Origin of the sequence: Bradyrhizobium sp. WBOS08 (assembly GCF_024585125.1) — a bacterium.
Lineage (GTDB): Bacteria > Pseudomonadota > Alphaproteobacteria > Rhizobiales > Xanthobacteraceae > Bradyrhizobium > Bradyrhizobium japonicum_B.
Genome location: NZ_CP028988.1, coordinates 5,193,112 through 5,249,083 on the forward strand (window position 1 = coordinate 5,193,112; position 55,972 = coordinate 5,249,083).

The window sequence follows — 55,972 nt, forward strand, 5'->3', positions numbered from 1 at the left end:
AAATTGACAGCCCCGGGAAAGCCACCGAGCTCTCGACACCAGGCTGTGTCAGCGCGATGTCGCTCATCTTGCGGATCACCTCTTCGCTGCGGTCGAGCGCGGCGCCGTCGGGCAGGCGGGCGAAGCCGACCAGGTATTGCTTGTCCTGGCCCGGCACGAAGCCGCCCGGCACCTGCTGGAACAGGAGCGCAGTGAGGCCGACCAGCACGGCGTAAAGACCCATCACCGCGGCCTTGCCCGAGATCACCCGCGTGACGCTGCTGCCGTAGTTCTCCGAGGAGCGTGTGAAGGCCTTGTTGAAGCCTCGGAAGAACCAGCCGAGGCTCTTTTCCATGATCAGCGTCAGCCGGTCCTTCGGCTCGTTGTGGCCCTTGAGCAGCAGCGCTGACAGCGCCGGCGACAGCGTCAGCGAGTTGACGGCCGAGATCACGGTCGAGATCGCGATCGTCAATGCGAACTGCTTGTAGAACTGCCCGGTGAGGCCGGAGATGAAGGCGAGCGGCACGAACACCGCGATCAGCACCATTGCGATGGCGATGATCGGGCCCGACACCTCGCGCATCGCCTGATAGGTGGCATCGCGCGGCGACAGCCCGGACTCGATGTTGCGCTCGACGTTCTCGACCACGACGATGGCGTCGTCGACGACGATGCCGATCGCGAGCACGAGGCCGAACAGGCTGAGCGCGTTGATGGAGAAGCCGAACACGTGCATCACCGCAAAGGTGCCGACGATCGACACCGGCACCGCCAGCAGCGGGATGATCGAGGCGCGCCAGGTCTGCAGGAACAGGATCACGACCAGCACCACCAGCGCGATCGCTTCCAGCAGCGTGTGGATCACCGCCTCGATCGATGAGCGCACGAACTGGGTGGGGTCGTAGACGATCTGGTAAGACACGCCTTCCGGCATGTTCTTCTTGATCTCGGCCATGGTGGCGCGAACGTTGTCGGAGATCTGCAGCGCGTTGGAGCCGGGCGCCTGGAAGATCGGGATCGCCACCGCCTGCTTGTTGTCCAGCAGCGAGCGCAGGCCGTATTCGGAGGCCCCGAGCTCGATGCGCGCGAGGTCGCGCAGGCGCACGACCTCGCCGCGCGAGCCGGTCTTGACCACGATGTCGCCGAACTGCTCCTCGTTCGCGAGGCGGCCCTCGGCGTTGACGGACAATTGCAGGTCGATGCCCTTCACGTTCGGGGAGGAGCCGACCACGCCGGCGGCGGCCTCGACGTTCTGCGCCTGGATCGCCCTGACGATGTCGCTTGCGGTCAGGCCGTGCTCGGCGGCCTTCTGCGGATCGACCCAGACCCGCATCGAATAGTCGCCGGCGCCATAGAGCTGCACGTCGCCGACGCCGTCGATCCGCGCAAGCCGGTCCTTGACGTTGAGCACCGCGTAATTGCGTAGATACGTCATGTCGTAGCGGCCGTTCGGCGACAGAAGATGCACGACCATGGTGAGGTCGGGTGACGACTTCTTGGTGATGATGCCGAGCTGGCGCACTACGGCCGGCAGGCGCGGCTCGGCCTGCTGCACGCGGTTCTGCACCAGTTGCGTCGCCTTGTCCGGGTCGGTGCCGAGCCGGAACGTCACCGTCAGCGTCATCGCGCCGTCGGTGGTCGCCTGGCTCGACATATACAGCATGTTCTCGACGCCGTTGATCTGCTCCTCGATCGGCGTCGCCACCGTTTCCGCAATCACCTTGGGATTGGCGCCGGGATAGGTCGCGCGCACCACGACGGAAGGCGGTACCACGTCGGGATATTCCGAGATCGGCATCGCGAACAGCGAGATCAGGCCGGCAAGGAAGATCAGGACCGACAGCACGCCGGCGAAAATCGGACGATCGATGAAGAACTTTGAGAGATTCATGGTCTTGCCCCTGGGCAATATCTTGGTCGTCCCCGGACAACTCCGCAGTCATTCCGGGGCGGGCGCCCGGAATCCAGAGGTGATGTGATCGGAGTTCATAGGCTCGAGATCCCGGGTTCGCGCGATGCGCGCCCCGGGATGACGGCGTGCACTAACGCTGCACCACGTCCTGGTTGCTGTGGTTGGAGGCCTGCTGTGCTCGCGCGCCCATGGCGGCAACCTCCGTTTTGAGAAGGCCGCCGGGACGCACGCGCTGCAGGCCGTTGACGACGATACGGTCGCCCGGCTTCAAGCCCGAAGTGACGACGCGAAGTCCGTCCACGGCGCCGCCGAGCGTGACCGGCCGGTACACCGCGCGGCTGTCGTCGCCGACGGCCATCACGAACTTCTTGTCCTGGTCGGTGCCGATCGCGCGCTCGTCGATCATCACCAGCGCCTGCTGCTTAGGCTGGCCCATGCGCACGCGCGCGAACTGGCCGGGGATGAGACGGCCGTCCTCGTTCCGGAACACCGCCCGGACCCGGATCGTGCCGCTCTGGCCGTTGACCTGGTTGTCGATGAGCTGGATGTGGCCTTTCGCCGAGAGGCCGCCGGAGGTCGTCATCTCCACGGGGATCAGGTCGAGCTTGCCGCGCTGGCCGGAGGCGTCCGCGATCGAGTTCAGCGCCCGCAGCACGACCTCTTCATCCGCATCGAACGAGGCGTAGATCGGATTGACCGAGACCAGCGAGGTCAGCACCGGGGAGGCGGTGCCGGCGGCAACGAGGTTGCCGACGGTGACCTCGATCTTGCCGACGCGGCCGTCCACCGGCGCGCGCACCTCGGTGTAATCGAGATTGAGCCTTGCGGTCTGGAGCGTCGCCTCGGCCGCCTTCACGTTGGCGATCGCTTCGCGGTTGGCGTTCTCGCGTTGGTCGAAATCGCGCCGCGTCACCACGGCGTTGCCGACGAGCTGTGCGCCGCGTTCGACCTCGCCGGTGGTGAACACCACGCGCGCCTTCGCCGCCTCGAGCTGGGCGTTGGCCTTGTCGACCTCGGCCGCATAGGGCGCCGGGTCGATCTTGAACAGGACGTCGCCGGCCTTCACCAGCGCGCCTTCGGTGAAGTTGGCGGAGAGGATTGCGCCCGCAACGCGCGGGCGCAGCTCGACGCGGTGGATGGCCTCGAGCCGGCCGGAGAAATCGTCCCACAGCACGGTCTGCTTCGGTTCGATCAGCGCGACGGTGACGGGCACGGCCTGCTCGGCCGCGGCGGCTGTTGCTGTCGCCTGGGCGGGGTGGAAATAGCGGCCGGTCGCGATCGAGCCGGCGGCGGCGAGGACGCCCACGACGGCGACGCCACCGAGAAGACGGCGAAAACGGCCGGCGGAAGACGTTTCTTGGGAGGGGGGCATCTGCGCGCTCCAAATATGTAGTGTTCACTACAGATGTGGAGCTAGATACCGCAGCGCAAGATACTTATGTACCGGTCACTAAGAAAAATGTACGCCGATACCGCGACGATTGGAAGACACAAGAAAAAGAAAGCCAGAACAAATAGATAGGAAACGGCGTTGGGCTGATATGGTCCGCCCATTCCGAGGAGACAGGCACATGCGCATGGGACGCCCCCGCGAATTCGACGCTGAAGCGGCGTTGGACCAGGCGATGGAAGTGTTTTGGCGCCATGGCTATGAGGGCGCTACCATCGCCCAGCTCACCGAGGCCATGGGCATCAATCCGCCAAGTCTCTACGCCTGCTTCGGCAACAAGGAGGGCCTACTGAAGGCTGCGCTCGACCGCTACACGAAGCTGCGCAATATCTGGATGGACGAGGTGGTCGCGGCCCCCACCGCCCGCGACGTCACCGAGCGGATGCTGATAGGCATTGCCGACAAGCAGACCGATCCCGCCAATCCGCCCGGCTGCCTGCTGGTGCAAGGCGGCGTCGCCTGCGGCTCCGGCTCCGAGAGCGTCCCCTTCGAGCTCGCCGCCCGCCGCGCTCAGAACGAGGACCAGCTGCGCGAGCGTTTCATCCGCGCCAAGGCTGAAGGCGATCTGAAGGAGACCGCCGATCCCGCCGCCCTCGCGCGCTACGTCTCGGCGGTGTCCGTCGGCATGGGCGTGATGGCGTCCTCCGGTGCCGACCGTGAAGCGCTGCGGCAGGTGGCTGATGTCGCCGTGCAGGCAGTCGAAGCGCAGTCGACCGCGAAGACGTAATCGACCATCATCACAGCGCAGACTGCTTCTCGGACAGCGACGGCGCCGTCGCGGCGAGGACGGGCGCTGGACACACGGACGACGATGTTTGCCCTCACATTCCTCGGCACCTCGGCAAGCGTTCCCTCCGCCGAACGCAATCATCCGGCTCTCCTCGTCGAGGCCGCGGGCAAGCGTGTCCTGGTCGATTGCGGCGAGGGAACGCAGCGCCAGCTCTTGAGGAGCGGCTTGGGCTTTCGGCGGCTCGACCGCGTGCTGCTGACGCATGCTCATCTCGATCACGTGCTCGGCATCCCCGGTCTGTTTTCGACGCTGGGGTTGCGGCAGAGCGCCGAGGTGATGAGTATTCATGGCGGGCCGGGCACGCTCGACATCGTCATCCGAATGCTCGCCGGCCTGTGGGGTGCGGGCAGGGCGCCGATCGCGGTCGAGTTCGCGGCGCTGCGCGAAGGAGAGGTCGTCGACGCCGGCGATTTCACCATCGGCTACTTTGCGGTTCGTCACCGCGACACCGACAGTTTTGGATTTATCTTCCAGAGCCCCTCGCGCCGCCACCTTCGGCCGGACCGGCTCGTGGCGCTGGGCGTTCCTGACGGTCCCTTGCGCGGCGAGTTAGCCGCAGGTCGGGCGGTCGTGATCGAGGGAGATCGCAGGGTCGATCCGGAAGATGTTCTGGGGCCGCCGAGCGGCGGCAAGAAACTCGTGGTGATCGGCGACACCGAAACTACCGAAGGATTGTCGCAATACGTCGCCGGCGCCGACCTGCTGGTGATCGAGGCGACCTTCCTCGAGCGCGACGCCGCAACTGCGCGGGATTACGGCCATCTGACCGCGGCGGAAGCGGCCGCTCTTGCGGCCGCCGGCAACGTCCGCCAACTCGTGCTGACCCATCTGTCCGGACGATACGAGGACGACGAGATCCTGGCCGAGGCGGCGCGGATCTTTCCGAACACCCGGATCGCCGCCGATTTCGATCACATCGTGATCTAAGCCCCGATGCAATGAGGATGCATCGTCATCGCGCTTAGTCGTTGTTGAAGCCGTGATCTTTCTGGAAAACCGCGGCGCCTTGTCCGGATCATGCTTTCGGCGAACATCAAGCTGGAGAAGGCGTGATCCGTCCACTGCAGCGCTTGCCAGCCCGGGGACGAGCGGGTAGAACCCTGCCACGCCTGAGCCGTGATTTGCGCCAAACGCGCTGCCGGCGAGAGTCGAGCAAATCAGCAAGTCATTGAATTTGTTTGACTATTCCGTTGGGGAATGGTGTAACGGTAGCACAACAGACTCTGACTCTGTTTGTCTTGGTTCGAATCCAGGTTCCCCAGCCAATTCGGCGTTTTAGCAGCAAATTCAATTAGTTAGAGTGACGTGCGACGCACAAAAACGGGGCCGCTCGTAACCGTTTTTCGGTCCCGCCAAGCGTAGCCGCGACATAGAAAAGCCGCAATTGGGCGTCATCATTTTGTGACGCTTTGAGATCATTTCTCGAAACAAAATTGCACAACAGAGAATCGTTCCACGCTCCGCCTAACCCGCGGGCCAACCTCTGTTTGTGCTCTTTTGTCGATCGCGTCCCGCCTCAAATCCATTCTCGGTATCGAGACCAAAGCCGCGCCCAGCCTCGCTGACGGCAGCGGCTTCTATTTCGATTTATTCGGCGCGACCCCGACCTTGGCCGGCGTGGCCGTCACGCCCTACAGCGCTATGACGTGCGCCCCCGTTGCGTGCGCGGTGCGATCGATCTCCGAGCCGGCCGGCTCGCTTCCCCTCCACATTTATCGCAGGCTTGTGGACGGCGGCAAAGAAAAGGCCACCGACCATCCCCTCTACTCCCTCCTCCACGACGCGCCGAACAGCTTCGCACCGGCCGCGCTGTTTCGCACCCAGCTCATGGCCGACGCGCTGTTGCAGCCGCACGGCGCCTTTGCGCTGGTCAATCGCGTTGATGGTGGCAAGGCCGCCGAACTGATCCGGCTTGATCCCAGGACCACCCCGGTTGCAGTCGACGACGGCGACGTTGAACCGACCTACAAGGTGGATGGTCGCGAGATCGCGGGCGCCGACCTGATCCATATCCCGTCCCCAGCTTACGATCAGCGTAAGGGCCTAGTCGGCGAAGGCCGCGAGGTCATCGCGCTCGCAATCGTTCTGGAACGTCATGCCGCGCGCCTGTTCGGCAACGGTGCAAGACCTTCTGGTGTTCTCAGCTTGAAGGGCACCATCACTCCCGATGCGCTTGGAAAGGCCAAGGCCGCGTGGCAGGCCGCGCACAGCGGGAGCAACTCCGGCGGCACCGCAGTCCTACCGAGCGATGCATCTTGGCAGGCGCTCACGTTCAACAGCGTCGATAGCCAATTCTTGGAGATGCGGACGTATGCCGTCGCTGAGATCGCGCGACTGTTTCGCGTCCCGCTCCACATGCTGATGCAGGTTGATCGCGCTCAGCCCCGCTCAACTGAATCGATCGGGCAGGAATTCCTTTCGCAAGCGCTGTTGCCCCGGCTCAAGGCTTTCGAGCAAGAGCTTGAATTGAAGCTGCTCACGCCGGAGGAGCGCGATCAGTATTGCATCGAATTCAACGTGGACGGCTTTGCGCGCGCCGATCTTCTCACGCGAGCGCAAGCAATGAGCACCGCCGTATCGTCGCGCGTTCTCAATCCGAACGAAGCCCGCCAGATGGGCTTTGGTCTCCCGGCTTATGAGGGGGGCGACGTGTTCGAAAACTTCAACACGTCAAGCGCCCATGCAGGCGGCAAGCTCAACAGCAACACCAACGAACAAGAGGCCGCTTGATGCTTCGCGCAATCCATCTGCATGGCAAGCTGGGCAAAGACTTCGGCGCGTTCCATCGCTTCGACGTGGCGACGGCCGCTGAAGCCTTGCGTGCGCTCAACTGTGCTTTCCCTGGTCGTTTCGTGAAGGCGATAGAACAGGGGGCCTATAAGATCGTTCGCGGCGATAAGCGGAACGGGATGCAGCTGGACCTCGATTTGGTCAACGGCTTCAATCTCGGTATCGCCGATCTGCACATCATCCCGGTCGCGAAGGGCGCGGCATCCAACACCGCGAAGGGCACCACCAAGATCGTGCTCGGTGCGGCCCTCGTCGGCGGCGCAATCTTCCTGTCCGGCGGCATGCTGGCAACGCCGCTCGCGGCCTCCGGAATTCTCAGCGGCACGACTTACGGCACCGTCGCTGCGATCGGCTTGGGTCTCGCGCTGTCCGGCGCTTCAACGCTGCTTAGCAAGCCAGCTGGCGAGCAAACCCAGCCCTCCAATGGTCTCAGCATCAGCGGCGGCAACATCGGTAATTCAGGCAGGCAAGGCGACGCAATTCCGCTGATCTACGGCGAGTGCATGGTCGGGTCGACGCCGGTATCCGTCTGGTCGGACGTGGAGGATATCGACGTCTGCGCCGACAGCGCCGGCTCGATCGAAACCGCGTTTGGAGCGGGCTGATGGCTGATCTCTCTTACACGGCATTCTTTGGCGACGGCGAGCATACGTTCAAGCTCACGCCGGCACTGATCCGCGAGCTTGAGACAAAGTGCGGCCCGATCGGCGGCATCGCCAACCGGCTGTTCGCTCGCAACTTCGCCCAATCGGATCTCACCGAAACCATTCGGCTCGCGCTGATCGGCGGCGGCACCACACCCAAGCGCGCGCATGAATTGATCGTCGCTTATGTCGACGGCCGGCCGCTCGCCGAAACATACGAACTCGCCGCGAAAATCCTGGAAAGGGCGCTGTTCGGCCACCCCAATGGAGATCAAGCAAGTGCAAGTTAATCTCACCGCCAACGGCGCTACCAACCCTGTGCCTTGGTCCGGCGGCGTCGGAACCGCCGCCGCGTGGGGCACCTTCGGAAGCGGAACGCTTTCGCTGCAAATGTCGGTCGACAACGGCGCCACGTGGATGAACGTCGACCGCAGCGGTGACAGCTACGTCACCTTTACCGCTCCCGGCAATGGCGGCTTCCAGCTTGGCCTCTGTTTGCTGCGCTTCAATCTCACCGGCGCGACCTCGCCCAACGTGTGGGTATCGCTATGAGCATGGACCGCCTTGAGATCAAGGCCACGCTCAGCGTCAGCGATGAGGGTGAAATCACCGGTATCGCGTGGCCTTTCAATGCCGGCCCGGACAGCTACGGCGATCTTATCCAGAAGGGCGCCTTCAACATCGCTGTCACCGACATGCCGATCCTTTTCAACCATGACCCCAGCGACCTCATCGGGACCTGGACGGAAGTGAAAGAGACCGACGAAGGCCTGATGGTCAAAGGCAAGCTGCACATGGACCGACCTCGCGCCCGTTCTGTGCTCGCGATGATCCGGGGCCAACTTGCCAGCGGTCTCAGCATTGGCTTCCGCACCAAGGCCGCGATCAAGCAAGGCGCCCGGCGCCTCATTACCGCGCTCGACGTCTTCGAAACGTCGATCGTGCGCAATCCCGCCCATCCTCGCGCCCGGGTGACCGGCGCGAAATCTAACGACGCGGCGCGTGCCGTGGCCGATCTCATCAAGCGATTCACGGCATCGCTGTAATCCTAGGAGCTTAGACGACCCAATGAAGACTTCGAATGCACTGGAATTCAAGGACGCCGGCGAGGCCGATGATCCGATCGCGTCCGTCGCGAAAGAGCTGGCGGAGCTGAAGGCGGCCCTCGAAACGAAGGCGGCCAACGATAACAGCAAGCTCACCGAGCGGCTGGACCGTATCGAGGCCAAGGTCAATCGGCCCGGCAGCCGCGCGGCCAACGACAATGAGCCGAAGATCGAAACCAAGGCTTTCGAGTCGTTCCTTCGCGGCGGCGCCGACAAGATGGACGACCTCGAAAAGAAGACGCTGGTCGTCAGCAATAACACCGCGATCGCACCGCCGGAATTCGGCAATGAGATTTTGAAGCTTCTGCGCCAGTTCTCGCCCATCCGGCAGTATGCGAACGTCCGCACCATCGGCGCGTCGCAGGTCAAGTATCCTCGGCGCACCGGCAGCCCGGCAGCCGTGATCGTCGGGGAAACCGACGACCGCACCGGCAGCGAACCATCCTATGAGCAGATCGGCATCACGCCGTATGAGTATGCGACCTATACGGACATCTCGAACTGGCTGCTGGAAGACAACGCCTACGGCCTGGAAGGCGAACTGCATTCGGAATTCGGCGAAGCCTTCGGCATTGGCGAGGGCACCCACTTCGTCAAGGGCAACGGCACCACTCAGCCGATGGGCCTGCTAACCGCGGCGGGTATCACCACCGTCATCACTGGTAACGCCTCCAACTTCCCGTCGTCGACGCCGGCCGACGTGCTGATCGGCATGTTCCACAAGCTTCCGGGCGTGCATGCCCAGAACGGCGTATGGCTCATGAACCGCAACACGCTGGGCACCATCCGCACCTGGAAAGACGGCATGGGCCGTTATCTCGTGCTCGATCCGATCTCGGAAGGCGCCCCGACGACGTTGCTGGGTCGCCCGATCGTTGAGGCGGTCGATATGCCCGACATCGCGGCCAATGCCTTCCCGGTCATGTTCGGTGACCTCAAGGGTTACCGCATCGTCGATCGCGTCGGCATTTCGATCCTTCGCGACCCCTACACGCTGGCGAACAAGGGCCAAGTCCGCTTCCACGCGCGCAAGCGTGTCGGCGCGGACGTGACCCATCCCGATCGCTTCGTGAAGCTCAAGGTCTCCGCGACCTAAGGAAAAGAACATGCGGCTCGCAGCGAATACTTTCAGCCTCCAGCTTGGCGACAGGTCGTTTGATCTGAAGCCGTCGCTGCGGGCCGCATTCATCCTTTACGAACGTTATGACGGCTTCCACAATCTTTCGCGGCAACTTGCCGACGGAAGCCTGACAGCCGCCCTCGACATCATCAGCGCGACCATCGTCAATGCCAAGGCTTGGGGCGAATACGCGCTACCAACTAACGGCGCCGTGATACGCGACCTCTTGGCCGCAACCGGCGATCTGATCGACTTCGTCATGCTGCTCGCCGGCGCCGACGACAAAGCCAGCGACAAGCCGCAGACCGGCGAGCCGATTCCATTCGATGACTACTTTACCCAGCTTTTCCAGATCGGCACCGGCTGGCTTGGTTGGACGCCCGATGGCACCTGGGAAGCAACGGCTTCCGAGATCATCAACGCCCAGAGGGGCCGTATGGACTTGCTCAGGGCCCTATTCGGCAGCAAGGAACAGACCGCCGAACCTTCCGACCTGGGAAGCATCAAGGCCGATCTCAACGCCATCGGTGATCTTACCGTCCATTCATTGGGGGCCCGCTGATGGCCTGGAAACCGCGCCGCGTATGTCGCTGCGGCAAGATCATTGCGGCAACTGACCTTTGTGAATGCCAGATCAGGGCTAAGGCAGAAGCTGACCAGCGCAGGCCCAATGCCAACGATCGCGGCTATGACAGCAAGTGGCGCCGCGAGAGCAAGGCCTTCCTCGCCCTTCCTCAGAACCGCTTCTGTGCGTGCGGCTGCGGTCGCATTGCCGATTGCGTCGACCACAAGATTCCCCATCGCGGCGACATGAAGCTTTTTTGGTCGCGCGCCAATTGGCAACCGCTCGCCAGCTCGCCTTGCCATGCCAGCCGCAAACAACGCCTCGAAAGGTCAAAGTAGTCCCATGCGCCTAATCGAATTCAAAGGTGAAGCTAGGCCCTTGTTTGACTGGGCTCGCCGCACCGGCATTAGCTCAGACACTCTCGCCAAGCGGCTCAGCATGGGCTGGACTGTTGAGGAGGCTTTGACCACCCCTGTAGGCAAGCAAGGCCGGAAACCCAAGCCCTCACGATCGCCCTCGCTGATCAATGCGCTGCCGACCCTTCGCGACTGGCAGCGCGACATGCACGCCGCACACCGGCAGATGACGCGCTCTGTTCGTCAGTTCGTCCGCCAGATGGAAGAGCAGATGGCTGAGCTACGCCATAGCCTCGACCAGCACTTGGCTGCGCAATGCGATGAAGCGCATCGCAACGCTGCCCGTAGCACCCGGGGGGGCACCTAAAACATCCCTAAACGATCGCCGCGACCGGTGTCCCCGGGTCGCGCAAGAGAGCGTCTAATTGGAGTTTTTCTGACCATGCCCGGCATCACCCTGGACCAAGCCAAAGCCCACTTGAACGTCACTCTCGACGCCGACGACACGCTGCTCACCGACAAGCTGGCGGCGGCAAAGGCCTGGGTTGGCGCCTATACGGCCTCGAATGTGGACGCGGACGCCACGCCGGCCCCTGTCAATGAGGCCGTGCTGCAAATGACGGCGCACCTCTATCAGAACCGGGAAGCGTCCCTGGTTGGCGTCACGGCCCAGGAATTGCCGTTTGGCTTCCTCGATTTGTTGGCCCCTTACCGCGCGTTTTGCTTCTGAAATGACCGTTTCCGATCCCTCTCTCGCCCTGCAAAAGGCCATTCGAGCACGCCTGATCGCGAGCCCGGAACTGATGGCACTGGTCCAAGCCGACCACGTAATGGACGCGAACGGGCGGCCGGAGATCATGCCCGCCGTCTACATCGGCGAGGGCCAGACCATCTTCCGGCGCTGGGATGCGACGACGCATGCCACGCTGCACGTCTGGTTTGCCGAGCCCGGCTTGGTCCAATGCAAAGAGGCCGTTTCGGCAATCGTCGCGGCGCTACGGATCGACGCCCAGGCTGACGGGGTGCTCCCGATCGACGGCTTCGCCGTGCACGACATGCAGACCACCCAAACCCGGTATATGCGCGATCCTCACGGCTCATTCAGCCATGGCGTTGTCACCGTCGCGGCCATCGTGAAGGCGAACTGATGCGCGCCGGTAGCCTCGACCGCCTCATTGAAATCCAGCGCCGCACCACCGGCCTGGACCTCTATGGCACGCCCGTAGAGACCTGGACCACGCTCGCCACCATGCGTGCGCAGCTCTTGAAGAATGCCACCGACGATCGCGAGGGCGCGCGTGGGCACGCTACCGACGCCGTGCTGACCTTCCGCATGTATTTCGCGTCGCTCGGTCTCAATGACCGGCTGCTCTATGAAAGCCGGCAGTATGAGATCACCGGCATCACCGAGATCGGCCGGCGAGTCGGGATGGACGTCACCTGCCAGCGGGTAGGCCCATGACAATTTCACAAGAGACGGCTTTCGACTTCGGCCAGCGTTTTGCCAACGCGCGCGTTCTCCTGCTTCACAATGAAGAACAGGCGGGCAGCAAGAGTGTGGAGTTCGCCCGAGAGCGCTGCCCATTCCGCAATAGGCAGGTTCGTTATGAAGGCGCCGGCATCTCTCTCCGCGTCCATGATCAAACCTATGGCTCGCGATCCCGCCCGAAGTGCGATGTCCACGAAGTCATTCCGGAGGCTCTGAACGGCGACATCACCCCACACATCTCCCCGCTGCCTCTGCAAGGTCTTCACCGAGGATTCCAGCCGTGTGACAGCCTCTCTAAGTCCGGCGATCGCCGGCACTACAAGCACCGTTTCGCGATCGAAGGGCTCCAACGCTCTTCTCACTACCTCGCAATCGGCCGCGACTTGCTGAACGGCGATCGATTCATCGTTCAGCTTGGCAGCTCGAAGGCCCAGCCGATCAATCAAGCTATGATCGTTCTGCCGCATGAGCTGGTTCAGTTGGTCCCTGATCGGCTTGAGAGTTTTGAAGGCCGCAAACAGCGCACCGCCAGCTGCGAGCAACGTGGCGGCCGCTCCAACAATCGCACCTGCGAAGCCAAGCCAATCTGTGCGGCTGCCTTCTCTCGCCACTGTGATCATAAATCCAACCCAAACCGGCAACGTAAAAAAGGAAACGCTCATCCCGGCGCAAAACGCCACTATCGCGACCGCTGCAAGATCATCCTTCCTGTCCCCCATACGGGAACTCTGCCGCGCACGTTCGCATTTGTCGAGAGGTCCTGCTGATGCGCGGCCGAAAACCTATCCTCAACCCCGACAGAAACCCGATCACCGACGCCCCAAAGGCGCCGTCCTGGTTGGGGAAGGCCGCGCGCGCTGAGTGGCGCCGCATCGCACCGCTACTGATGGACCGCCGCATCTTGGCGGAAACCGACCTTACGACCCTGGCGCATTATTGCGCTGCCACTGGCATGGTCCAAGAGCAGCAAAAGACGATCAACCGTGAGGGCTATGTCGTCACGACCGAGCGCGGCCCCCGCGCGCATCCCGCCGTCCGCATTCAAGCCGACGCCATGACCCGCGCCCGGCTTCTGGCGGCTGAGCTTGGCTTGACGCCCGTGTCCCGCAACCGCCCCGCAATCCGAACCGACCAGGAAGACGATGACAGTGCATCCGACTTGGGTGTTTGACGAAACACCCATCCCGGACCCGCACGGGCGCGGCGAACGCGCTGTAAAGTTCTTCCGGGCTTTGAAACATCCCAAATCGACCGCACCCCGACGCGCCTTCGAGCTCGCGCCGTTCTGGGAACGCATCTTGCGGCGCATCTATGGCCCTTCCGATGCCAACGGCGACCGAGAAGTGCGGACGGTCTTTATTCAGATCCCGCGCGGCGCGCGGAAGACCACCTTCGGCGCCGCGTTGAGCCTCTTGCACTCTTGCGGTCATGAAAAGGTGCCCGGCGGCGCCTGCATTCTCGCTGCGAGCGCTGAAGATCAAGCTGAGCTTGCTTTCGACGAAGCGCGTGCTTTCGTGAGGGCAACCGCGCCGCTCGCAAAGGCCACCTACGTTGTCGAATCCGAGCTCGAGCTCGAGCACATAGCGTCCGGCTCGACCTTGAAGGCCATCCCGGCGGAGGGCGACGTGCAGCAAGGAAAGACGCCGTATTTTGTCCTGATCGACGAATTGCACGTCTGGAAAAACCGCCGGCTCTGGCGCGCGCTCAAGAGCGGTCTGCTCAAGGTGCCGAACACGCTGCTAGTGATCATCACCACCGCCGGGCGCGGGCAGGATAACCTTGGCTTTGAGGAATACAGCTACGCCAAAAAGGTCGCATCGGGCGAGATCGTCAATCCGGCCTATCTGCCGATCATCTTTGAGCCGCCAGCCAAATTCGACTGGCGCGACGAAAAGGTGTGGCACGCCGTCAACCCAGGCCTAAAGTATGGCTTTCCGGACATCAAAGGCATGCGGCAAGCGGCATCGGAGGCGGCAGACAAGCCGGCCGATCGCGAGGATTTCTGTTGTTACAACCTCAATCAATGGATTGACGCCGCGTCCAGCCCGTTTGTGTCGATGGAGGTTTACGATGAAGGTAGCACGCCCGTTGACCTGGACGCGCTCGCGTCGCGCCCATGCTGGCTTGCGGTCGATCTCTCGTCGAATACCGACCTGTCAGTAGTCACGGCCGCATGGCCGGACGACGAAGGCGGCTATGACGTGCATCCCTGGTTTTTCTGTCCGTCCGCCAACCTTCGCGAGCGCGAGAACAAGACCAGTGCGCCCTATGTCCAATGGGAACACGACGGCCTGATCACGTCGACCGAAGGCAATGTGATCGACTTCGAGAAGGTCCAAGCGACTATCGAGGAGCTGTGCGACCGCTTCAACGTTCAAGAGATCGCGTTCGATCCCTACATGGCTCGCATGATGCAGGCCCGGTTGCTGGAGAAGGGCCTTCCGGTGGTCGACTTCCGGCAAGTCCCCAGCCTCATGATGCCGGCCCTGTCGGAGCTAGAAAGGGCGATCATCGCACGCCGGTTCCGGCATGGCGGGCATCCCGTGCTGAGGTTCTGTTTCGCCAATGCTGAGGTGGAGCGGAACAAGCAACAGCATGCGGTGCGCTTCCACAAATCCAAGCGATGGCTGAGCATTGACGGTGCCGTTGCAACCGCCATGGCGGTTTCGCGCGCCTCAACGGGCGAGAACAACCGCTCGCTCTACGATCTTCCTAATGCTGTTGAGCTTCTATCGTGGTGACGCATGGCCGATAACGACGACTTGGACACATACCTTCAATCGCTGCCGGACAAGATCACCGAGCATCTATCGGGCGTGCTCCGCGAACAGGCATTCCGGCTTTCGGACGCCCAACGCGAGGCGTTGCGCACCCTTGAGCAGTCGCCAGAGACGGGCGCTCTGGAGGCTTCCTGCACCGTCGCTGCCGGCGCCAATGACCTGGAATACTTCGTTGAGGCCGGCGGCGACATGACGACCAAGGAAGTCCGCGAAGGTAGCGGCGAGCCCTATGACTACGCGCTCGGTTTCGAGTTCGGGACTAGCCATCAGCCGGCGCGACCCTTCTTTTACAACACCTATGAAGCCATGCGCGACGACATGCAGCAGGCGATCGACGATGCAGTTAGCGAGGTTCTGAATGACTGACGACAAATGCGCGCGTGAAATCACATGGGCCGGCGGCACCCATACCTTCACCCTTGCCGATCGTTGGGTGCAGCGTGTGATCTCTTGGCGCGGCATCAACGGCTATTCGCCGGCCGCGTGCCTCTCTCGATTTGAGGCCGGCAGCTACACGGCCGACGACGTTGAGCGGGTGATCGAACTCGGTTTGCTGGGTGGCGGCACTTCGGAACGCGACGTTGAGGCATTGCTTGACGCCCATGTTCGCGGCAAGCCGCTCGGTCCCAACGTGATCATTGCCAGCGGCGTTCTGGCCGCGCTCCTGGTGGGGGCAGACAATGCCGGCGCCTAGTCTCCGCATTCCGGTCTCGGTCAACCTGGACCAGCTGAAGGAACAGCTGCGGCAGACGACGTCGCTCACCGGCAACGCCACGCGCCAGATCGCGAAGCAGTTCCTGGACATGAACAAAGACCTCGCCAAGGACGCAATCTTTGCGACCATGGGGCGCGGTGCAATCGATCTCGCCGGCAAGGTCGCGCTCGCGGTTGGCGCCTATAAGCTCGTGACGGCCGCGATCAGCGGCGCGCGCGAGCAGATGCAACAGATGGTCGACATCGCCGACAAGGCCCAAAACCTTGGCGTCTCGCCGGCATTTTTGCAGGCCTTCACCGCGGAAGCGCGCAAGCTCAAGGTTGAAGCCGGCGAACTCGAGTCCGCCTTGGATCACGCATTACAGGCGACCAAGGACCGCTCGCCCGTCGACATTGGCGAATGGAGCGTCGGCGAAGAAAAGATCACCGCCGTTGAAAAGGCCTTGAGCGTCTATAACGAGACGCTCGCGAAGGGCGCCGGCCAACAGCTTCAAGGCTTGGTCCTGTTCCGGGATGCTCAAACACAAGAGGACCGTATTAAGGCCGTGCTCGCGGCCATGATCCAGCTCGACCACATCGGGCAGCACGCGGCCAGCCTGGACCTGGGCGAACGCATGTTCGGCGCCCAGATCGTCGACCGCATGCGGCAGGGTAAGACCAGCGCGGAAAGCATGTTGCAAACGATCAAAGATGCGAGCGCGAACGCAGACAGCATTTTCAGCAATGCCCTGGTAACGCGCGCCAAGGAAGTCGACGACCAGCTGAAGCTTGCCCATCAACGGCTCTCGACAGCGCTGAAGCCGTCCTGGGATGACCTCGCCAGCGTCATGATGGACATCAAGGGCGCCTGGGCCGACGTGATCGGCTACATCGCCAAGGCGGTGGAGCTGTCCAACAAGCTCCCGCGCATCCCCGGCATGCCTGCCAGCTCGACCGACCTGGAGGCCAAGCGGGGCGCGCTCGCCCAGGTCAACGCCCGCCTCAACGGCACCGGAGGCGGGCTGCTCGGCAGCGTCAATCTCCCGCCGCTCTCCATTCCCGGCATCGGGCAGGTCTACGCCGGCACCACCGCCGACCTGGAGGCCCACCGCGACCGCCTGCAAAAGGAAATCGCGGCACTCACGGCCGGACAGGACCAGTCTGGCCCGGCCGTTCCCGGCCAATCTCGCGGCACCGGGCCGGCGCCGACCAAGATCAGCGCTGGCAGCGGCGTGGACAAGCTCGGCAGTGCCGCCGACGGCATTGAGAAGCGCATCGCCGCATTGCAGGCAGAGGCAGCTGCTCTGGACTTGTCTACCGCCGCACGCGAGCGCGCCAAGGTGGCCGCACAGCTCGAAACCATCGCCATGCAGGCCAATGCCGCCGCTGGGAAGGGCGAAGGCGTTGTTACGGCTCAGCAGCGCCAGCGGATCGACGAAGTCACCGAGGCCTACGGAAAGGCCACCGAGGCGATTGAAAGGGCCTCCGTTGCCCAGTCGATCCGGCGAGGCGGGCAGACGGCTTTGCTTGATCCCGAGGACGTGCAGATTGCCGAACAGCTTAGGGGCCTCTATCCCGACGTTACGACGGCGCTCAATAGCGTTGAAGCGTCGGCCATGCGGACCAATGAGGCCATGCGGTCCATCGGCAGCACCATGAGCAGCAGCCTCACGACCGGGCTCGCGGACATCCTGGACGGCACCAAATCCGTTTCAGCGGGCTTTGCCGACATGGCTAAGTCGATCGTGCGCGCCCTGGAGGAAGCGGCTATCAAGGCGCTTATCGTCGCGCCGATCATGCGAACCATGTCCGGTGGATTTGGCTTTGCGGACGGCGGCTTGGTTGGCGGCACCGCAACGGTTGCCAAGGCGTCCGGCGGCTACATCGCGGGACCAGGAACGGGCACGTCGGACAGCATCCCGGCGCGGCTCAGCAATGGTGAATTCGTGGTGCGCGCCTCCGCCGTGGCGAAGCATCGCGCGGTCTTGGAGGCGATCAACAGCGATCGCATCCCCCGGTTTGCCGATGGAGGGCTTGTCGGCGGCGTTGGGAACGGGGCCGCGCCCATGATCGCGCCGTCGAATGTGATCGCGCCGTCGATCAGCGTCACGGTCCAGGGCAGCCCCGGCATGTCGGACCAGGACCACCAGCGCACCGGGGAGAACATCGCTCGGTCCCTGGAGCATCAGGTTCGCAGCATGATCGCCAACGAACTCCGCACCCAGCGGCGCCCCGGCGGCGTGCTGCGGTAACAAGAAAAGCCCCCGGCGGAGTGACACCGGAGGCTTTCCCTGATGAGACACGCGGCGATCGGTGTCGGTAGTGCTATAGCAATCGCGTCGCGAATTTCGCGAACTTTTTTCTGTTCGAGCAACAAAAAAATGCCGCGTGATCCGAAAGCAGATCGCTATATGCCTAAGTTGATGAGACCCTGTTGCGCCCCGCGCGGCAGTATAGCGGCCTTGAAAGAACGGTGTGGCGGAACATGACGCCACCTATGAGCCAGCCGCAGGCGCACGGATATCGGATCAAGCGCTCCCCTGTATAGGACGCCTTGGTAGGGTTGCACCGGACAATCGTCAGATTGTCGAACGCGCCAAAAAGATGAAGGCCCTGCCTTGCGGCATCCTTCTCCAACCCTCTGTTGATGGACATCTGGCAGACGGTTGGGCGCCCGGCTACGGCCGGGTAACCGCGTGATCGCTTGCGATCGAGATGCGGAGCTTATGGCGAGGTCACGGACGCCGCCTCGCTGCATTGGTCATCACCAACGCTACGCTCTAGATTAACCTTCGATGGAATGAACCTCGAACCTCTCTCCTTCGGGGCAAGCACTTGGGCTGTTGCTCCTGCTTGTCTCTGGAGGGAGAAAGTTTCCCTTGGAATGGGATCGCTCTAAAGACTATTGTTGCGCGAAAACATAATGCTGCAATTTCATCAACCGGTGGGAAACTGTTCTATGGCCGAAGCGCGCGTCACCTTCACCGACGAGGCTGAGTTTGCGGAGAGCATCACACTGCGTCTGCGAACAAACTACGCAATCGTGCACTTAATGGCTGCCGCGCGGTTCTCTCGAAGAGTTGGCGTTATCCAATCTGAACACCTGAACGACGGTTTCGGCGATTGGTGGGACGAGATGCTTCACAACGCAGTCGCGTGCTTGTTGCTGACTGCTGCTTGTCTCGAATCTTATGCAAACGAGCTTTTTGCCGATCGCGAAACCGTCTTTGCAGGCATAGCACCGCATGTGATCGACAAGGTCTGGGACCTTTCGGAGAGGGGCTCCCCGCTCGACAAGCTTGATACGGCGGTGGAGCTTCTGCAAAAGCCGGGCTTCGATAAGAAGGCGGACTTATACAAGGCAGTGTTGGCGGTTGTGCGCCTTAGAAACGCACTAACTCACTTCAAGCCTGAGTGGTCGGACGAGGTCGACAAGCATAAAAAGCTCTCCGACGCCTTGAAGGGCCTGTTTCAGTATGACGACCGCCATTTCCAAAACGAAGGCATCTTTCCACGAGCCTGGGCCGGTCATGGCTGCACCGCTTGGGCTGTGAACACAGTCATAGCGTTCCTGAAGCAGTTCGAAAGTCAGGCGGGGCTTTCCACGAGGACGAACTGGGATGCATTCGCGGTTCGTCTCGAATCTTGAGGGTCAGCGATCGTTTACATCAAAATAAAAGCAGCCATCTTGACAGACCGGTAGGCCGCCCGTTTGCCGGGTCAGTAGTAACTTACACGTAGCCTAGGTCGGCTTGCCGGGGACTCGCAAATCGCGCATGTCGGCCCGGTGTATCACACCAACCATGGGGCTGACCGATGACCACCGACCTAGGAACGTTCATTCCGACCGCCGCATACAACGATCTCGTCACCGCGCTCACTGAGATCGACAACCGCAATCCCTTCAGCGTGGACAGTGGAGCCGCCCGCGAATGGCGCGAAAACGAGATCAAGGTCGTGCTCGGCATAACCGGTGATATCTGGCCGCTCGAGATTCGCGGCGACCTAATCATTGACGCGCTCGGAGGTGGCGAGTAGCCCGCGCCTTTAAACTAAAGTAGATCCGTATTTTTCCCGGGGAAAGGCGCAAATCGCGAGCCTTTCCTGTTGCTTCGCTTCTCCCGCCACGGTTGAGTATGCGGCGGGAGAGGGTGGAAATGGCGAACGATCAAAACGCACTACCAGACCTTATCGAGGTCATTACACGCGTTCAGAACGGTAACGAACCTGAAAATAGAGAGGTCCGGGTAGAGCTTCGAATCGACAGCGTCACTCTGGCCGCTGATGAATGCTTAGAATTCGTTGTTGAGCTCAACCGGGCAAACCTGTCTCTCGACCTAGACGGTTTCGAGGTCGTCCCCAAGAGCCGGCATGGCGAACCGACCAAGCCAAACGACGTTTCGGTTGAGCACAAGCTCACCAAGGAAAGCACTAAGCAGGCTGACGCGGGTGGCACCGCTGAATTAAACCTCAGCAGCCAACCTAGCGCGGCGCTAAGCGCGAAGGTCTCAGGCAGCGTCGCTTCTAAGACCACCGAATCCATGAGCGCCCAACAGACCTATAGTCTGCTTAGGGTGAAGGCGCGTGGAAATTTACGCTGGGAAGTTTCTGAGCCGGGAGAGGGGGGCAAGGCTCTAGGCGATACCTATTTGAACGATGACGTGCTGTGCAAAATCAAGGCTCTGCCGGGAGCGAACATGCTCGCAGTGAAGCTTGCTGCGTTTGCCCGAAAGCGGGATATTTGTGGGCGTCGCTTCAAGATTGATTTCTTCGCAGATAAATTCCGCGGTCTACAATTGGCGAGACAAGTGCTTCTATGACTTTGAGCAGGTGCTATCGACGGGCGATGTCCTGGCCTGGAACAATGAGGAGTATCGCTTGTTCGAGGGGAGACACACCAAGAGAGCCTCAGGAGTGCTAATCAAAACGTTCCTGAAACGGCGCCTCAATCTAATCGGGAAGTTTGGCGAGCGATACGGCTTCTATTTCAAATACCAGGAGAGGCCTAATGGCCCGGTCGTCGTGCTTGGCGGCAAAGAGGTTCAGCTCGTAGAGTCCTCCCGCACCTTATTGGCTCAGCGTCGCTGATCAAGGAAGAGGAACTCAATCGCTTCGATCATCGTCATGCGATCCCGCAGAGGCCCCTCCGGCAGCACGCCATAACGTCCGGTCGTGCTCGCCTTGGTGTGTCCCAACAGAACGCCATGCTGCTCATCCAGGTAGCCGGCCGCGCGGAAGGCGTCGGTGACGTTGTGCCTGAAGCTGTGGAAATTGACCCGACGATCGACCTTCACGCCAACCGCCTTGAAGTAGCCGTTGAAGAATTTCGAGGCCTCGCCGAAATAGCCGCGCTTGTCGCGCTCAGTTTCCGGGAATAATCGCTGTTCGCCGCGCGCGACCATGCTGGCATGGTAGTCAATGAATCCCAATTCGATCAGCTTGGAATGCACCGGCACCACGCGCATTGAGCCGCCCGTCTTGGTGCTCTTGCCGACGCCGTCGTCATCCTCATCCCCGACCTCGGTGATATGAAGAATCCAAACGCCATGAAGCTGGCGCACGTCCGCCGTCAGCAACTGGCAAAGCTCACCCAGGCGTGCGCCGGAATAGATGGCGATCAGCGGAATCCAATAGCGCCAATCCCTGACTGCGGCATTGCCCGGCTTGTGCTCAGCACCGTCGCCAAGGCATGTGCCGAACAGCGGTGAACTGAAGATCGTTTTGAGCTGATCGCCGGTAAACGGGAAGCGGTTCTTCCGTCGCTTGTCGATCGACAAATACATGCCGCCCATTACGTCGTCGTCGATGTATTCGTTTTGCAGCAGCCACCGCGCAAAGCTCCCCAGCGCAGCGAGATATTTGTTCACCGTCTTTTGGCTGATCGTCGGCTTTTTGACCGTCTCGTTCGCCTCAATCACCTTGCGGAACGACATGCCCTCGAATGCCTTGCTGTCCGCCGCCTTCACCGGCCAGCGCGCCAGCTCTTGCTTCCAATTGCGAACAGCTTTGCGCGTGATCACCGAGACATGCGAGGCCTCGCCGACGAATTCGGCGAACAGCTTCACAAGCTTGCGGTTCTGATCCCAGGTGTCCGGCCGCGCGTCGCCAATGCGCTCAGCTTTGAACTTGTCGTAAAGCTCCATCAGGGCTTCGCCGGGCGCGGCAACCCGCTTGCCATGGGTGAGATCGGCGGGCACGACGATCGGATCAGACGGAACTCCGGTCCAGTTGCCGGCATCGCGTTCGGCGGCACGCTCCAAGACCTCGATCTGTGCGCGCTGCAATCGCTGGCACAGATCGCGATAGGCCGGCGAGCCCTTGGCGATCAGAAGCCGCTCGCTCTGGATCACCTCATCAGCCTTCCATTCGATCAGCGCCGTCTCGCCCGTGGCGAGGTGCTTCCGCAACTCGACAAGCTGGATAGCCCGCCGCTCGCGGTCGAGCTTCGCCGCGTCCCTCATGACAATCAGATCAATGGTCGCGTTGAGCTGCACCAACGGGTCGCCGGACCAGGGGACGCGGCCCGCCTCGATATCGGTTGCGAGCTTGCCCTTTGCTTCCTGGATCACCGCGTCGGTCGGCATCGCTGCGCGCGCCCGGCCGTCCTGGTCGAGCCCGGTTTGGTAGTGGGACCACACGGCAGCCTGAAGATCGGCCGGGGAGGGCTCTCGGCGCTGCTCCAGGTCAGCGAAGCGAGCGCGGAATGAGGCGATCACGGGCGCCGCTCTGTCACGCGCTTGCCGGGGGTCACTCGTCTTGAGCGACTGCCAAATCTCTTTGCGCTTGAGGACCGGCTGGAGCTTCAGGGGCACGCCAACGCGGACATAGTAGGACGTGCGACCAGGACGTTTTTGGATGTTTGTGGCGATCGACATTCGGGTCCTCGTAACCGTTACTCGTAACCACTACTCGTAACCGCTCAGCCTGAAAAGCCTTTTTAAATCATGCCGTTGTTGAAATCGTTGAATTCTTGCTGGGGGCCCTGAGGGTCCAGGTTCCCCAGCCAGTTCCTTTCTAGAGTCCAGCTCCCTTGTAGGTCCGCGGCAGGGACGTTCGCGCCATTGACCGCGCCGCCGCTCGCGACGGTTTGTCTCATCCTGAAATCGCATCTCGACGTCGGATCGCGGTGGGCTCCATCGTCCTTCGGCCAGGCAACCCAAGGAGATCCGTGATGCCCTATGTCGATGGTTTCGTTCTCGCCGTGCCGAAGGCCAACATCGAGGCCTACAAGGCGATGGCGACGACCGCCTGTGCGATCTGGATGGAGCACGGCGCGCTGGACTATGTCGAATGCATCGGCGACGACGTTCCCTATGGCGAACTCACCTCGTTCCCGCGTGCCGTGATCGCGAAGGAGGACGAAATCGTGGTGTTCGCCTGGATCGTCTACCGCGACCGGGAGAGCCGGGATGCCATCAACAAGAAGGTGATGGCCGATCCGCGGCTGAAAATGGAAGGCATGCCGTTCGATGGCAAGCGCATGATCTATGGCGGCTTCAACACCCTGCTGCGGGCGAGCGACGTGATCGGCTGACAGCAGGAGCGGACGACCTATCTCGCAGTCGCGTGACCCATCTCGGCCTGCAGCAGCAGGGCCAAGCATCCGGCGAGCCGCGTCTCCATCTCTTTCGACGACAGCGACAGCGGTCCTGGATCGTTGAGGATCGCGTTCACCAGCGTGCCCAGCACGATCTGGAAGCCGAAGGCGATGGCGCGGGTCTTCGCCGGCTTGCGGCCCTTGCCCATGGCCGGCAGCAGGAGTGGGGTGGCGCGCTTGGTGGTCGCCTGCGCGAGCGCCTTGAATGGCGTCCACTTGTCCGGGCGGGTGTCATCGTGTTGAAGCGCTGCGCGCAGCACGCCCTCGTGGCTGCGCATCCAGACGATGATGCCGCTGATGATGACATGGCAGAGTTGGTCGAGGCCCATGTCGGGTGACGGCAGCCGGACGTCGCCGAGCCGCTGCTCGGCGTCGCGTGTGGCGAGTGCCATCAACGCGTTGAAATAGCTCTCCTTGCTCTCGAAGCGGCTGTAGAAGGCGCCGACGGTGGCTCCGACTTCGGTGCACAACGCTTCGATCGAAAGTTCGGCGAGGCTCCGCGTCCTCAGCATTGCGGCGCCGGCGCGCAGCAGCGCCAGCGTCGTCTCCCGGCTGCGCTTCTGCCGCGACGGGGCGACGCCCGGCAGGTCGAAATCGCGAAACTCCGGCTGGTCCGGCCGTGGGCGCATCCGTGCTTGCATCCGCCATAAATCATAATCATAATTCGGATTATAATTTAGAGTGACGCGAGCCGCGGGTCAACCGCGGGCGCCAAGACAACGGGCGCCAAGACAACGGCGTCAAGCCAACTGGCGTCAGGACAACAAACACGGTCCGGCAGGGAGGATCACATGAGTGCAGACAGCGGCACGCCGTTCCGCGGCAGCGTCGGCAGGACGGCTGCGGAATCGACCCCGTGGTGGCCGGATCCGCCAAGGCCGCCCGCGGACGCGCCGAACGTCCTGGTCGTGCTGTTCGACGACGTCGGCTTCTCCGATTTCGGCTGCTATGGTTCGGCGATCAGGACGCCGACCATCGACAGGCTGGCCGCAGAGGGGCTGCGCTACAGCGGTTTCCATACCACGGCGATGTGCTCGACGACGCGCGCCGCGCTGCTGACCGGGCGCAACCATCACTCGGTCGGAGTCGGATGTCTCGCCAATTTCGATTCCGGCTATCCCGGCTATCGCGGCAAGATCGCGCGTGAGGCGGGGACGTTGGCCGAGATGCTGCGCGTGCACGGGTATCGCAACTACATGATCGGCAAATGGCACGTCACGCCGCTGACCGAAAGCGGCGCCACCGGACCGTTCGACGGCTGGCCGCTCGGGCGCGGCTTCGATCGCTTCTACGGCTTCCTTGATGCCGAGACCGACCAGTACGCGCCGGAGCTGGTCTCCGACAACGCGCATATCGATCCGCCGGGCAGCTATGCCGACGGTTATCACCTGACCGAAGACCTGATCGACCGGTCGATCCGTTTCATCGGCGATCACCTCGCCGATCGTCCGGAGATCCCCTGGCTGGCTGGGTCGCGCTGGGAGCCTGCCACGCGCCGCATCAAGCGCCGGCCGACATCATCCGGAGCTATGACGCCGCCTTCGCCCACGGCTGGGACGTCGAGCGGGAGCAGCGTCTCGCGCGTCAGAAGGCGATGGGGCTGGTGCCGGAGGATACGCGGATGCCGGCGCGCAATGACGGTGTGAAGGCCTGGGACGAGCATTCGGCCGACGAGCGCCGCATCTTCACCCGCCTGCAGGCGGCCTTCGCCGGCATGCTCGATCATTCCGACCGGCATCTTGCGCGGCTTATCGCATTCCTCGACACGGCCGGCATCCGCGACAACACCGTGATCATCGTGATGTCCGACAATGGCGCGAGCCAGGAGGGCGGGCCGCTTGGCTTCGTCAACGCGATGGGGCCGTTCAATTTCAAGCCGGAGCCGATCGCGGAGAAGCTCGTCCGCATCGACGACATCGGCGGGCCCGACACCCACAGCAATTTCCCGCATGGCTGGGCGATGGCGTCCAATACGCCGCTGCGGCGCTACAAGCAGAACACTCATGGCGGCGGCATCCGCGATCCCTTCGTCATCAACTGGCCGAAGAGGATTGCGGCCAAAGGCGAGCTGCGGCACCAGTTCGTCCACGCCTGCGACCTCACGCCGACGCTGCTGGAGCTGATCGGTATCGAGGCTCCCACCAATATCGCGGGTTGCCGGCAGATGCCGCTCGAGGGCGAGAGCTTTGCGCGGTCGATCACGGACGCGTCCGCGCCGTCAAAAAGCTCACCGCAATATTTCGAGATGTTCGGCCATCGCGGTCTGTGGCAGGCGGGGTGGAAGGCAGTCGCCTTTCATCCGTCGGGCACACCGTTCGAGAACGACAAATGGGAGCTGTTTCACCTGGATGCGGATTTCTCCGAGACCAACGACCTTGCGGCAGCTGAGCCGGAGCGCCTCGGCCGGATGATCGCGGCGTGGTGGGAAGAAGCCGAGAAGCACAACGTGCTGCCCCTCGACGACCGCTTCGGGCCGCGCTTTGCGGAGAATGCCGCGCGCTTCCACGGGGCGCGCCATCGTTTCGTCTTCCACGCCGGCATGGGGCACGTCCCGACCGACGTCGCGCCCGACGTGCGCAGCCGCAGCTACACGATCGAGGCGCATGTCGAGATCGATGAGCCCGGCGCAGACGGCGTGCTGATCTCGCACGGCGACGCGACCTCGGGCTATAGCCTCTATGTCAGCGATGGCCATCTCGTGCACGATCTCAACATCGGCGGCAGCCACCAGATCGTCCGATCGGACCGCAAGGTGCCCTCGGGCGCGCGGCGGCTCGGCGTGCGCGTCGAACGGCTCGTGCGTAAGGAGCCGCCGGCCAAGGGCGCGCGCACCGGCATCAGCGCCTACACGCTGCTGATCGACGGCGAGCCGGCGGGCTCGCTGAAGACCCAGCTCGGATTTCACACGCTGATCTCGTGGTCCGGACTCGACATCGGCCGCGACCGCGGCAGCCCCGTGTCACATTACGAGGCGCCGTTCGAGTACGGGGGACGGCTGCTGCGCGTCACGGTTACCATGCATGACGACCAGAAGCTCGACGGCGAAGCCGTCGGCAACGCCCAGATGGCGCGGCAGTAGCGAGAGGCGAGCTACTTGATCTTGTCGTAGGCGGCCGCGAAATCGCCCAGCGGCATCGGGATCGCGATCGTCTCCTTGGCCATGTTCTGGAACGAGACCTTCAACTGCTTGCCGGCCCTCAAAGCTGCGAGCAGGTCCGCTGCGATCGGGGTCGAGGCGTAGCAGCCGCGGTTCTCGCAGGTCTGGATCTGGAGATCGAACGTCTTGCCTTCGTCGACCTGGAGCTTGCCACCGACGGGAAGGTTGAGGCCGAGCGGCAATTGCAGCAGCGCGATCGGCGTGCGGGTGTCGGGCGCGATGCGGATGTTGATCAGGACGACGGTCTGGCCGGTCTTGGTCAGCACCGCGTTCTGCTCCATCGCGCATTCGAGCGGGGCCTCGCGGCTGGCGCTGGTGCAACGGACGATCCAGCCGGGCTGCCCGGGAGCACCGTCAGCCTGTGCTTGCGTCGGCGCGGGCGTGGGCTGCGCGGCCGGGGCAGGCGCTGCGTTCTTCTTCGCGCTCTGCTGGGCCTGCGCGGCGGCCGTCGACAACAGGATGGCGGCGGCGAGAGCGGCAAGTCTGGATTGCATGGGCATGGCGAAACCACGTTGACGTTAACCGAGGGCCTCGCTGTAGCGTCGTGGCGGCCGCGGCGCAAGCTTACTCGGCGGCTTCCTTGACCGTGCCGGGCGCGGGTGCCTCGTCGCCTTCGTCGTCACCCGAACGGCCCCAGGTCGAGAACCAGTTGTTGAGTTCGTCGAGATAGAGATAGACCACGGGCGTGGTGAACAGCGTCAGCGCCTGGCTGACGATCAGGCCGCCGACCATGGCGTAGCCGAGCGGCTGGCGGATCTCGGCGCCGGTGCCGTGGCCGAGCATCAGAGGCACGCCGCCGAGCAGCGCGGCCATCGTCGTCATCATGATGGGGCGGAAGCGCAGCAGCGCGGCCTGGCGGATCGATTCCTCCGGCGTCTTGTGCTCGTCGCGTTCCGCTGCGATCGCGAAATCGACCATCATGATGCCGTTCTTCTTCACGATGCCGATCAGCAGGATGATGCCGATCAGCGCGATCAGGCTGAAGTCGAAGCCGGCCGCCATCAGGATCGCGAGCGCGCCGACACCGGCCGAGGGCAGCGTCGACAGAATCGTGATCGGATGGATGTAGCTCTCGTAGAGGATGCCGAGGACCAGGTAGACCACGACGAGCGCGGCGAGGATCAAGAGCGGCACGGTGCCGAGCGACTGCTGGAACGCCTGCGCGGTGCCTTGGAAGCTCGAATTGAGCGTCGGCGGCGCGCCGAGATCGGCCATCGCCTTCTGCACCGCCTCGGTCGCCTGGCCGAGCGCGACGCCTTGCGCGAGGTTGAAGCTGATGGTGATCGACGGGAACTGGCCCTGATGGCTGATCGAGAGCGGACGGACCGGATCGGTGGTCCAGGTCGCGAACGTCGACAGCGGCACCTGGTCGCCGGTCAGCGGCGATTTGAGGTAAAGCTTGTTGAGGCTGTCGAGATTGCCCTGCATCTCCGGCAGGATTTCCAGGATCACCTTGTAGGTGTTGAGCTGGGTGAAATATTGCGTGACTTGCCGCTGTCCGAAGGCGTCATACAGCGTGTCGTCGATCAGCTGCGGCTGGATGCCGTAACGTGAGGCGGTATCGCGGTTGATCTTGAGCTGGACGGTGGTGCCCTGCGTCTGCTGGTCGGTCGCGACGTCGCGCAGCTCCGGCAGCGTCTGCATCTTGGCGAGGATCTTGGGCGCCCATTCGTTGAGCTCTTCCAGATTGGCGTCCTGCAGCGTGAATTCGAACTGCGTACGCGTCGGCCGGCCGCCGAGCCGCACGTCCTGGGCTGCCTGCATGTAGAGGCGGGCGCCCTCGACCTTGTCGAACTGGGGACGCAGCCGCGCGATGATCTGCTGCGCCGAGGCCTCGCGCTGGTCGCGGGGCTTCAGCGTGATGAAGATATTGCCGTTGTTGCCGGCACGGCCGCTGCCGCCGATCGACATGGCGACGCTGGCGACGTCGGGATCGGCCAGGATGATCTTGCCGAGCTGTTCCTGGCGCCGGGTCATCTCCTTGAACGAGATGTCCTGCGAGGCTTCCGAGGTGGCGGTGATCAGGCCGACGTCCTGCTGCGGGAAGAAGCCCTTTGGGATCAGGACGAACAGGTAGATCGACAGTCCGAGCGTGGCGAAGAAAATCGCAAGCGTGGTGCGCCGCCAGGCGAGGGCGTGATCGAGGACGTATTCGTAGCCGCGCAGCATCGCGTCGAAGGCGCGCTCGCTCCATTGATAGAAGCGGCCGTGCTGCACCTCGCCATGGGCACGCAGGAAGCGCGAGGCCATCATCGGCGTCAGGGTCAGCGACACGAACATCGAGACGAAAATGGTCATCGCCAGCACGACGGCGAATTCGCGGAACAGGCGGCCGATGATGCCGCCCATCAACAGCAACGGGATCAGCACCGCCACCAGCGAGATGCTGATCGAGACGATGGTGAAGCCGATCTCCTTGGAGCCCTTGAAGGCGGCCTCCATCGGCGAGTCGCCTTCCTCGATGTAGCGGGTGATGTTCTCGAGCATGACGATGGCGTCGTCGACCACGAAACCGACCGCGATGGTGAGCGCCATCAGCGACAGATTGTCGAGCGAATAGCCGACCGGCCACATCAAAGCGCACGCGCCCAGCAGCGCCAGTGGAACCGTGACGGTAGGAATGACCGTCGCCCAGAAGCTGCGCAGGAAGATGAAGATCACCATGACCACGAGGGCGATGGTCAGCAGCAGCGTGAACTGGACGTCCTCGACCGCCGCGCGGATGGTCGTGGTACGGTCGCTGATGAGCTCGATCTTGATCGCGGGCGGGATCGCTGCCACGAGGCGCGGCAAGGTCGCCTTGATCCGGTCGACGGTCTCGATGACGTTGGCCCCGGGCTGCTTGAAGATCACCAGGAACACGCCGCGCTTGCCGTTGGCCCAGGCCGCCTGCTTGGCGTCTTCGGCGGCACTGACCGCCCGGCCGACGTCGCGGATTCGCAAGGGACCGCCGTTGCGATAGGCGATGATGACGTCGTTCCAGTCCTTCGCCTGCGTGAGCTGGTCGTTGGCGTAGATCGTGTAGGCGCGCTTCTCGCCGTCGATATTGCCCTTGGGACTGTCGACGGTGGTGATCGCGATCTGGCTTCGGACGTCCTCCATCGACAGGCCCTTGGCGACCAGCTTGGCGGGGTCGACCTGGATGCGGATGGAAGGTTTCTGCTGGCCGCCGATGAAGACCTGCGCCACGCCCGACAGCTGACTGATCTGCTGGGCGAGCTGGGCATCGACCGCGTCGCTGACGCTGGTCAGAGGCAGCGTATCCGATGTCGCCGACAGCAACAGGATCGGCGCGTCGGCCGGGTTGACCTTGCGGTAGGTCGGCGGCGAGGGCAGGTTCTTCGGCAACTGGCCGCTGGCGGCGTTGATGGCGCCCTGCACGTCGTTGGCGGCGCCGTCGATGCTGCGGTTGAGGTCGAACTGGATGGTGATCGACGCGGTGCCGAGATAGCTCGTCGAGGTCATCTGGGCGATGCCGGGGATCTGGGCGAACTGGCGCTCCAGCGGCTGGGCCACGGACGAGGCCATCGTCTCGGGGCTGCCGCCCGGCAAATTGGCGGTGATCTGGATGGTCGGGAAGTCGACCTGCGGCAGCGGTGCGACCGGAAGCAGGGGATAGGCGACGAGACCGACAAAGAGGATGCCGGCCATCAGCAGCGAGGTGCCGATGGGATAACGGATGAAAGGTGCCGAAATCCCGCCCTCGGTCATTCCTGTCGCACCTTGTTCTGGGTCGGGTTCGAACTCGCCATCGCCGTCGAGACCAGGCTTCCGGGCTGCACCTTGAACTGGCCGCCGGTGATCACCTGCTGCCCCGGGCTCAAGCCTTCTTCGATCACCGAACGTCCGTCGATGGCATAGCTGACCTTGACCTTGTGCAGCTCGGCCTTGTTGTCCTGATTGACGGTGTAGGCGTAGAGGCCGTTGGTGGAGTGCTGGACCGCGTCGTCCGGAACCACGGTCGCATCCTTCAGCGTCCGCACCAGAAGCCGCGTCGAGACCGATTGGCCCGGCCACAGCGCGTGGTCCTTGTTCTCGAACACGGCCTTGAGCCTGATCGTCCCGCTGCTGGTGTCGACCTGGTTGTTGATGACTGCGAGCTTGCCCTCGGCCAGCGTCTTCTTGCCGTCGGTGGTGAAAGCGATCACCTTGAGCGGGCCGCTCTTCTGGCCTTCGCTGATGTAGGGGAGCTGGTCTTCCGGCGCGGTGAAGATCACGGAGATCGGCTCGACCTGCGAGATCGTGACGATACCCGTCTGCGTCGAGGCGTTGACGATGTTGCCGACGTCGACCTGGCGCAGGCCGGCGACGCCGGTAATCGGTGCCTTGACCTGGGTGTAGTCGAGCTGGGTTTGGGCGTTGGCAATCGCGGCTTCGTCGGCGGCGATCTGGGCGGTGAGCTGGGCCACGGTCGAGCGCTGGGTGTCGACCCGCTGCGCGGTCGCGAATTCGCCGAGCTTCATGGCGCGCTGAAGCTCGAGATTGGCGTTGGCGAGGCTCGCCTCATCCTGCGCCTTCTTGGCCTTGGCCTGGTCGAGCGTCGCCAGATAGGGACGGGGATCGATCGAGACCAGAAGCTCGCCCTGCTGGACGATCTGGCCTTCCTTGAAGGTGAGCTTGTCGATCTGCCCGTCCACCCGGCTGCGGACTTGGACGGTGTTGAAACCCTGAACCGTGCCGAGACCGGTCAGGTAGACCGGGAAGTCGATCTTCTGGACCGGCGCAACGCTGACGGGGACGGCGGGCGGTCGCGGTGGACTCTTCTGGGCGGTCTGGGTTTTTCCGGCTCCAGGTCCGAATTTCTGCCAACCATAGTAACCCGCGGAGGCCACGGCCGCGATGATCAGAAGCCAGAGGATCGGCCGGGACTTTTTCATCTCGTCTCGTGTCGGCTCGTATGCCCTCAGCTGAGAATGACAGGGCAATCGCAGGGTTCCAGCGCGTTGTATAATACACGCCAAGTTCCAGTGTAAACAGCACTATCCGTTGATAATCCTAAACAATTGGAAAGCTTTGCACCGTGTGGGCAGTGCTCTGGCGCGGCACTGTGCAGCGCTGCATTTTCGCGGGCGGGGCGATCGGCGGCAAGTCCTGGACGATGCCTCTTGGATGATACCAGCAGACGGTGTGCTCGAGCCGACGGCGCAGCCGACCCCGCTCGCGCGACCGACAAGAACGGTTCTAAATCGCGCGGACGCCGTTTCGGTTGTCAGCAATTCCGACATCATTCATATCGGCGCGCCAGCAATGGAGCGCAGCATGGACGAATTGAACGGCAAGCTGATCGCGTGTCAGATTCTGATCACGGGATTGATCGCGCGGGTGGCCAACGAGCAACGTGATCCCTTGCGCTTCCTCACCGACTTCCGGGACGAGATCAAAGCCGTGGTGAACGGCGTCAACATTGCGGGCATGGACAGCACCGAACGCGTGCGCGCCGTCGCTCAGAAAACCGTCGACGAATTGTTTTCGCTGATGAAGCCGCCAAGCAGCGATTGATGCTGTGAGGGAGGCTGCGATTGCGCGGCGAGCGACGCGCTTCTTAGAACGAGTCCAATCGTAGTTTAGAACGGTTTCAAACTATAGTTTAGAATTGTTTTGATCTGGATCGATTCAAGGGTTCTTGCGAGGTGCTCGCATTGACCCGCTATTTTGCGGCCGATACCAACGCTCATTGCTCGCCGAAGAGGATGAGCGAACAGGAAGATGGGGCGTTTGGTAATGGGGCAGGTGGTCGCACCGAGGTCGTTGCGTTCGGTCGCAGCATTCGATCTGGTGGATGAGAAATTCGCGGGCGTTTCCGGCAAGAAGGTTTCAGCGGTTGCGAGCTTGATCGCAGCGGCATCGGTGTCGAGCGGCGCGCAGGCGCAGCAGTCGAACCTGCCGCCGGTGACCGTCGACGCACCGATCGAGCGGCCGCGTCCGACGGCATCGAAGCCCTCGCCGGAGCAGGTCCGCGCCCGCAACGCGATTCGCCGCGCCGCGCAACGCGAGCAGGCGGCGCAACAGACGGCGCCGACGACGCCGTCAGGCGCTCCCGACGGCAATCCCTATGCCGATCCGGCCGCGCCCTACAAGGTCGACCACGTCCAGGCCTCGGGCAAGTTTCCCGAGAAGATGCTGAATACGCCGAAGTCCATCACGGTGCTCAGCAAGGAAGTGCTGGAGGACAAGAACGCCACGACCCTGAAGGAGATCGGCCGCTCGACCGCGGGCGTGACGCTGGGCTCGGGTGAGGGCGGCAACGCGTTCGGGGACCGCTTCTTCATCCGCGGCTTCGACGCGCGCAACGACGTCTTCATCGACGGCATCCGCGATCCCGCCGTGTCCATTCGCGAGAACTTCTTCACCGAGCAGATCGAGATCCTGCGCGGGCCGGCATCGTCCTACGCCGGCCGCGGCACTGCCGGTGGCGCCATCAACATCGTCACCAAGCAGGCCGGAAATCGCAACTTCCAGCGCGTGGACTCCGAATTCGGCACCGACATGACCAAGCGCGTCACGCTCGACGTCAACCAGGTCATCGACCCGACCTTCTCGGTTCGTGCCGGCGGTTTGTTCCAGGACGCCAACGTCGCCGGCCGCGACCACGTGACCGATAATCGCTGGGGCAGCTTCATCTCGACCAAGTACACGCCGACCAACGACATCAAGATCACGACGAACTACGTCCACACCGACCTCAGCGGTTATCCGGATTTCGGCGTGCCTTACTACAGGCAGGGCAACGTGCCGGTGACCTCGGCCGGCATTCCGCGTCAAAACTGGTACGGCTTCCTCAACCGCGATTTCCAGACCGCGCGGCAGGATTTCGGCACCGGCATCATCGAGTACAAGGTCAACGAGGCCATTACGCTGACCAGCAAGGTGCGCGGCGAGCACTCGCTGCTCAACTATATCGGCACGCTGCCGCAGAATCCGAACACCACCAGTCCCAATCCGCTGCTCTGGACCACGACGGCGAGCGCGCAGAGCCGCTACCAGAACGTGGACGTGTGGGCCAATCAGAACGAGGCCACGTTCAAGCTCGACACCGGCGGGGTCAAGCACACGGCGGTGTTCGGCATCGAATATTCGAACGAGAACATTTCGATTGATCGCTATGCCGGCCTCGCCTCCGAACTGTCCGGTTCCGCGTTTACCAGCAATGGCGCGGTGACGGGGGTCAATCTCTACGCCCCGCAATACACCTACATTCCCTTCGGCATACCGTCGCTGATGGGCAATCCGACACGCTATGGCGTCAACACGACCAGCGTGTATGTCATGGACACCGCGAACTGGCAGGACACGGTCATCGTCAACGGCGGCGTGCGCTACGACGGCTACAGCCAGAGCGCGTCGAACAACGGTCCGCAATATGTGAAGCAGAGCTCCGATCTGGTGAACTACAACGTCGGCCTGGTCTACAAGCCGATGTCGATCGGCAGCATCTATGGCGCCTACGCGACCTCGGCCAATCCGTTCGGCTCCGAGCTCGACGCGACCGGCACCGAGTACGGCGGCGTTCCCGCCAACTCAACCATCTTGCTCGGGCCCGAGCGCAACAAGGCGATCGAGATCGGCACCAAATGGGAGCTTGCCGATCGCCACCTGCTGGTCACCGGTGCGCTGTTCCAGACCACCAAGGACAACGCGCGCGAGACCGTCAACGGTCTGCTGACCTCGGGCGCTGCCTACAGGATCCAGGGCATCGACATCGAAGCCGAGGGCAAGATCACCGATCGCTGGAGCATCTTCGGCGGCCTGGTGCTGATGCAGTCCAAGGTCACGCAGAGCGGCGTTGCTTCGAATCTCGGGCTGCAACTGGCCAACATTGCCCATCAATCGTTCAGCATGCTGACCAAGTACAAGTTCGACGACGGCTGGGAGCTTGGCGGTCAGGCGGTGTACCGTTCCAAGGTCTATGGCGGCACGTTCGCGGCCAACACCAACGAGTTGCCGAGCTATTGGCGCTTCGATGCGTTCGTCGAGAAGAAGATCGACAAGAACTGGACCATGAAGTTCTACGCGCAGAACCTGACCAACAAGCTCTATTACGACTCGTTCTATCGCAGCGCAGTTCCTTTCGTGGCGGTGGCGCCGGGAAGGGCTTTCTATGTCGTGACCACAGCGAAGTTCTGATCATGTTGACGTGCCTGCCAGGCGTTCTCGGCAAGGATGATGTGGCGGATTTCCGCCGCATCATGGACGCCAGCGAATGGGAGGACGGGCGTTCCACCGCGGGCGCGCAGTCGGCCATGGTCAAGCGCAACGAGCAATTGCCGCCGGACAGTGAGGTCGCGCGCAAGCTCGGCAATCGCATCATCTCGGCGCTGACGTCCAACCCGCGCTTCATTGCGGCGGCGGTTCCGCTCCAAATCTTCCCGCCGCTGTTCAATCGCTATGCGGCGAGCAGCGGCCATCATTTCGGCCTGCATGTCGACAACGCGATCCGCGGCGACCGTCTGACCGGCCTGCGCATCCGCACAGACCTGTCGGTGACGCTGTTCCTCGCTGAGCCGGAAGAGTACGATGGTGGCGAACTTGTGATCGAGGACACCTACGGCTCTCACGAAGTCAAATTGCCGGCCGGCGATTGTGTGCTCTATCCCTCGACCAGCCTCCATCTCGTCACCCCCGTGACGCGGGGAACGCGGGTTGCGTCTTTCTTCTGGCTTCAGAGCATGATACGGGACGATCAAGCCCGGAGCATGATCTTTGACTTGGACACCGCGATACAGGCGCTGGTGGAGCGGCTCGGGCGTGACGATCCCGAAACGGTCAAATTGACGGGTATCTATCACAACCTCATTCGCTACTGGGCCGAAGTATGAAGACCATGACCTTCCAAGCAAGCCTTGCCGCAGCCGTCATGCTGATGGCCGCCTGGCTCGCGACCCCTGTTTCCGCCCAGACACAGACCCCGCCCGCGGCCGCAGCGCAGCAGGCATCTCAGCCGCCCGTGGCCAGCCCGTCCCCGGCGGCTGCACCCTCGACACCTGCGGCTTCGACGGCGACCGCGCCGGCAGCCCCGTCCGTGGCCGCCGCTCCGGCGCCCGCAAAGTCCGAGACCGCCTCCGCTGTCGCGCCGGCGATGAAGGAGCTGTCGCCCTGGGTCATGTTCATGTCGGCCGACGTCATCGTGAAGGCGGTGATGATCGGGCTCGCCTTCGCATCGCTGATGACCTGGACCGTTTTCATCGCCAAGTCGATCGAGCTGTCGGTCGCCTCCACCAGGCTTCGCTCGGCCCTGAAGAAGATTGCCGAGACGCGCTCCCTGGCCGAAGCGCAGATGGCGCTCGGCCCCAAGCAGGGCGTGCTGTCGTCCTTCCTGGCGGCGGCCCTGCGCGAGGCGCGGATGTCGGCCGGCCTGTCCAGCGATGCCGGCATCAAGGAGCGTGCGGCCTCCAGCTTTTCCGAGATCGTGCGCGCCGAGGCGCGCCGCATCCGGATCGGCATGGGCGTGCTCGCGACCATCGGCTCCACGTCGCCCTTCGTCGGCCTGTTCGGCACGGTCTGGGGCATCATGAACAGCTTCATCGGCATCTCGAAGTCGCAGACCACGAACCTCGCCGTCGTCGCGCCCGGCATCGCCGAGGCGCTGCTCGCCACCGCGATCGGCCTCGTCGCGGCGATCCCCGCCGTCATCATCTACAACCACTTCTCGCGCGTGACGAAGGGCTATCTCGAGCTCGTCAGCCGCGCCTCGGGGGCGGCTGGACGGCTGCTCTCGCGCGATCTCGACCGCAGCCACGGCAGCGTGCATTCGCGCGCAGCGGAGTGAACCATGGCCGTTTCGCTCGCAGACAACGATGACGACGACGACTTCTCGGAAACGCACGACATCAACGTCACGCCGTTCATCGACGTCATCCTGGTGCTGCTGATCATCTTCATGGTCGCAGCGCCGCTCTCCACGGTCGATTTGCCGATCGACCTGCCGACGTCGAGCGCGACGCCGCAGAAGAAGCCGGACAAGCCGACCTATCTCAGCATCAAGCCCGATCTGACCCTTGCGATCGGAGAAAACGCGGTGCACCGGGCCGAGTTGATCGGGACGCTCGACGGCCTGTCGGATATGAGCAAGGATAAGTACGTGTTCCTGCGTGCCGACAAGTCGGTACCGTATGGGGAGTTGATGGGGGTCATGGAGCTGTTGCGCTCAGGCGGCTATACGCGGGTGAAGCTGGTGGCGCTGGAAGGCGCACCGGGCGCGCCTGCGGCCGGCGCCGCTCAGCCTTGAGAAGGCCCGCTATGTCGGACGAAGCCAGACCATCCCGCAAGCTCTGGATCCTGGCCGCCGTGGCGGCGCTGGCGCTGCATTTGGGCGGTGCTGCGCTCGCGCTGGCGCATCTGCGCGCCGACGACGACGGCGACGGCCTGGGTGCGAACGGCGCCGAGTTCGCCGTGGAGATGGCATCGCCCAAGGCGCCCGAAACCGATCTGCCGCCCGGGCCGGACAGCGAAGCGATGCAGGAGCAGCAGGCGCTTCCCGAGCAGAAGGCCGAGACCCAGGAGACGGAGCTTCCGAAGGATCAGCCGCAGGAGGTCGAGGATCCCGACCGCGTCGTGACCGAGAACAACGCGAAGAAGCCGACGGAAGACGATCCGAAGATTCAGGCGGTCGAAACGCCGGCCGCCGAAGCCTCGCCGAAATCGGTTGCCACGGCACGTCAGACGCTGGAGGAGGATGCGCGCGAGGCCGAGAAGGCGCTGGCGCCCGTCATCGGCATCGGCAAGGACGTCCTGAAGCTGACGGCCGACTGGAACCGCAAGATCAGCGCGCATCTGTCGCTGCACAAGATCAACCCGGAAGGCAGACATCCCAACAATCAGAAGGTCAAGGTGAGCTTCGCGATCAACCGGAAGGGCAACGTGCTGTCGGTGGATGTCGTGGAATCGTCCGGGGACGCCGCTTACGATGCGGCCGCGGTCTCGATCGTCCGCAAGTCCGATCCCATCCCGCAGCCGCCTGCCGGCCTGACCGAGGACCGGTTCGAGCGGACCGTCGATATCATCTTCACGCCGCCGGACGCGAAAAAGAAGAAGACCGCTCAGCGCCAGTAGAGCCGGATCCCGACATAGACCACGACCAGGCACGCGAAGATCAACGCCACCGGGAGCGGTCGCTTCTGGGGACCGGCGAATGCCGCCGCCCCGAAGGAGGCGGACCTCTTCGGCGCGGGTGGGGGGCGGCGGAAGGCGGTAACATTGTCCGCCGCCGGCTCGGCCGCGCGAGGGCGGACGTCGGGCGCAGTTCCCGCGCCGCCCATCTCGGCATAATAGGCCTTGTAGATCGCGCCGATGGTGGCCTCGGTGGCCTCACCCTCGCTCATCTGCGCCAGCAGGTTCTGATAGCTCGCTAGGAATTCCTGGGCCTCCGGGGGCAAAGCGGACGCCCCGTTGAGCTTGGCCATCATCTTCCAGGTGGCGAAATCGGCGCGGGCACGGGTGTCGGCGCGTCGCGCGATCAGCATATCGGCAGCTTTGACCAAGTCGGCCTCTGGCCCTTCGGCTTGTGTTCGGTGTCGTTCGTCAACTACGCGTTGCCGGTCAGGAAGAGAACAGCCTGAATCACATGCCCGGTCAACGTCCGCAGTATCGCTGAAATAACATCAAGATTTAGACCGAACTGGGAACCCGCAAGAGGCAGCAAGATCAACAGCCCGATCAGGATCAGCATCCCGAACGGCTCGAGCCGCGCCAGGGGCAAGGCAAGCGGGCGGGGCAACAGCCCGACCGCGACGCGCCCGCCATCCAGCGGCGGGATCGGCATCATGTTGAAGACCGCCAGGATCGCGTTGATGATGAGGGTGTTCTTGAGGTTGTCGGCAACCCATTTCGCCGAGCTCGCCGGCACCAGGGGCAGGGCATGGAAGGCGAAGGCGGCGGCCAGCGCCAGCAGGATGTTGGTGGCAGGCCCCGCCAGCGCCACCCAGACCATGTCGAGCCGCGGGTTGTTCAGCTTGCGGAAATTCACCGGCACCGGCTTGGCATAGCCGAACAGGAACGGCGAATGCGCGAACAACAGCATCGCCGGCAGGAGCAGGGTGCCGAACGGGTCGATATGCTTGATCGGGTTGAAGCTGACGCGGCCGAGCTGCGCGGCCGTGCTGTCTCCGAGCCGGTCCGCGACGAAGGCGTGCGCCGCCTCGTGGAAGGTGATGGCGAGCAGCAGTGGCAGCACCCAGACGGAAAGGTCGTAGAGGGAAATGTTCACGGCTCGTTGATCCCGGTTAGCCTGCGGCCTTGCAGACCAGCCGAACCGGCGGTGCAGCAGCGCTTCAGCGCAACATAGGGTGGCCGGTCCAGAAATGCCACGCTGCTGATGACGGGACCCCGGAGTCGCAACGCCGTCCATGCAGGCTTACGCGGGTATCGTCCCCGGATGTTGCACCAAGCCGTCATCGAGCTTCAGCCAGGCGGGCTTTTCCGCCACCCAGATGTGCTCGGTCGGTGCGAAGGCGTTGCGATCGTCGAAAACGGAGAGGGACACGCCGGCGAGCGTGCCATTGCGCCGCCAGGCGAATAGGCGCGTGCCGCAGCGCTTGCAGAACACCCGGTCGATGTTCTCCGAGGAGGCGTAGCGCTCCGTGTCGCCGTCGACGGTCAGCGCGCGCTGGTCGAACTGGGCTCTGGCGAAGAAGGGCGAGCCCATCGCCTTCTGGCAGATGCGGCAATGGCAGATGCGCACGTTGAGCGGCTCGCCTTCTGCCTTGAACCGCACCGCGCCGCACAGGCATCCACCTTCCCGGATCATGATATCCTCAATAGGTTGCGCGCCCGCCCGAAATGTCGAACACCGCGCCGGTCGAGAACGCGCAGTCCTCCGAGGCCAGCCAGCTCACCATCGCGGCGAGCTCTTCCACCAGCACGAAGCGCGCCTTCGGGATCTTCGACAGCATGAAGTCGATATGCTGCTGCGTCATCTGGTCGAAGATCGCGGTTTTCGCGGCGGCCGGCGTCACCGCGTTGACGAGGATGTCGTGGGCGGCGAGCTCCTTGCCGAGCGACTTCGTCAGCGCGATCAGGCCGGCCTTGGACGCCGAATAATGCGAGGCGTTCGGATTGCCTTCCTTGCCGGCGATCGAGGCGATGTTGACGATGCGCCCGTATTTCTGCTTGAGCATCGCAGGCACGATAGCCTTGCAGACGATGAAGGGGCCGTCGAGGTTGATGCGCAGCACCTTGCGCCATTCCTCCAGATCCGTCTCCCAGACCGGCTTGTTGACACCGGCGATGCCGGCATTGTTGACGAGGATGTCGATCTTGCCGAAGGCGGCCAGCGTCGCATCGCGCGCCTGCTCGACGCCTGCGGTGTCGGTGACGTCGACCTTGAACACCCGGACGCTGTCGCCGATCTCCTTCGCGGTCTTCTCGGCCAGGGCGGCATCGAAATCCCAAATCGCGACCTTGGCGCCGGAGGCAACGAAGCGCTCGGTGATGGCGCGGCCAAAGCCCTGCGCGCCGCCGGTGACTACGGCGACGCGGCCGTTGAGATCGATCTTGTTCATGCCGGGTGCCTCAGCTGTCAGAGCATGTAGCCGCCGTCGACGACGAGATCGACGCCGGTGGTGAAGGCGCTTTCGTCGCTGCCGAGATAGACCGCCATCGACGCGATCTCCTCGGCGGTGCCGAGCCGGCCCATCTTCTGGCGGGAGATGAACATCTCCTTGCCCTGCGGTCCCTGCGCGGCGGCGCGGTCGAGCATCGAGGGCGTCTCGACGGTGCCGGGGCAGATCGAGTTGCAGCGGATGCCCTTGGTGATGAAGTCGAGCGCCACCGCGCGCGACAGCAGCGACACTGCCGCCTTCGACGAGCTGTAGACGTAGCGGTTCGCCGGCGGCCTCAAGGCCGCGCAGGACGAGATGTTGACGATGCTGCCGCCGCCGGCGGCGATCATATCGGGCAGGAACGCCTTGATGGTCCGGTGCATCGACTTGACGTTGAGGTCGAACGAGAAATCGAAATCCTCCTCCGAGCAATCCAGGATGGTGCCGTGATGCACGAAGCCCGCTGCATTGAGCAGGATGTCGATCTTGCCGACACGCTTGGCAAAAGCGTTGACGTCGGCGGTGTTGCGGACGTCGAGCTTGGCGACTTCAGTGATGCCTTCCTTGGTCAGGCTCGCGATGCCGGCCTCGTTGATGTCGGTGGCGATGACGGTTGCGCCTTCACGCGCGAATGCGATGGCGCAGGCGCGTCCGATGCCGGCGGCTGCAGCCGTGACGACGGCGCGTTTGCCCTTGAGGCGGTCTACCATTTTTCTTCTCCTTTAAATGAGTGCCGTCATTCCGGGGCGCGACGCAGTCGCGAGCCCGGAATCCATAACCACGATCGGAAGTATGGATTCCGGGCCTGCGCCTAACGGCGCATCCCGGAATGACGGTCTTTCCTAGTGATTATCCCGCGCCACACCGAACGTGCCGGCGACGTTCTGGTAGCGCGTGGCGAGCTCCATGCAGGCGCCGGTCGATTGCTGGCCGACGGTGTTGCGATAGATCTCCTGCCACGGCGTCTGGTTCGGCGGATGCTTGAAGCCGCCGCTGGCCTTCAGCTCGGCGTGGCGCTTCTTCAGCTCCTCGTCCGAGATCAGGATGTTGGCGCTGCCCTTGTTGAGGTCGATGCGCACCTTGTCGCCGGTCTTGAGGATCGCAAGGCCGCCGTTGGCCGCCGCTTCCGGCGAAGCGTTCAGGATCGAGGGCGAGCCCGAGGTGCCGGACTGGCGGCCGTCGCCGATGCAGGGCAGGGACAGGATGCCGCGTTTGATCAGCGCCGCCGGCGGCTGCATGTTCACGACCTCGGCGCCGCCGGGATAGCCGATCGGGCCGGTGCCGCGGATGAACAGCACGCAGCGCTCGTCGATGTCGAGCGAGGGATCGTCGATCCGCTCGTGATAATCCTCCGGGCCCTCGAACACGATGGCGCGGCCCTCGAAGGCGTTGAGGTCCTTCGGGTTGCTGAGATAGCGGTCGCGGAATTCCTTGGAGATCACCGAGGTCTTCATGATCGCGGAATCGAACAGATTGCCCTTTAGCACCAGGAAACCGGCGTCCTTCACCAGCGGCTTGTCGTAGGCCCAGATCACGTCGTTGTCGGGCTTTGGCGCATTGGCGCAGTTCTCGCCGATGCCGCGGCCGTTGACCGTGACGGCGTCCTCGTGGATGCGCTTGTGCTTCATCAGTTCGCGCACCACGGCCGGCACGCCGCCGGCGCGGTGGAATTCCTCGCCGAGATAGAAGCCGGCCGGCTGCATGTTGACCAAGAGCGGCACGTCGTGGCCGACCTTCTGCCAGTCCTCGATCGTGAGCTCGACGCCGATGTGACGGGCCAGCGCATTGATGTGGATCGGCGCGTTGGTCGAGCCGCCGATCGCCGAATTGATCACGATGCAGTTCTCGAACGCCTTGCGGGTCAGGATGTCCGAAGGCTTGAGGTCTGCCCAGACCATCTCGACGATGCGTTTTCCGGTCTCGTAGGCGATCTGGCCGCGCTCGCGATAGGGGGCGGGGATCGCCGCGCAGCCCGGCAACGAGAAGCCGAGCGCTTCGGCAAGCCCGTTCATGGTCGAGGCGGTGCCCATGGTGTTGCAATGGCCGACCGAGGGCGCGGATGAGGCCACGATCTCCATGAACTCTTCATAGTCGATCTCGCCCGCGGCGAGCCGCTCGCGCGACTTCCAGACGATGGTGCCGGAGCCGGTGCGCTCGCCGGCATGCCAGCCGTTCAGCATCGGGCCGCCCGACAGCACGATCGCGGGCAAGTTCACCGTCGCAGCCGCCATCATGCAGGCCGGCGTGGTCTTGTCGCAGCCGGTGGTGAGCACGACGCCGTCGAGCGGATAGCCGTAGAGAATCTCGACCAGGCCGAGATAGGCGAGGTTGCGGTCGAGCGCCGCGGTCGGGCGCTTGCCGGTCTCCTGAATCGGATGGGTCGGGAATTCCATCGCAATGCCGCCGGCCTCGCGGATGCCCTCGCGGACGCGGTGGGCCAGCTCGATATGGTGGCGATTGCAGGGAGAGAGGTCGTTGCCGGTCTGGGCGATGCCGATAATCGGCTTGCCGGACTGCAGCTCGGCGCGGGTGAGGCCGTAATTGAGATAGCGCTCCATGTAGAGCGCGGTCATGCCCGGATTATGCGGGTTGTTGAACCATTCCTGCGAGCGAAGATGGCGTCGCGCGCCGTTGCCGGCGGGCGCATGCCCATTGGTTGGTTTCTTTGTCATTGGTTTCTCCTGCAATGCAAACGCACCGGCGTCCGTCCCTGGGTCTCGGCTTGTGCGATGCCCAGCGGCGCGAATGATGGATCGCGGGCCCGCTGGCGGGTCGTTTCCTCACAGACCCGATACTAGTCATGACCGCTTGGTAACGCTACCATTTTGTTCGCCGGACCCGCGCCTGATACGGCCGGCCTGCTGTCCGAATGACGCGACGACGAGCTTTGCCGCTCGATCACCTTGAAGCCGAGATCGAGCACCGGCTGCTCGGGACGCCGTCCGTCGATCGCCTCGATCAGCATGGTGGCGGCCGTGTTGCCCATCTCGTAGCGGTTGGTGCGCACGCTGGTGAGGGTGGGGACGGCGGACGCCATGAATTCGAGGTCGTTGAAGCCGACGATCGCGAGCTGGTCGGGGACCGCGATCTCGCGGCGCCGGCATTCGAACAGCACGCCGAGCGCGAGGTCGTCATTGGCGCAGAACACAGCGTCGAGATCGGGCTCGCGCGCCAGCAGATCGGCGAACAGGGCGCAGCCGAGCGTCACCGAGGTCGGCGTCGCCGTGGTGACGACGAGGCGCTGCTCGAACAATGCGGCGTCCTTCATGGCCGAGACATATCCGTCCAGCCGCCGCTGCACCCTGGGATCCATCCGGGCACCGATGAAGCCGATCTTGCGGCGGGCCTGGTCGAACAGGTGCGCAACCGCCGCGCGGGCCGCATCATAGTGCGAAAAGCCGATCATCATGTCGACAGGGTCGGGGCCGATCTCCATGATCTGCACGATCGGACAGTCGGCGGCCTCGAGCATCGCGCGCGATTCGGCGGTCTGGTCGATCCCGGTGACGATCAGACCGGCCGGCTTTTGCGCGAGGAACAGCCGCAGCAGCTTTTCCTCCTGGAGAATGCTGTAGCGCGTGTTGGACAGCTGGATCGAGTAGCGGCTGCCTTCGGACGCATCGTAGATGCCACGCAGCACGTCCGAGAACACGTTGTTGGTGAGAGAGGGAATCAAGACACCGATGACCTCGGTGCGTTGCGAGGCCAGCGCGCGTGCCGCAAGGTTCGGGACGTAGCCGAGCTCCTTGGCCGCGCTCTCCACCCGCGTCCGCTTGGCGACCGACAGGGCTTCCGGATTACGAAAGAAGCGGGACGCCGTAATCGGGCTGACGCCGGCAAGCTCGGCGACTTCCGCCAGCCGGATTTTGCCTGACTTGGTGCGTTTTCGACCCATTTGCTGCTCTTAACACAGTCAGTCCCCCAAACAAAGGAACGTTGACAGCGCTACCAGCAGCGACTAACCAAAGAGAAATTGCCAAAACCGCACAAACTGCCGACAATGTTGCCCGCTACGGTCGGGCTTCGTTCGGCGAAGTCTGAAAAAACAAGACGGTCGCGGCGCCAAGGGCCGTCGTGGACTATCGAGGAGGGAGCTAGATGTCGTCTGTGCAAATCCGCGACGTGCGGAAATCGTTCGGCAATTTTGAAGTCCTGCACGGCGTGACCGTACCGATCGAGGATGGGCAGTTCGTCGTCCTGGTCGGCCCCTCCGGCTGCGGCAAGTCGACGCTTCTGCGCATGCTCGCCGGTCTCGAGAACATCACCTCCGGCACGATCTCGATCGGCGACCGCGTCGTCAACAATGTCCAGCCCAAGGAGCGGGACATTGCGATGGTGTTCCAGAACTACGCGCTCTATCCGCACATGACCGTCGCCGACAATATGGGCTTCTCGCTCAAGCTGCGGAACGCGAGTGCCGACGAGATCAACAAGCGCGTCAAGCGCGCCGCCGAGATCCTCGCGCTGGCGCCGCTGCTCGATCGCTATCCGCGCCAGCTCTCCGGCGGCCAGCGCCAGCGTGTCGCGATGGGCCGTGCCATCGTGCGCGACCCGCAGGTCTTCCTGTTCGACGAGCCCTTGTCGAACCTCGACGCCAAGCTGCGCGTCGCCATGCGCACGGAGATCAAGGAGTTGCACCAGCGGCTGAAGACGACGACCGTCTACGTCACCCACGACCAGATCGAGGCCATGACCATGGCCGACAAGATCGTCGTCATGCATGACGGTATCGTCGAGCAGATGGGTACGCCGCTCGAGCTCTACGACAAGCCCGACAACCAGTTCGTCGCCGGCTTCATCGGCTCGCCCGCGATGAACTTCCTGAAGGGGCATGTGCGCGTCAACGGTGTCGCCAGCTTCGAGGGGCCGAACGGCGTCAAGTTGCCGCTCAAGACCGCGCCCGCGGCGTCCGACGGCCGCCCTGCGGTCTACGGCGTGCGGCCCGAGCATTTCACCATCGCCGACGACGGCGCCGAAGCGGAAATCATCGTGGTCGAGCCGACCGGCTCGGAGACGCAGGTCTTCGCCAAGATCGGCGGCGAGCAGGTCGTCGCGGTCTTCCGCGAGCGGCACCAGTTCAATCCGGGCGACAAGATCCGGCTGAAGCCCGATCCGTCGCTGGTGCACTTGTTCGACGAGGCGACGGGAAAACGCCTGAACGCGTAGTGTGAGTTTTACTTAAGATAATAAAAGCATCACAGGGAGGACGACATGCAAGACTTTACCCGCCGGACGCTGCTTCAAGGCGGAACGGCACTGGCTGCGACCGGCATGCTCACCGGGCCGGCGCTGTTCGACTTCGCCAAGGCCTGGGCGCAGAGCGCGCCCTGGAAGCCGGAGGCGGGCGCCAAGCTGACCGTGATGCGCTGGAAGCGCTTCGTGCCGGCGGAGGACGATGCGTTCAACCAGATGGTGGCGGCGTTCAAGGCCGCGACTGGCACCGAGATGAACGTGTTCAGCGAGTCCTTCGAGGACGTGCAGCCGAAGGCCTCGGTTGCCGCCAATACCGGCTCGGGGCTCGATCTCGCCTGGGGCCTGCACACGCTGCCGCAGCTGTTCCCCACCAAAGTGCTGAAGATGAACGACGTCGCCGATTATCTCGGCAAGAAGTATGGCGGCTGGACCGATGCGGCCGCCAAGACCTGCAAGCAGGGCAATGACTGGCTCGGCATTCCCGTCGCGACTAACGGCGGCTACATGACCTACCGCAAGTCGGCGCTCGACAAGGCCGGCTTCAAGGAATTCCCGAAGGACTTCCCGGGCTTCCTCGAGATGTGCAAGGCCTTGAAGAAGAACAATACGCCGGCCGGCTTCGCGCTCGGTCATGCCTCGGGCGACGGCAATTCGTGGCTGCACTGGGTGCTGTGGGGTCACGGCGCCTACACGGTCGACCAGAACGACAAGATCATCATCAACTCGCCGGAGACGGCGAAGGCGCTGGAATATTGCAAGGCGCTGTACGACGCGTTCATCCCGGGCACCGCGTCCTGGAACGATTCCTCCAACAACAAGGCGTTCCTCGCCGGCGAGCTCTATTGCACGGCGAACGGCATCTCGATCTACGTCGCTGCCAAGACCGATGCCAGCAAGAAGGAACTCGCCGAGGACACCTATCACGCGCTCTGGCCGGTCGGGCCGGTCGGCAAGCCGACCGAGCTGCAGCTGGCTCTGCCGATCCTCGCTTTCAACTTCACCAAATATCCGAACGCGGCGAAGGCCTTCGTCGCCTTCATGCTGGAGAAGGAGAACTACGAGAAGTGGCTGGACGGCGCGCAGGGCTATCTGACCCAGACCCTGAACGCCTACGAATCGGCGCCGATCTGGAAGGCCGATCCCAAGAACGAGGTGTTCTCGCAGGCCTCCAAGCGTACGCTGCCGGCCTCCGGCATCGGCACGGTCGGCGAAAAGGCGGCAACGGCCATTGCCGACTTCATCGTCGTCGACATGTTCGCCAATTACTGCACCGGCACCAAGGATGTGAAGGGCGCGATGGCGGAAGCCGAGCGCCAGCTGAAGCGCATCTATCGCTAGGCATCACGGAGCGGGCGGCAGTCGCGCCGCCCGCTCGTCAACATTTCGATCAGGGATATCGGGCATGGCTGATGTCGCAATTTCCCGGGCCAAGCCTCAGATGAGCGAGGACAGCGCCTGGATCCAGCTCAAGCACAACCGCAACTGGCTCGGCTTCTGGTTCATGGTGCCGGCCATGGCCTTCCTGATCTTCTTCCTGGCCTATCCGCTGGGGCTTGGCATCTGGCTGTCCTTCACCGACACCCGCATCGGCAGGGTCGGGCAATTCGTCGCCACCGAGAATTATGAGTGGCTGTGGGACGATTCCATCTTCTGGTTGTCGGTGTTCAACACGCTGCTCTACACCTTCATCGCCAGTGCCCTCAAGTTCGCGATCGGGCTCTATCTCGCGCTGCTGCTGAACGAGAACATGCCGTTCAAGGCGATGCTGCGCGCGATGGTCCTGATCCCCTTCATCGTGCCGACGGTGCTATCGGCATTGGCGTTCTGGTGGATCTTCGATTCGCAATTCTCCATCATCTCCTGGTCGCTGCGGCATCTCGGCCTGATCGATCAGAACATCAACTTCCTCGGCGACACGACCTGGGCACGCATCTGCGTGATCTTCGCCAACATCTGGCGCGGCGTGCCGTTCGTGGCGATCACCCTGCTCGCCGGCCTGCAGACGGTGTCGCCGTCGCTCTATGAAGCCGCGACGCTCGACGGCGCCACGCGCTGGCAGAATTTCCGCTACATCACCTATCCGCTGCTGACCCCGATCATCGCCGTCGTCATGACCTTCTCGGTGCTGTTCACCTTCACCGACTTCCAGCTGATCTGGGCGATGACGCGCGGCGGCCCGGTCAATGCCACCCATCTGATGGCGACGCTGTCCTATCAGCGCGCGATCATCGCCGGGCAGCTCGGCGAGGGCGCGGCGATCTCCAGTGCCATGATTCCGTTCCTGCTCGCTGCGATCATGGTGTCCTGGTTCGGCCTGCAGCGCCGCAAGTGGCAACAGGGGGAGAACAATGACTGATCCCCGCACTGTTTCCGTCTTTTCTGCGCGAACGGGGCAAGCCCCGCGCGCGCTGCCGCAAGTGGTAACAGGGAGAGAACAATGACTGATCTTCCTGCCTCCAAGGTCGATCTCAAGGGCGTCCTGTCGGCGTCCGCGCGCGTCGATAACAGCGAAGGCATGAGCTATCTGCAGTCGGTGCCGCGCCGGCTGGTGACGCTGTATCTGCCGCTCGCGATCATCGTCGTGGTCCTCCTGTTTCCGTTCTACTGGATGGCGCTGACCTCGGTGAAGCCGGACGAGCAGTTGCTCGACCTCGACAAATACAACCCGTTCTGGACCTGGAACCCGACCTTCAAGCACTTCCACAAGCTGCTGTTCGAGAGCTACTATCCTTACTGGCTCTGGAACACGATGTACGTGGCGATCTGCGCCACCATTCTCTCGATCATCGCCTCGGTGCTGGCTGCCTACGCCATCGTGCGCCTGCGCTACAAGGGTGCCAATCTGGTCGGCGGGCTGATCTTCCTCGCTTACCTGGTGCCCCCGTCGATCCTGTTCATCCCGCTCGCCACCGTCGTGTTTCAGTACGGCCTGTTCGACTCGCCGCTGGCGCTGATCCTGACCTATCCGACCATCCTGATCCCGTTCTCGACCTGGCTCTTGATGGGCTATTTCAAGACCATTCCGTTCGAGCTCGAGGAATGCGCCCTGATCGACGGGGCGAGCCGCTGGCAGATCCTGATCAAGATCGTGCTGCCGCTCGCCATCCCCGGCCTGATCTCGGCCTTCATCTTCTGCTTCACGCTGTGCTGGAACGAGTTCATCTACGCGTTGACGTTCCTGCAGTCGACCAGCAACAAGACGGTGCCGGTCGCGATCGTCAACGAGTTCGTGGACGGCGACATCTACCGCTGGGGCTCGCTGATGGCGGGGGCCCTGGCCGGCTCGCTGCCGCTCGTCATCCTTTACGCCTTCTTCGTGGAGCATTATGTGTCCGCGATGACCGGCGCCGTGAAGGAATGATCGCGGGCCTTGCCGGGGAGTGCGCCGGGAGCGGCGCGTTCCGGCCAATGACAAGGAGTTGAGCTCTTGCACATTCTGGTTCTGGGCGCCGCCGGCATGGTCGGCCGCAAACTCTGTGAACGGCTGTTGCGCGACGGTCGGCTCGGCAACAGCGACATCACGAAACTGACCATGCATGACGTGGTCGAGCCGAAGCAGCCGGAGAAGGCCGGTTTCCCCGTCCAGACGATGTCGGGCGACTTCGCCGTGCCGGACGCCGCCGAGAAACTGATCGCCGGCCGTCCGGACGTGATCTTCCACCTGGCTGCGATCGTCTCCGGCGAAGCCGAGCTCGATTTCGACAAGGGCTACCGCATCAATCTCGACGGCACGCGGATGCTGCTCGATGCGATCAGGCTCGTTGGCGGCGGCTACAAGCCGCGCGTGGTGTTCACGTCCTCGATCGCGGTGTTCGGCGCGCCGTTCCCGGATGCGATCGGCGACGAGTTCTTCCACACCCCGCTGCTCAGCTACGGCACGCAGAAGGCGATAGGCGAATTGCTGCTGGCCGACTATTCCCGCCGCGGCTTCCTCGACGGCATCGGCATCCGCCTGCCGACCATCTGCATCCGGCCCGGCCTGCCCAACAAGGCGGCCTCCGGCTTCTTCTCCAACATCCTGCGCGAGCCGCTGGCTGGCAAGGAAGCGGTGCTCCCGGTGTCCGAGGATGTCCGCCACTGGCACGCCACGCCGCGCTCGGCCGTGGGCTTCCTGCTCCATGCCGGCACCATGGATCTCGCCGCCGTCGGCCCGCGCCGCAACCTGACCATGCCGGGCCTGTCGGCCACGGTCGGCGAGCAGATCGCGGCCCTGAAGCGCGTTGCCGGCGAGAAGGTCGCCGCCCGCATCAAGCGCGAGCCCGATCCCTTCATCGTCGGCATCGTCGGCGGCTGGCCGCGCAATTTCAGCCCGAAGCGGGCGCTCGAGCTCGGCTTCACCACCGCCGAGAAGACCTTCGACGATATCATCCGTATTCACATCGAAGACGAGCTCGGCGGCAACTTCGTCGCCTGATCTCCGACTGAGCGGGCCTGATGATGGCGAGCGTTGCTTGCATCGGCGAATGCATGGTCGAGCTCCGGCAGGCGCAGGGCGGCGCGTCCGCCGGGCAGGGGGGCGGGCTTTATTCACGCGGCTTCGGCGGCGATACCCTCAACACTGCCGTCTATCTGGCGCGGCTCGAGGTCAAGGTCGACTATCTCACCGCGCTCGGCGACGATGCCCTGAGCGACGAGATGATCGCGGCCTGGACGAGCGAAGGCGTCGGCACGAGGCGCGTCGTGCGGCTGGCGGGCAAGCTGCCCGGCCTCTACATGATCCAGCTCGATGCCAAGGGCGAGCGCCAGTTCTTTCACTGGCGCGACAGCGCGGCGGCGCGCCAGCTGATGAAGCTGCCGGAGACCGACGAGCTGCTCAACTCGCTGATGAGCTACGACATCGTCTATCTCTCCGCGATCACGCTCTCGATCTACGATGCGCCGGGGCGCGAGCGCCTGTTCGCGGCGATCAGGCGCGCGCGCCTGCTCGGCACCCGCTTCGTGTTCGACACCAATTTCCGTGCGCGGGGATGGCCGGACCGCGACATCGCGCGGGAGGTGTTCGCGTCGGCGTTTGCGGTCGCCGACATCGTGCTGACCTCGACCGAGGATCTGCTCGCGCTCTATCCCGGCGAGAGCAACGACCAGCTGATGGCGCGCATCCCGGCACCCGAGCTGGTGTTCCGCCTCGCCGAGCCGGTCAGCCTGCTGCGCTTCCCCGGCGGTACGAGCGAGGTCTCCGCCGAACCGATGTCCAAGCCGGTCGTCGACACCACCGCGGCCGGCGACAGCTTTGCCGCCGCCTACATTGCCGCCCGTCTCGCCGGTTCCGATCCGGTCGAGGCCGCTCAGGCCGGGCATCGCCTCGCCAGCGTCGTGATCTGCTATCCCGGCGCCATCATTCCGGGCTATGCCATGCCGCCGAAGAAGCGGCACCGGCCGCCGGTCTCGCGCCAAGCGACCAAGTGAATCGAGATCCCATGCCCACGACTGCCCAACAGAACCACCTCGTCGCGCTTTTCAGGGACGCGACCGTCATTCCCGTGCTCACCATCGAGCGCATCCAGGACGCCGTGCCGCTGGCGCGCGCGCTGGTCGCCGGCGGAATCCGCACGCTGGAGGTGACACTGCGCACATCAGTTGCGATCGAGGCAGCGCGGGCGATGATGGCCGAAGTGCCCGAGGCCGTCGTCGGCATCGGCACGATCCTCAATCCGGCCGACTTTAGCCGTGTCGAGAAGCTCGGCGTCGCGTTCGGCATCAGCCCGGGCCTGACCCCCGATCTCCTCGAGGCCGCGACCCACAGCTCCCTGCCGTTCGCGCCGGGCATTGCCACGGCGTCCGAGCTGATGATGGCGTTGGCACACGGCTTCGACGTCGCAAAATTCTTCCCGGCCGAGCAGGCCGGCGGCATCAAGGGACTGCGCGCGCTCGGCGGTCCGTTCCCGAACGTGCGGTTCTGCCCGACCGGCGGCATCGGCGAGGCCAATGCGGCGAGCTGGCTCGCCGAGCCCAACGTGGTCGCGGTCGGCGGCTCCTGGCTCTGCCCGACGGCGGAGATCCGGGCCGGGAACTGGGCCGGCATAACAGCCATCTGCCAGCGTACCCTGAAAGCCCTGAAAGCTGGGTGAAGTCTTGCCATCCCTGGGCTAAGACTTAGGTCAGGTGAAGACCCCCAGGGAGAGATGACCATGACCGCCAGCATCGTCGGATGGGCGCATACGCCGTTCGGCAAGTTCGACACCGAGACCGTCGAAAGCCTCATCACCCGTGTTGCCAATGAGGCGCTGGCAGATGCCGGCATTTCGGCCGGCGATGTCGATGAGATCGTGCTCGGCCATTTCAACGCCGGCTTCTCGCCGCAGGATTTTACCGCCTCGTTGGTGCTCCAGGCTGATCCGAAGCTGCGCTTCAAGCCGGCGACCCGGGTCGAGAATGCCTGTGCCACGGGATCTGCCGCCGTGCATCAGGGCCTGCGCGCGATTGCCGCAGGCGCTGCCAAGGTCGTGCTGGTCGTCGGCGTCGAGCAGATGACCCGCACCCCCAGCGCGGAGATCGGCAAGAACCTGCTCAAGGCCTCCTATCTGCCCGAAGACGGTGACACCGTCGGCGGCTTCGCCGGCGTGTTCGGAAAGATCGCCAGCTCCTACTTCCAGAAATATGGCGACCAGTCCGATGCCCTGGCCCTGATCGCGGCCAAGAACCACAAGAACGGCGTCGCCAATCCCTTCGCCCAGATGCGCAAGGATTTCGGCTTCGACTTCTGCCGCGCCGAGAGCGAGAAGAACCCCTATGTCGCCGGCCCCCTGAAGCGCACCGACTGCTCGCTGGTGTCCGACGGCGCCGCGGCGCTGGTCCTGGCCGACGCCGAGACCGCCAAGGGCATGGCCAAGTCGATCGGCTTCCGCGCCACCGCGCATGCCCAGGACTTCCTGCCGATGAGCAAGCGCGACATCCTCCAGTTCGAGGGCTGCACCGTCGCCTGGCAGCGCGCGCTGGAGAAGGCGGGCGTGACGCTGTCCGATCTCTCCTTCGTCGAGACCCATGATTGCTTCACGGTCGCCGAGCTGATCGAGTACGAAGCGATGGGCCTGACGCCGAAGGGGCAGGGCGCCCGCGCCATCAAGGAAGGCTGGACGCTCAAGGACGGCAAGCTGCCGGTCAACCCGTCCGGCGGTCTCAAGGCCAAAGGCCATCCGATCGGTGCCACCGGCGTCTCCATGCACGTGATGACCGCGATGCAGCTCGCCGGTCAGGCCCCCGAGGGCATGCAGCTCAAGAACGCCAAGCTCGGCGGCATTTTCAACATGGGCGGGGCCGCGGTCGCCAACTACGTCTCCATCCTGGAGCCGCTGAAGTAGGTCCCTCGTAGATTCCATGGGCGGTGAGCGTGGCCTTTCCGGTAGGTTTGGGTTTCCACACTCGAACCCACGGAGAGTCAGATGCAAGCATCGACAGCCACGCTCACCACCGACCATAATGGCACAATTTTCCGGATCACGGTCGTCGCGCTGCGCTACGCATGGCTCCGCGCGCCGCCCTCGCACCGTGCCAAACTCACTCAAGCCAATCGACAGGCCTTGACTCACAAACCCCCATATGAGGGTGGGCAAAGGCGCGTATGCGCCGTGTCCACCTTTTCCTTGCGTTAGATCATGGTGGGCCCGCTTCGCTTGGCCCACCCTACGGCTCCTAGCAGGGAACGCATCATGAGCACTGACTACGAAGACTCGCTGTCGATGGACGCACTCAACGATCGCATCGCGATCCTCGAGGACAATATCCGCCAGCTCATCGAGCAGGCCGCGGCCGCCTCGGGCGAGCAGAGCGAGTCGCGCATCGCCGACCGGATCAGCCAGCAGAACGACGAGCTCGACCGGCTGCTCAGGATCCGCGAATCCCGCCAGAAGAAATAGCGGCCGGTATCGCCGCGCGGCGCATGCGGCCATACGCCGGCCGCCCTTGCGCGCACGGCCTCGCTGTCTTTAGCTGGACCGAATTCGCGGGGCCGCGCCTTGAGCCCTGCGCAATCGGGAGCGAACGATGGGGCCGCTGAAGGGCATCAAGGTCATCGACATGACGACCGTGCTGATGGGGCCCTATGCGACCCAGATGCTCGGAGACTACGGTGCCGACGTCATCAAGGTGGAATCGCTCGACGGCGACGTCACGCGGCTGATTGGTCCGACGCGCCACGCCGGCATGGGCCCGGTGTTCCTCAACACCAACCGCAGCAAGCGCTCGATCTGCCTCGATTTGAAGAAGCCCGCCGGCCGCGAGGCCGTGCTGCGGCTTCTGAAGGACGCCGACGTGCTCGTCTACAACGTGCGTCCGCAGGCGATGGCGCGGCTTCAGCTCGGCTACGATGTCGTGTCCGCCATCAATCCGCGTCTGGTCTATGCAGGCGTGTTCGGATTCGGCCAGGACGGGCCCTATGCCGCAAAGCCCGCCTATGACGATCTGATCCAGGGCGCCACGGCCCTTCCGGCGCTGATGGCGCAGACTGGCGACGGCGTGCCGCGCTACGTGCCGAACGCGCTGGTCGACCGCATCGTCGGCCTCACCGCGGTCGGGGCGATCTGCGCCAGCCTGGTGCACCGCGACCGCACCGGCCGCGGCCAGCGCGTCGACATCCCGATGTTCGAGACCATGGCCGGCTTCGTCATGGGCGACCACATGGGCGGCCTCACCTACGAGCCGCCGCTCGACAAGGGCGGCTATGCCCGCCACCTCTCGCGCGACCGCAGGCCCTACAAGACCTCGGACGGCTATCTCAGCGTCATCGTCTACAACGACAAGCAGTGGGAGAATTTCTTCAAGGCGACCGCGCGCGACGACCTGCGCGCCGATCCCAAATTCGCGACCTTCGCGGGGCGCGCCCCTAACATCGACGTCGTCTATGCCGAGCTCGCGCGCATCTTCGAGACGCGCAGCACGGCCGAATGGATCGAACTGCTGACGAAGGCCGACGTGCCGGTGATGCCGATGCACGACCTTGCCTCGATCCTGCACGATCCGCATCTGGAGGCGACGAATTTCTTCCCGGTCGTGACTCATCCGACGGAAGGTCCGATCCGCAGCATGAAGGTGACGGCGACCTGGTCGGAGACCGAGGCCGAGCCGGTACGGCTGGCGCCGCGCCTCAACGAGCACGGCACGGAGATTTTGCGCGAGCTCGGCTATTCCGCCGACGAGATCGCCGCCATGGTCCGCGATGGCGCGACGCGGTCGGCGCCGGAGTAGGGGCGATCATGGCGCAAACTCTCTCATCCGTCATTCCGGGGCGCGACGAAGTCGCGAGCCCGGAATCCATAGCCACCATCGGGAGTATGGATTCCGGGCTCGCGCCAAACAGCGCGCCCCGGAATGACAGCGGGGATGTGATACCATGAGCTTCATCACCGGCGTCGGCCTCACGCCGTTCGGCAAGCACGAAGGATCATCCTCGCTCGATCTGATGAGCCAAGCGGCGCAAGCCGCGCTCGACGATGCCGGGCTGAAGCGAAGCGAGATTGACGGCATCCTCTGCGGCTATTCCACGGTCTCACCGCACATCATGCTCGCGACCGTGTTCGCCGAGCACTTTGGCATTCGTCCGTCCTATGCCCACGCCGTCCAGGTCGGCGGCGCCACCGGTCTTGCGATGACGATGCTCGCTCATCACCTCATCGAAGCCAATGTCTGCCGCCACGTGCTCGTCGTCGCCGGCGAGAACCGCCTCACCGGGCAGAGCCGCGATGCCTCGATCCAGGCGCTGGCGCAGGTCGGCCATCCCGACTACGAGGTGCCGTTAGGGCCGACCATTCCCGCCTATTACGGCCTCGTCGCCAGCAGATACATGCACGAATACGGCGTGACCGAACAGGATCTCGCCGAATTCGCGGTGCTGATGCGCAAACACGCCTGCACCCATCCCGGCGCGCAATTCCACGATCCCATCACGGTCGCCGACGTCATGGCCTCGAAGCCGGTGGCGACGCCGCTCAAGCTGCTCGACTGCTGCCCGGTCTCCGACGGCGGCGCGGCGTTCGTCGTCAGCCGCGAGCCGACCGGAGAGGTGGGCGTGTGCATCCGCGGCTGTGCCCAGGCGCATACCCATCAGCATGTCACGGCCGCGCCCGCGCTTCATGAGCTCGGCGCCGAGATCTCGATCGCGCGCGCCAAGCAGGCTTGCGGCCTTGCGATTTCCGACGTGCGCTACGCCGCGATCTACGACAGTTTCACGATCACGCTCGCGATGCTGCTGGAAGACCTTGGCCTTGCCTGTCGCGGCGAAGCCGCGGCCCGGGTGCGATCAGGTCATTTCGGCCGCGACGGCGCGATGCCGCTCAACACCCATGGCGGCCTGCTCAGCTACGGCCATTGCGGCGTCGGCGGCGCCATGGCGCATCTGGCCGAGGCGCATTTGCAGATGACGGGACGGGCGGCTGGCCGCCAGGTGCGCGACGCCTCGATCGCGCTGCTGCACGGCGACGGCGGCGTGCTGTCGTCGCACGTGAGCATGTTCCTGGAGCGGGTGCGATGAGTGAGCCTCCGGCGGACTGGACCAAAGGCGAAGCGGCCATCACTTACCAGGCCTGCACCTCATGCGGGCACGTGCAGTATTTCCATCGTGCCTTCTGCGCGGCATGCGGAGAATCGGATCCGCGCGTGCTGCGCGCCAACGGCAAGGGCACGGTCTACGCGGCCTCGCTGGTCTGCCGCGCCGCCACGCCGGAGACGCGGGCGCACGTGCCCTACAACATCTTGCTGGTCGATTGCGCCGAAGGTTTTCGCATGATGGCCCACGGTGACAATGACCTCGCCATCGGCGATGCGGTCATCGCGAGCTTCAGGCCGTTTGCCGGCAGGCTCGTGCCGTTCTTCACGAAGGACACGT

57 protein-coding genes, 1 tRNA gene and 1 pseudogene (2 of these 59 running past the window's edge) are annotated in these 55,972 nt (G+C 63.7%); 44 read left to right on the plus strand and 15 right to left on the minus strand.

Annotation, left to right across the window (positions count from 1 at the left end; genetic code table 11):
- Together DCM80_RS24240 and DCM80_RS24245 are read right to left on the minus strand one after the other, a co-directional pair.
- Positions 1–1,870 carry the 5' portion of an efflux RND transporter permease subunit gene (locus DCM80_RS24240; protein WP_257194052.1) on the minus strand. 1,319 nt of this gene lie to the left of the window's left edge, so 1,870 of the gene's 3,189 nt are visible here — the first part of the coding sequence; the start codon lies at positions 1,868–1,870; the stop codon falls past the left edge of the window.
- 151 nt (positions 1,871–2,021) lie between these two features.
- The gene (locus DCM80_RS24245) at positions 2,022–3,263 is read right to left on the minus strand and encodes an efflux RND transporter periplasmic adaptor subunit (protein ID WP_257194053.1); all 1,242 of its coding nucleotides are present in this window, start codon (positions 3,261–3,263) and stop codon (positions 2,022–2,024) included.
- Between the two features lie 199 nt (positions 3,264–3,462).
- Between DCM80_RS24245 and DCM80_RS24250 the strand changes: the two genes are divergently transcribed.
- The 15 genes from DCM80_RS24250 to DCM80_RS24320 all read left to right on the plus strand — a co-directional run bounded on the left by DCM80_RS24250 (position 3,463) and on the right by DCM80_RS24320 (position 12,174).
- Positions 3,463–4,068 (plus strand): TetR/AcrR family transcriptional regulator, encoded by a 606-nt coding sequence (locus DCM80_RS24250; RefSeq protein WP_257194054.1) that lies wholly within the window; start codon positions 3,463–3,465, stop codon positions 4,066–4,068.
- A gap of 84 nt (positions 4,069–4,152) precedes the next feature.
- The gene (gene rnz, locus DCM80_RS24255) at positions 4,153–5,058 is read left to right on the plus strand and encodes a ribonuclease Z (RefSeq protein WP_257194055.1); all 906 of its coding nucleotides are present in this window, start codon (positions 4,153–4,155) and stop codon (positions 5,056–5,058) included.
- Between the two features lie 264 nt (positions 5,059–5,322).
- Positions 5,323–5,396: transfer RNA gene (locus DCM80_RS24260), tRNA-Gln, on the plus strand.
- Between the two features lie 232 nt (positions 5,397–5,628).
- Positions 5,629–6,861 (plus strand): phage portal protein, encoded by a 1,233-nt coding sequence (locus tag DCM80_RS24265; protein ID WP_257194056.1) that lies wholly within the window; start codon positions 5,629–5,631, stop codon positions 6,859–6,861.
- A complete protein-coding gene (locus DCM80_RS24270) occupies positions 6,861–7,526 on the plus strand; it encodes a hypothetical protein (RefSeq protein ID WP_257194057.1) in 666 nt (221 codons plus the stop codon). The genes DCM80_RS24265 and DCM80_RS24270 overlap by 1 nt, the downstream gene beginning before the upstream one ends.
- Positions 7,526–7,855, plus strand: coding sequence for a gene transfer agent family protein (locus DCM80_RS24275; protein WP_257194058.1), 330 nt, complete (start codon positions 7,526–7,528; stop codon positions 7,853–7,855). The genes DCM80_RS24270 and DCM80_RS24275 overlap by 1 nt, the downstream gene beginning before the upstream one ends.
- The gene (locus DCM80_RS24280) at positions 7,830–8,117 is read left to right on the plus strand and encodes a hypothetical protein (protein WP_257194059.1); all 288 of its coding nucleotides are present in this window, start codon (positions 7,830–7,832) and stop codon (positions 8,115–8,117) included. Before DCM80_RS24275 ends, DCM80_RS24280 begins: the two co-directional genes overlap by 26 nt.
- Entirely contained in the window at positions 8,114–8,611 is a 498-nt protein-coding gene (locus tag DCM80_RS24285; RefSeq protein ID WP_257194060.1) for an HK97 family phage prohead protease, read from the plus strand. Before DCM80_RS24280 ends, DCM80_RS24285 begins: the two co-directional genes overlap by 4 nt.
- Positions 8,568–9,767 (plus strand): phage major capsid protein, encoded by a 1,200-nt coding sequence (locus DCM80_RS24290; protein WP_257194061.1) that lies wholly within the window; start codon positions 8,568–8,570, stop codon positions 9,765–9,767. Before DCM80_RS24285 ends, DCM80_RS24290 begins: the two co-directional genes overlap by 44 nt.
- A gap of 10 nt (positions 9,768–9,777) precedes the next feature.
- A complete protein-coding gene (locus tag DCM80_RS24295) occupies positions 9,778–10,353 on the plus strand; it encodes a hypothetical protein (protein ID WP_257194062.1) in 576 nt (191 codons plus the stop codon).
- The gene (locus DCM80_RS24300; RefSeq protein ID WP_257194063.1) at positions 10,353–10,694 is read left to right on the plus strand and encodes an HNH endonuclease; all 342 of its coding nucleotides are present in this window, start codon (positions 10,353–10,355) and stop codon (positions 10,692–10,694) included. Before DCM80_RS24295 ends, DCM80_RS24300 begins: the two co-directional genes overlap by 1 nt.
- A gap of 4 nt (positions 10,695–10,698) precedes the next feature.
- Positions 10,699–11,079 carry a hypothetical protein gene (locus tag DCM80_RS24305; RefSeq protein WP_257194064.1) on the plus strand — a complete coding sequence of 127 codons (381 nt, stop codon included), beginning with the start codon at positions 10,699–10,701 and terminating at the stop codon, positions 11,077–11,079.
- Between the two features lie 75 nt (positions 11,080–11,154).
- Positions 11,155–11,442, plus strand: a complete 288-nt coding sequence (locus DCM80_RS24310) for a head-tail connector protein (protein WP_257194065.1) — start codon at positions 11,155–11,157, stop codon at positions 11,440–11,442.
- A gap of 1 nt (position 11,443) precedes the next feature.
- Entirely contained in the window at positions 11,444–11,860 is a 417-nt protein-coding gene (locus tag DCM80_RS24315) for a DUF3168 domain-containing protein (RefSeq protein WP_257194066.1), read from the plus strand.
- The gene (locus tag DCM80_RS24320) at positions 11,860–12,174 is read left to right on the plus strand and encodes a head-tail adaptor protein (RefSeq protein ID WP_257194067.1); all 315 of its coding nucleotides are present in this window, start codon (positions 11,860–11,862) and stop codon (positions 12,172–12,174) included. Before DCM80_RS24315 ends, DCM80_RS24320 begins: the two co-directional genes overlap by 1 nt.
- Before the next feature lie 5 nt (positions 12,175–12,179).
- Here DCM80_RS24320 and DCM80_RS24325 read toward each other — a convergent pair whose 3' ends face one another.
- Positions 12,180–12,920, minus strand: a complete 741-nt coding sequence (locus DCM80_RS24325) for a hypothetical protein (RefSeq protein ID WP_257194068.1) — start codon at positions 12,918–12,920, stop codon at positions 12,180–12,182.
- A gap of 47 nt (positions 12,921–12,967) precedes the next feature.
- Between DCM80_RS24325 and DCM80_RS24330 the strand changes: the two genes are divergently transcribed.
- The 8 genes from DCM80_RS24330 to DCM80_RS24365 all read left to right on the plus strand — a co-directional run bounded on the left by DCM80_RS24330 (position 12,968) and on the right by DCM80_RS24365 (position 20,494).
- On the plus strand, positions 12,968–13,372 hold the full coding sequence (locus DCM80_RS24330) for a phage terminase small subunit P27 family (RefSeq protein ID WP_257194069.1): 405 nt from the start codon (positions 12,968–12,970) through the stop codon (positions 13,370–13,372).
- Positions 13,344–14,942, plus strand: coding sequence for a terminase large subunit (locus DCM80_RS24335; RefSeq protein ID WP_257194070.1), 1,599 nt, complete (start codon positions 13,344–13,346; stop codon positions 14,940–14,942). Before DCM80_RS24330 ends, DCM80_RS24335 begins: the two co-directional genes overlap by 29 nt.
- 3 nt (positions 14,943–14,945) lie before the next feature.
- Positions 14,946–15,347, plus strand: coding sequence for a hypothetical protein (locus DCM80_RS24340; protein ID WP_257194071.1), 402 nt, complete (start codon positions 14,946–14,948; stop codon positions 15,345–15,347).
- Entirely contained in the window at positions 15,340–15,675 is a 336-nt protein-coding gene (locus tag DCM80_RS24345) for a gene transfer agent family protein (protein ID WP_257194072.1), read from the plus strand. Before DCM80_RS24340 ends, DCM80_RS24345 begins: the two co-directional genes overlap by 8 nt.
- Entirely contained in the window at positions 15,662–17,926 is a 2,265-nt protein-coding gene (locus tag DCM80_RS24350) for a hypothetical protein (RefSeq protein ID WP_257194073.1), read from the plus strand. The genes DCM80_RS24345 and DCM80_RS24350 overlap by 14 nt, the downstream gene beginning before the upstream one ends.
- 707 nt (positions 17,927–18,633) lie before the next feature.
- Positions 18,634–19,323, plus strand: coding sequence for a hypothetical protein (locus DCM80_RS24355; protein WP_257194074.1), 690 nt, complete (start codon positions 18,634–18,636; stop codon positions 19,321–19,323).
- A 167-nt stretch (positions 19,324–19,490) separates the two neighbouring features.
- Positions 19,491–19,712: a hypothetical protein gene (locus DCM80_RS24360; protein ID WP_257194075.1), complete on the plus strand. Its 222-nt coding sequence runs from the start codon at positions 19,491–19,493 to the stop codon at positions 19,710–19,712.
- Between the two features lie 119 nt (positions 19,713–19,831).
- The gene (locus DCM80_RS24365) at positions 19,832–20,494 is read left to right on the plus strand and encodes a hypothetical protein (RefSeq protein WP_257194076.1); all 663 of its coding nucleotides are present in this window, start codon (positions 19,832–19,834) and stop codon (positions 20,492–20,494) included.
- 255 nt (positions 20,495–20,749) lie between these two features.
- On the opposite strand, the gene DCM80_RS24370 is transcribed toward DCM80_RS24365, so the two are convergent.
- A complete protein-coding gene (locus tag DCM80_RS24370) occupies positions 20,750–22,549 on the minus strand; it encodes a site-specific integrase (RefSeq protein WP_257194077.1) in 1,800 nt (599 codons plus the stop codon).
- Positions 22,550–22,845: 296 nt separating this feature from the next.
- On the opposite strand from DCM80_RS24370, the gene DCM80_RS24375 reads away from it, so the two are divergent.
- Positions 22,846–23,208, plus strand: coding sequence for a DUF1428 domain-containing protein (locus tag DCM80_RS24375; protein WP_257177818.1), 363 nt, complete (start codon positions 22,846–22,848; stop codon positions 23,206–23,208).
- A 17-nt stretch (positions 23,209–23,225) separates the two neighbouring features.
- Here DCM80_RS24375 and DCM80_RS24380 read toward each other — a convergent pair whose 3' ends face one another.
- Positions 23,226–23,900 (minus strand): TetR/AcrR family transcriptional regulator, encoded by a 675-nt coding sequence (locus DCM80_RS24380; RefSeq protein WP_257194078.1) that lies wholly within the window; start codon positions 23,898–23,900, stop codon positions 23,226–23,228.
- A gap of 162 nt (positions 23,901–24,062) precedes the next feature.
- Between DCM80_RS24380 and DCM80_RS31315 the strand changes: the two are divergent.
- Together DCM80_RS31315 and DCM80_RS24390 are read left to right on the plus strand one after the other, a co-directional pair.
- A pseudogene (locus tag DCM80_RS31315) lies at positions 24,063–24,662 on the plus strand (sulfatase-like hydrolase/transferase); the annotation flags it as partial.
- 128 nt (positions 24,663–24,790) lie between these two features.
- Complete coding sequence (locus tag DCM80_RS24390) at positions 24,791–26,350, plus strand: sulfatase-like hydrolase/transferase (protein ID WP_257198032.1); 1,560 nt, start codon at positions 24,791–24,793, stop codon at positions 26,348–26,350.
- 11 nt (positions 26,351–26,361) lie between these two features.
- Here the strand turns inward: DCM80_RS24390 and DCM80_RS24395 are convergent, their stop codons facing one another.
- The 3 genes from DCM80_RS24395 to DCM80_RS24405 all read right to left on the minus strand — a co-directional run bounded on the left by DCM80_RS24395 (position 26,362) and on the right by DCM80_RS24405 (position 31,305).
- The gene (locus DCM80_RS24395; protein ID WP_257194079.1) at positions 26,362–26,928 is read right to left on the minus strand and encodes an invasion associated locus B family protein; all 567 of its coding nucleotides are present in this window, start codon (positions 26,926–26,928) and stop codon (positions 26,362–26,364) included.
- 64 nt (positions 26,929–26,992) lie between these two features.
- Complete coding sequence (locus DCM80_RS24400; RefSeq protein WP_257194080.1) at positions 26,993–30,139, minus strand: multidrug efflux RND transporter permease subunit; 3,147 nt, start codon at positions 30,137–30,139, stop codon at positions 26,993–26,995.
- Positions 30,136–31,305, minus strand: coding sequence for an efflux RND transporter periplasmic adaptor subunit (locus DCM80_RS24405; RefSeq protein ID WP_257194081.1), 1,170 nt, complete (start codon positions 31,303–31,305; stop codon positions 30,136–30,138). Before DCM80_RS24405 ends, DCM80_RS24400 begins: the two co-directional genes overlap by 4 nt.
- 382 nt (positions 31,306–31,687) lie before the next feature.
- Here DCM80_RS24405 and DCM80_RS24410 point away from each other — a divergent pair, with 382 nt between their 5' ends.
- From DCM80_RS24410 to DCM80_RS24435, 6 genes are all read left to right on the plus strand, one after another.
- Complete coding sequence (locus DCM80_RS24410) at positions 31,688–31,927, plus strand: hypothetical protein (protein ID WP_257198033.1); 240 nt, start codon at positions 31,688–31,690, stop codon at positions 31,925–31,927.
- A 222-nt stretch (positions 31,928–32,149) separates the two neighbouring features.
- On the plus strand, positions 32,150–34,552 hold the full coding sequence (locus DCM80_RS24415; protein ID WP_257198034.1) for a TonB-dependent siderophore receptor: 2,403 nt from the start codon (positions 32,150–32,152) through the stop codon (positions 34,550–34,552).
- A gap of 2 nt (positions 34,553–34,554) precedes the next feature.
- Entirely contained in the window at positions 34,555–35,244 is a 690-nt protein-coding gene (locus DCM80_RS24420; RefSeq protein ID WP_028135751.1) for a Fe2+-dependent dioxygenase, read from the plus strand.
- Positions 35,241–36,194: a tonB-system energizer ExbB gene (exbB, locus tag DCM80_RS24425; protein WP_257194082.1), complete on the plus strand. Its 954-nt coding sequence runs from the start codon at positions 35,241–35,243 to the stop codon at positions 36,192–36,194. The genes DCM80_RS24420 and exbB overlap by 4 nt, the downstream gene beginning before the upstream one ends.
- Before the next feature lie 3 nt (positions 36,195–36,197).
- Complete coding sequence (exbD, locus tag DCM80_RS24430; protein WP_257194083.1) at positions 36,198–36,653, plus strand: TonB system transport protein ExbD; 456 nt, start codon at positions 36,198–36,200, stop codon at positions 36,651–36,653.
- Positions 36,654–36,664: 11 nt separating this feature from the next.
- A complete protein-coding gene (locus DCM80_RS24435; RefSeq protein ID WP_257194084.1) occupies positions 36,665–37,477 on the plus strand; it encodes an energy transducer TonB in 813 nt (270 codons plus the stop codon).
- On the opposite strand, the gene DCM80_RS24440 is transcribed toward DCM80_RS24435, so the two are convergent.
- From DCM80_RS24440 to DCM80_RS24470, 7 genes are all read right to left on the minus strand, one after another.
- A complete protein-coding gene (locus DCM80_RS24440) occupies positions 37,465–37,887 on the minus strand; it encodes a hypothetical protein (protein WP_028135755.1) in 423 nt (140 codons plus the stop codon). The genes DCM80_RS24435 and DCM80_RS24440 overlap by 13 nt on opposite strands.
- Positions 37,888–37,949: 62 nt before the next feature.
- Positions 37,950–38,630, minus strand: coding sequence for a site-2 protease family protein (locus tag DCM80_RS24445; RefSeq protein WP_257198035.1), 681 nt, complete (start codon positions 38,628–38,630; stop codon positions 37,950–37,952).
- A 147-nt stretch (positions 38,631–38,777) separates the two neighbouring features.
- The gene (locus tag DCM80_RS24450) at positions 38,778–39,170 is read right to left on the minus strand and encodes a GFA family protein (protein ID WP_257194085.1); all 393 of its coding nucleotides are present in this window, start codon (positions 39,168–39,170) and stop codon (positions 38,778–38,780) included.
- A gap of 7 nt (positions 39,171–39,177) precedes the next feature.
- Positions 39,178–39,924 carry an SDR family NAD(P)-dependent oxidoreductase gene (locus DCM80_RS24455; RefSeq protein WP_257194086.1) on the minus strand — a complete coding sequence of 249 codons (747 nt, stop codon included), beginning with the start codon at positions 39,922–39,924 and terminating at the stop codon, positions 39,178–39,180.
- Positions 39,925–39,941: 17 nt separating this feature from the next.
- Positions 39,942–40,673 (minus strand): SDR family oxidoreductase, encoded by a 732-nt coding sequence (locus DCM80_RS24460; RefSeq protein WP_257194087.1) that lies wholly within the window; start codon positions 40,671–40,673, stop codon positions 39,942–39,944.
- A 132-nt stretch (positions 40,674–40,805) separates the two neighbouring features.
- Positions 40,806–42,635: an IlvD/Edd family dehydratase gene (locus DCM80_RS24465; protein ID WP_257194088.1), complete on the minus strand. Its 1,830-nt coding sequence runs from the start codon at positions 42,633–42,635 to the stop codon at positions 40,806–40,808.
- Positions 42,636–42,757: 122 nt separating this feature from the next.
- A complete protein-coding gene (locus DCM80_RS24470) occupies positions 42,758–43,858 on the minus strand; it encodes a LacI family DNA-binding transcriptional regulator (protein WP_257194089.1) in 1,101 nt (366 codons plus the stop codon).
- 203 nt (positions 43,859–44,061) lie between these two features.
- On the opposite strand from DCM80_RS24470, the gene DCM80_RS24475 reads away from it, so the two are divergent.
- The 12 genes from DCM80_RS24475 to DCM80_RS24530 form a co-directional block, all read left to right on the plus strand.
- A complete protein-coding gene (locus DCM80_RS24475) occupies positions 44,062–45,129 on the plus strand; it encodes an ABC transporter ATP-binding protein (protein ID WP_028135762.1) in 1,068 nt (355 codons plus the stop codon).
- Between the two features lie 45 nt (positions 45,130–45,174).
- On the plus strand, positions 45,175–46,494 hold the full coding sequence (locus DCM80_RS24480) for an ABC transporter substrate-binding protein (protein WP_028135763.1): 1,320 nt from the start codon (positions 45,175–45,177) through the stop codon (positions 46,492–46,494).
- 100 nt (positions 46,495–46,594) lie between these two features.
- Complete coding sequence (locus DCM80_RS24485; RefSeq protein WP_373568131.1) at positions 46,595–47,512, plus strand: carbohydrate ABC transporter permease; 918 nt, start codon at positions 46,595–46,597, stop codon at positions 47,510–47,512.
- An 81-nt stretch (positions 47,513–47,593) separates the two neighbouring features.
- Positions 47,594–48,517 (plus strand): carbohydrate ABC transporter permease, encoded by a 924-nt coding sequence (locus tag DCM80_RS24490; RefSeq protein WP_028135765.1) that lies wholly within the window; start codon positions 47,594–47,596, stop codon positions 48,515–48,517.
- Between the two features lie 66 nt (positions 48,518–48,583).
- Positions 48,584–49,570, plus strand: coding sequence for a D-erythronate dehydrogenase (gene denD, locus DCM80_RS24495; RefSeq protein ID WP_257194091.1), 987 nt, complete (start codon positions 48,584–48,586; stop codon positions 49,568–49,570).
- Positions 49,571–49,593: 23 nt separating this feature from the next.
- Positions 49,594–50,562 (plus strand): sugar kinase, encoded by a 969-nt coding sequence (locus DCM80_RS24500; RefSeq protein WP_257198036.1) that lies wholly within the window; start codon positions 49,594–49,596, stop codon positions 50,560–50,562.
- A gap of 11 nt (positions 50,563–50,573) precedes the next feature.
- Positions 50,574–51,224: a bifunctional 4-hydroxy-2-oxoglutarate aldolase/2-dehydro-3-deoxy-phosphogluconate aldolase gene (gene eda, locus DCM80_RS24505; protein WP_257194092.1), complete on the plus strand. Its 651-nt coding sequence runs from the start codon at positions 50,574–50,576 to the stop codon at positions 51,222–51,224.
- A 60-nt stretch (positions 51,225–51,284) separates the two neighbouring features.
- Positions 51,285–52,454 carry an acetyl-CoA acetyltransferase gene (locus DCM80_RS24510; RefSeq protein ID WP_257177838.1) on the plus strand — a complete coding sequence of 390 codons (1,170 nt, stop codon included), beginning with the start codon at positions 51,285–51,287 and terminating at the stop codon, positions 52,452–52,454.
- 348 nt (positions 52,455–52,802) lie between these two features.
- Positions 52,803–53,009 (plus strand): hypothetical protein, encoded by a 207-nt coding sequence (locus DCM80_RS24515; RefSeq protein ID WP_028135770.1) that lies wholly within the window; start codon positions 52,803–52,805, stop codon positions 53,007–53,009.
- 127 nt (positions 53,010–53,136) lie between these two features.
- Positions 53,137–54,336 carry a CaiB/BaiF CoA-transferase family protein gene (locus DCM80_RS24520; protein WP_257194093.1) on the plus strand — a complete coding sequence of 400 codons (1,200 nt, stop codon included), beginning with the start codon at positions 53,137–53,139 and terminating at the stop codon, positions 54,334–54,336.
- A 145-nt stretch (positions 54,337–54,481) separates the two neighbouring features.
- A complete protein-coding gene (locus DCM80_RS24525; RefSeq protein WP_257194094.1) occupies positions 54,482–55,618 on the plus strand; it encodes a thiolase family protein in 1,137 nt (378 codons plus the stop codon).
- A protein-coding gene (locus DCM80_RS24530; RefSeq protein WP_257194095.1) for a Zn-ribbon domain-containing OB-fold protein crosses the window boundary here: on the plus strand, positions 55,615–55,972 show its 5' portion. 2 nt of this gene lie beyond the right edge of the window; 358 of the gene's 360 nt are visible here — the first part of the coding sequence; it begins with the start codon at positions 55,615–55,617; its stop codon straddles the right edge of the window (only 1 of its three bases is visible, at position 55,972). The genes DCM80_RS24525 and DCM80_RS24530 overlap by 4 nt, the downstream gene beginning before the upstream one ends.

Coding starts and splice junctions, on each gene's coding strand:
- DCM80_RS24395 (WP_257194079.1), bottom strand. CDS start 26,928: ATGCCCATGCAATCCAGACTTGCCGCTCTCGCCGCCGCCATCCTGTTG.
- DCM80_RS24330 (WP_257194069.1), top strand. CDS start 12,968: ATGCGCGGCCGAAAACCTATCCTCAACCCCGACAGAAACCCGATCACC.
- DCM80_RS24515 (WP_028135770.1), top strand. CDS start 52,803: ATGAGCACTGACTACGAAGACTCGCTGTCGATGGACGCACTCAACGAT.
- DCM80_RS24370 (WP_257194077.1), bottom strand. CDS start 22,549: ATGTCGATCGCCACAAACATCCAAAAACGTCCTGGTCGCACGTCCTAC.
- DCM80_RS24525 (WP_257194094.1), top strand. CDS start 54,482: ATGAGCTTCATCACCGGCGTCGGCCTCACGCCGTTCGGCAAGCACGAA.
- DCM80_RS24320 (WP_257194067.1), top strand. CDS start 11,860: ATGCGCGCCGGTAGCCTCGACCGCCTCATTGAAATCCAGCGCCGCACC.
- DCM80_RS24340 (WP_257194071.1), top strand. CDS start 14,946: ATGGCCGATAACGACGACTTGGACACATACCTTCAATCGCTGCCGGAC.
- DCM80_RS24250 (WP_257194054.1), top strand. CDS start 3,463: ATGCGCATGGGACGCCCCCGCGAATTCGACGCTGAAGCGGCGTTGGAC.
- DCM80_RS24345 (WP_257194072.1), top strand. CDS start 15,340: ATGACTGACGACAAATGCGCGCGTGAAATCACATGGGCCGGCGGCACC.
- DCM80_RS24465 (WP_257194088.1), bottom strand. CDS start 42,635: ATGACAAAGAAACCAACCAATGGGCATGCGCCCGCCGGCAACGGCGCG.
- DCM80_RS24280 (WP_257194059.1), top strand. CDS start 7,830: ATGGAGATCAAGCAAGTGCAAGTTAATCTCACCGCCAACGGCGCTACC.
- DCM80_RS24315 (WP_257194066.1), top strand. CDS start 11,444: ATGACCGTTTCCGATCCCTCTCTCGCCCTGCAAAAGGCCATTCGAGCA.
- DCM80_RS24470 (WP_257194089.1), bottom strand. CDS start 43,858: ATGGGTCGAAAACGCACCAAGTCAGGCAAAATCCGGCTGGCGGAAGTC.
- exbD (WP_257194083.1), top strand. CDS start 36,198: ATGGCCGTTTCGCTCGCAGACAACGATGACGACGACGACTTCTCGGAA.
- DCM80_RS24400 (WP_257194080.1), bottom strand. CDS start 30,139: ATGACCGAGGGCGGGATTTCGGCACCTTTCATCCGTTATCCCATCGGC.
- DCM80_RS24360 (WP_257194075.1), top strand. CDS start 19,491: ATGACCACCGACCTAGGAACGTTCATTCCGACCGCCGCATACAACGAT.
- DCM80_RS24295 (WP_257194062.1), top strand. CDS start 9,778: ATGCGGCTCGCAGCGAATACTTTCAGCCTCCAGCTTGGCGACAGGTCG.
- DCM80_RS24500 (WP_257198036.1), top strand. CDS start 49,594: ATGGCGAGCGTTGCTTGCATCGGCGAATGCATGGTCGAGCTCCGGCAG.
- DCM80_RS24440 (WP_028135755.1), bottom strand. CDS start 37,887: ATGCTGATCGCGCGACGCGCCGACACCCGTGCCCGCGCCGATTTCGCC.
- rnz (WP_257194055.1), top strand. CDS start 4,153: ATGTTTGCCCTCACATTCCTCGGCACCTCGGCAAGCGTTCCCTCCGCC.
- DCM80_RS24405 (WP_257194081.1), bottom strand. CDS start 31,305: ATGAAAAAGTCCCGGCCGATCCTCTGGCTTCTGATCATCGCGGCCGTG.
- DCM80_RS24490 (WP_028135765.1), top strand. CDS start 47,594: ATGACTGATCTTCCTGCCTCCAAGGTCGATCTCAAGGGCGTCCTGTCG.
- DCM80_RS24245 (WP_257194053.1), bottom strand. CDS start 3,263: ATGCCCCCCTCCCAAGAAACGTCTTCCGCCGGCCGTTTTCGCCGTCTT.
- DCM80_RS24375 (WP_257177818.1), top strand. CDS start 22,846: ATGCCCTATGTCGATGGTTTCGTTCTCGCCGTGCCGAAGGCCAACATC.
- DCM80_RS24355 (WP_257194074.1), top strand. CDS start 18,634: ATGGCCGAAGCGCGCGTCACCTTCACCGACGAGGCTGAGTTTGCGGAG.
- DCM80_RS24415 (WP_257198034.1), top strand. CDS start 32,150: ATGGGGCAGGTGGTCGCACCGAGGTCGTTGCGTTCGGTCGCAGCATTC.
- DCM80_RS24335 (WP_257194070.1), top strand. CDS start 13,344: ATGACAGTGCATCCGACTTGGGTGTTTGACGAAACACCCATCCCGGAC.
- DCM80_RS24350 (WP_257194073.1), top strand. CDS start 15,662: ATGCCGGCGCCTAGTCTCCGCATTCCGGTCTCGGTCAACCTGGACCAG.
- DCM80_RS24380 (WP_257194078.1), bottom strand. CDS start 23,900: ATGCGCCCACGGCCGGACCAGCCGGAGTTTCGCGATTTCGACCTGCCG.
- eda (WP_257194092.1), top strand. CDS start 50,574: ATGCCCACGACTGCCCAACAGAACCACCTCGTCGCGCTTTTCAGGGAC.
- exbB (WP_257194082.1), top strand. CDS start 35,241: ATGAAGACCATGACCTTCCAAGCAAGCCTTGCCGCAGCCGTCATGCTG.
- DCM80_RS24365 (WP_257194076.1), top strand. CDS start 19,832: ATGGCGAACGATCAAAACGCACTACCAGACCTTATCGAGGTCATTACA.
- DCM80_RS24435 (WP_257194084.1), top strand. CDS start 36,665: ATGTCGGACGAAGCCAGACCATCCCGCAAGCTCTGGATCCTGGCCGCC.
- DCM80_RS24310 (WP_257194065.1), top strand. CDS start 11,155: ATGCCCGGCATCACCCTGGACCAAGCCAAAGCCCACTTGAACGTCACT.
- DCM80_RS24520 (WP_257194093.1), top strand. CDS start 53,137: ATGGGGCCGCTGAAGGGCATCAAGGTCATCGACATGACGACCGTGCTG.
- DCM80_RS24285 (WP_257194060.1), top strand. CDS start 8,114: ATGAGCATGGACCGCCTTGAGATCAAGGCCACGCTCAGCGTCAGCGAT.
- DCM80_RS24485 (WP_373568131.1), top strand. CDS start 46,595: ATGAGCGAGGACAGCGCCTGGATCCAGCTCAAGCACAACCGCAACTGG.
- DCM80_RS24460 (WP_257194087.1), bottom strand. CDS start 40,673: ATGGTAGACCGCCTCAAGGGCAAACGCGCCGTCGTCACGGCTGCAGCC.
- DCM80_RS24275 (WP_257194058.1), top strand. CDS start 7,526: ATGGCTGATCTCTCTTACACGGCATTCTTTGGCGACGGCGAGCATACG.
- DCM80_RS24410 (WP_257198033.1), top strand. CDS start 31,688: ATGGACGAATTGAACGGCAAGCTGATCGCGTGTCAGATTCTGATCACG.
- DCM80_RS24510 (WP_257177838.1), top strand. CDS start 51,285: ATGACCGCCAGCATCGTCGGATGGGCGCATACGCCGTTCGGCAAGTTC.
- DCM80_RS24305 (WP_257194064.1), top strand. CDS start 10,699: ATGCGCCTAATCGAATTCAAAGGTGAAGCTAGGCCCTTGTTTGACTGG.
- DCM80_RS24270 (WP_257194057.1), top strand. CDS start 6,861: ATGCTTCGCGCAATCCATCTGCATGGCAAGCTGGGCAAAGACTTCGGC.
- DCM80_RS24300 (WP_257194063.1), top strand. CDS start 10,353: ATGGCCTGGAAACCGCGCCGCGTATGTCGCTGCGGCAAGATCATTGCG.
- DCM80_RS24450 (WP_257194085.1), bottom strand. CDS start 39,170: ATGATCCGGGAAGGTGGATGCCTGTGCGGCGCGGTGCGGTTCAAGGCA.
- DCM80_RS24480 (WP_028135763.1), top strand. CDS start 45,175: ATGCAAGACTTTACCCGCCGGACGCTGCTTCAAGGCGGAACGGCACTG.
- DCM80_RS24420 (WP_028135751.1), top strand. CDS start 34,555: ATGTTGACGTGCCTGCCAGGCGTTCTCGGCAAGGATGATGTGGCGGAT.
- DCM80_RS24475 (WP_028135762.1), top strand. CDS start 44,062: ATGTCGTCTGTGCAAATCCGCGACGTGCGGAAATCGTTCGGCAATTTT.
- DCM80_RS24455 (WP_257194086.1), bottom strand. CDS start 39,924: ATGAACAAGATCGATCTCAACGGCCGCGTCGCCGTAGTCACCGGCGGC.
- DCM80_RS24325 (WP_257194068.1), bottom strand. CDS start 12,920: ATGGGGGACAGGAAGGATGATCTTGCAGCGGTCGCGATAGTGGCGTTT.